This is a genomic window from Lentzea sp. NPDC005914 (genome assembly GCF_040629405.1).
In the GTDB taxonomy this organism is placed as follows: domain Bacteria; phylum Actinomycetota; class Actinomycetes; order Mycobacteriales; family Pseudonocardiaceae; genus Lentzea.
This window is the reverse complement of the sequence record NZ_JBEXVQ010000001.1, coordinates 56,170-112,452: the sequence shown is the minus strand read 5'-3', so window position 1 is coordinate 112,452 and position 56,283 is coordinate 56,170. Positions and strand designations below refer to the sequence as shown.

The 56,283-nt window shown below is 69.0% G+C and carries 50 protein-coding genes and 1 pseudogene (2 of these 51 cut by a window edge); 17 read left to right on the top strand and 34 right to left on the bottom strand.

All coding sequences use genetic code 11. The features are described from left to right. A protein-coding gene (locus tag ABZ345_RS00535; protein WP_359841421.1) for a glycoside hydrolase family 3 N-terminal domain-containing protein crosses the window boundary here: on the top strand, window positions 1-1,733 show its 3' portion. Its footprint begins 499 nt before the window's first position; the window shows 1,733 of its 2,232 coding nt (coding positions 500-2,232); the start codon falls outside the window, past its left edge; it ends in the stop codon at window positions 1,731-1,733. Here the strand turns inward: ABZ345_RS00535 and ABZ345_RS00530 are convergent. The 7 genes from ABZ345_RS00530 to ABZ345_RS00500 are packed head-to-tail and all read right to left on the bottom strand — an operon-like array spanning window position 1,711 to window position 15,680. Further along, a complete protein-coding gene (locus tag ABZ345_RS00530) occupies window positions 1,711-2,484 on the bottom strand; it encodes a hypothetical protein (protein WP_359841419.1) in 774 nt (257 codons plus the stop codon). The genes ABZ345_RS00535 and ABZ345_RS00530 overlap by 23 nt on opposite strands. Continuing rightward, a complete protein-coding gene (locus ABZ345_RS00525; protein WP_359841417.1) occupies window positions 2,481-4,226 on the bottom strand; it encodes a class I SAM-dependent methyltransferase in 1,746 nt (581 codons plus the stop codon). Before ABZ345_RS00525 ends, ABZ345_RS00530 begins: the two co-directional genes overlap by 4 nt. Continuing rightward, complete coding sequence (locus ABZ345_RS00520; RefSeq protein WP_359841415.1) at window positions 4,223-5,350, bottom strand: nucleotide disphospho-sugar-binding domain-containing protein; 1,128 nt, start codon at window positions 5,348-5,350, stop codon at window positions 4,223-4,225. Before ABZ345_RS00520 ends, ABZ345_RS00525 begins: the two co-directional genes overlap by 4 nt. After that, window positions 5,347-6,114, bottom strand: a complete 768-nt coding sequence (locus tag ABZ345_RS00515; protein ID WP_359841413.1) for an alpha/beta hydrolase — start codon at window positions 6,112-6,114, stop codon at window positions 5,347-5,349. Before ABZ345_RS00515 ends, ABZ345_RS00520 begins: the two co-directional genes overlap by 4 nt. Then, entirely contained in the window at window positions 6,107-6,367 is a 261-nt protein-coding gene (locus ABZ345_RS00510; RefSeq protein WP_359841411.1) for a phosphopantetheine-binding protein, read from the bottom strand. Before ABZ345_RS00510 ends, ABZ345_RS00515 begins: the two co-directional genes overlap by 8 nt. Next, on the bottom strand, window positions 6,367-10,032 hold the full coding sequence (locus ABZ345_RS00505; protein ID WP_359841409.1) for a beta-ketoacyl synthase N-terminal-like domain-containing protein: 3,666 nt from the start codon (window positions 10,030-10,032) through the stop codon (window positions 6,367-6,369). The genes ABZ345_RS00510 and ABZ345_RS00505 overlap by 1 nt, the downstream gene beginning before the upstream one ends. Continuing rightward, entirely contained in the window at window positions 10,020-15,680 is a 5,661-nt protein-coding gene (locus ABZ345_RS00500) for an SDR family NAD(P)-dependent oxidoreductase (protein ID WP_359841407.1), read from the bottom strand. Before ABZ345_RS00500 ends, ABZ345_RS00505 begins: the two co-directional genes overlap by 13 nt. A gap of 6 nt (window positions 15,681-15,686) precedes the next feature. Between ABZ345_RS00500 and ABZ345_RS00495 the strand changes: the two genes are divergently transcribed. Beyond that, window positions 15,687-16,601 carry a hypothetical protein gene (locus ABZ345_RS00495; RefSeq protein WP_359841405.1) on the top strand — a complete coding sequence of 305 codons (915 nt, stop codon included), beginning with the start codon at window positions 15,687-15,689 and terminating at the stop codon, window positions 16,599-16,601. A 204-nt stretch (window positions 16,602-16,805) separates the two neighbouring features. Here ABZ345_RS00495 and ABZ345_RS00490 read toward each other — a convergent pair whose 3' ends face one another. Further along, window positions 16,806-17,558: a nuclear transport factor 2 family protein gene (locus ABZ345_RS00490; RefSeq protein ID WP_359841403.1), complete on the bottom strand. Its 753-nt coding sequence runs from the start codon at window positions 17,556-17,558 to the stop codon at window positions 16,806-16,808. Between ABZ345_RS00490 and ABZ345_RS00485 the strand changes: the two genes are divergently transcribed. Continuing rightward, entirely contained in the window at window positions 17,557-18,450 is an 894-nt protein-coding gene (locus ABZ345_RS00485) for a helix-turn-helix transcriptional regulator (protein ID WP_359841401.1), read from the top strand. The genes ABZ345_RS00490 and ABZ345_RS00485 overlap by 2 nt on opposite strands. Here the strand turns inward: ABZ345_RS00485 and ABZ345_RS00480 are convergent. The 4 genes from ABZ345_RS00480 to ABZ345_RS00465 form a co-directional block, all read right to left on the bottom strand. Beyond that, window positions 18,427-19,299, bottom strand: a complete 873-nt coding sequence (locus ABZ345_RS00480; protein ID WP_359841399.1) for an aminoglycoside phosphotransferase family protein — start codon at window positions 19,297-19,299, stop codon at window positions 18,427-18,429. The two genes, ABZ345_RS00485 and ABZ345_RS00480, sit on opposite strands and share 24 nt — an antisense overlap. Window positions 19,300-19,363: 64 nt before the next feature. After that, window positions 19,364-20,371: a methyltransferase gene (locus ABZ345_RS00475; RefSeq protein WP_359841397.1), complete on the bottom strand. Its 1,008-nt coding sequence runs from the start codon at window positions 20,369-20,371 to the stop codon at window positions 19,364-19,366. A 1-nt stretch (window position 20,372) separates the two neighbouring features. After that, window positions 20,373-21,233, bottom strand: a complete 861-nt coding sequence (locus ABZ345_RS00470; RefSeq protein WP_359841395.1) for a DUF4394 domain-containing protein — start codon at window positions 21,231-21,233, stop codon at window positions 20,373-20,375. An 85-nt stretch (window positions 21,234-21,318) separates the two neighbouring features. Beyond that, entirely contained in the window at window positions 21,319-22,182 is an 864-nt protein-coding gene (locus tag ABZ345_RS00465; protein ID WP_359841393.1) for a DUF4394 domain-containing protein, read from the bottom strand. 151 nt (window positions 22,183-22,333) lie between these two features. Here ABZ345_RS00465 and ABZ345_RS00460 point away from each other — a divergent pair, with 151 nt between their 5' ends. Then, window positions 22,334-22,783, top strand: coding sequence for a hypothetical protein (locus ABZ345_RS00460; protein ID WP_359841391.1), 450 nt, complete (start codon window positions 22,334-22,336; stop codon window positions 22,781-22,783). On the opposite strand, the gene ABZ345_RS00455 is transcribed toward ABZ345_RS00460, so the two are convergent. The 7 genes from ABZ345_RS00455 to ABZ345_RS00425 form a co-directional block, all read right to left on the bottom strand. Continuing rightward, entirely contained in the window at window positions 22,770-25,745 is a 2,976-nt protein-coding gene (locus ABZ345_RS00455; RefSeq protein ID WP_359842222.1) for a BTAD domain-containing putative transcriptional regulator, read from the bottom strand. The genes ABZ345_RS00460 and ABZ345_RS00455 overlap by 14 nt on opposite strands. Window positions 25,746-25,819: 74 nt before the next feature. Beyond that, entirely contained in the window at window positions 25,820-26,269 is a 450-nt protein-coding gene (locus ABZ345_RS00450; protein ID WP_359841390.1) for a winged helix-turn-helix domain-containing protein, read from the bottom strand. A 12-nt stretch (window positions 26,270-26,281) separates the two neighbouring features. Next, window positions 26,282-27,202, bottom strand: coding sequence for an ABC transporter substrate-binding protein (locus ABZ345_RS00445; protein ID WP_359841388.1), 921 nt, complete (start codon window positions 27,200-27,202; stop codon window positions 26,282-26,284). Between the two features lie 12 nt (window positions 27,203-27,214). Beyond that, window positions 27,215-27,937, bottom strand: a complete 723-nt coding sequence (locus ABZ345_RS00440; protein ID WP_359841386.1) for an amino acid ABC transporter ATP-binding protein — start codon at window positions 27,935-27,937, stop codon at window positions 27,215-27,217. Further along, window positions 27,934-28,806, bottom strand: coding sequence for an amino acid ABC transporter permease (locus tag ABZ345_RS00435; RefSeq protein WP_359841384.1), 873 nt, complete (start codon window positions 28,804-28,806; stop codon window positions 27,934-27,936). The genes ABZ345_RS00440 and ABZ345_RS00435 overlap by 4 nt, the downstream gene beginning before the upstream one ends. Before the next feature lie 223 nt (window positions 28,807-29,029). Continuing rightward, window positions 29,030-30,301: an LLM class flavin-dependent oxidoreductase gene (locus ABZ345_RS00430; RefSeq protein WP_359841382.1), complete on the bottom strand. Its 1,272-nt coding sequence runs from the start codon at window positions 30,299-30,301 to the stop codon at window positions 29,030-29,032. Between the two features lie 7 nt (window positions 30,302-30,308). After that, complete coding sequence (locus ABZ345_RS00425; protein WP_359841380.1) at window positions 30,309-31,157, bottom strand: LLM class flavin-dependent oxidoreductase; 849 nt, start codon at window positions 31,155-31,157, stop codon at window positions 30,309-30,311. A gap of 144 nt (window positions 31,158-31,301) precedes the next feature. On the opposite strand from ABZ345_RS00425, the gene ABZ345_RS00420 reads away from it, so the two are divergent. The 3 genes from ABZ345_RS00420 to ABZ345_RS00410 are packed head-to-tail and all read left to right on the top strand — an operon-like array spanning window position 31,302 to window position 33,589. Further along, window positions 31,302-31,688 carry a MerR family transcriptional regulator gene (locus ABZ345_RS00420; RefSeq protein WP_359841378.1) on the top strand — a complete coding sequence of 129 codons (387 nt, stop codon included), beginning with the start codon at window positions 31,302-31,304 and terminating at the stop codon, window positions 31,686-31,688. Beyond that, window positions 31,679-31,987 carry a thioredoxin gene (gene trxA, locus ABZ345_RS00415; protein WP_359841376.1) on the top strand — a complete coding sequence of 103 codons (309 nt, stop codon included), beginning with the start codon at window positions 31,679-31,681 and terminating at the stop codon, window positions 31,985-31,987. Before ABZ345_RS00420 ends, trxA begins: the two co-directional genes overlap by 10 nt. 18 nt (window positions 31,988-32,005) lie before the next feature. Continuing rightward, on the top strand, window positions 32,006-33,589 hold the full coding sequence (locus tag ABZ345_RS00410; RefSeq protein ID WP_359841374.1) for a Na+/H+ antiporter: 1,584 nt from the start codon (window positions 32,006-32,008) through the stop codon (window positions 33,587-33,589). A 58-nt stretch (window positions 33,590-33,647) separates the two neighbouring features. On the opposite strand, the gene ABZ345_RS00405 is transcribed toward ABZ345_RS00410, so the two are convergent. Then, window positions 33,648-35,021: an amidase gene (locus tag ABZ345_RS00405; RefSeq protein ID WP_359841372.1), complete on the bottom strand. Its 1,374-nt coding sequence runs from the start codon at window positions 35,019-35,021 to the stop codon at window positions 33,648-33,650. Window positions 35,022-35,247: 226 nt separating this feature from the next. Beyond that, window positions 35,248-36,072, bottom strand: a complete 825-nt coding sequence (locus ABZ345_RS00400; RefSeq protein ID WP_359841370.1) for a cyclase family protein — start codon at window positions 36,070-36,072, stop codon at window positions 35,248-35,250. Between the two features lie 487 nt (window positions 36,073-36,559). On the opposite strand from ABZ345_RS00400, the gene ABZ345_RS00395 reads away from it, so the two are divergent. Then, window positions 36,560-37,048 carry a hypothetical protein gene (locus ABZ345_RS00395; RefSeq protein ID WP_359841368.1) on the top strand — a complete coding sequence of 163 codons (489 nt, stop codon included), beginning with the start codon at window positions 36,560-36,562 and terminating at the stop codon, window positions 37,046-37,048. A gap of 142 nt (window positions 37,049-37,190) precedes the next feature. Here ABZ345_RS00395 and ABZ345_RS00390 read toward each other — a convergent pair whose 3' ends face one another. Beyond that, on the bottom strand, window positions 37,191-37,757 hold the full coding sequence (locus ABZ345_RS00390; protein WP_359841366.1) for a TetR family transcriptional regulator: 567 nt from the start codon (window positions 37,755-37,757) through the stop codon (window positions 37,191-37,193). 111 nt (window positions 37,758-37,868) lie between these two features. Between ABZ345_RS00390 and ABZ345_RS00385 the strand changes: the two genes are divergently transcribed. From ABZ345_RS00385 to ABZ345_RS00370, 4 genes are read left to right on the top strand one after another with little or no spacing between them, the layout of a single operon-like run. Continuing rightward, complete coding sequence (locus ABZ345_RS00385) at window positions 37,869-38,855, top strand: NADP-dependent oxidoreductase (protein WP_359841364.1); 987 nt, start codon at window positions 37,869-37,871, stop codon at window positions 38,853-38,855. A 32-nt stretch (window positions 38,856-38,887) separates the two neighbouring features. Next, complete coding sequence (locus ABZ345_RS00380) at window positions 38,888-39,202, top strand: muconolactone Delta-isomerase family protein (RefSeq protein WP_359841362.1); 315 nt, start codon at window positions 38,888-38,890, stop codon at window positions 39,200-39,202. Between the two features lie 37 nt (window positions 39,203-39,239). After that, entirely contained in the window at window positions 39,240-39,677 is a 438-nt protein-coding gene (locus ABZ345_RS00375) for a DUF6640 family protein (RefSeq protein ID WP_359841360.1), read from the top strand. Between the two features lie 34 nt (window positions 39,678-39,711). Beyond that, window positions 39,712-40,191, top strand: a complete 480-nt coding sequence (locus ABZ345_RS00370) for a DUF4265 domain-containing protein (RefSeq protein WP_359841358.1) — start codon at window positions 39,712-39,714, stop codon at window positions 40,189-40,191. Between the two features lie 24 nt (window positions 40,192-40,215). Here ABZ345_RS00370 and ABZ345_RS00365 read toward each other — a convergent pair whose 3' ends face one another. Continuing rightward, the gene (locus ABZ345_RS00365; protein WP_359841356.1) at window positions 40,216-40,743 is read right to left on the bottom strand and encodes a DUF4232 domain-containing protein; all 528 of its coding nucleotides are present in this window, start codon (window positions 40,741-40,743) and stop codon (window positions 40,216-40,218) included. Between ABZ345_RS00365 and ABZ345_RS00360 the strand changes: the two are divergent. Beyond that, window positions 40,742-41,410 (top strand): annotated as a pseudogene (locus tag ABZ345_RS00360) (SMI1/KNR4 family protein); the annotation flags it as partial. The gene ABZ345_RS00365 and the pseudogene ABZ345_RS00360 sit on opposite strands and share 2 nt — an antisense overlap. 108 nt (window positions 41,411-41,518) lie before the next feature. On the opposite strand, the gene ABZ345_RS00355 reads toward ABZ345_RS00360, so the two are convergent. The 3 genes from ABZ345_RS00355 to ABZ345_RS00345 all read right to left on the bottom strand — a co-directional run bounded on the left by ABZ345_RS00355 (window position 41,519) and on the right by ABZ345_RS00345 (window position 43,887). Further along, window positions 41,519-42,292 (bottom strand): maleylpyruvate isomerase family mycothiol-dependent enzyme, encoded by a 774-nt coding sequence (locus tag ABZ345_RS00355; protein WP_359841354.1) that lies wholly within the window; start codon window positions 42,290-42,292, stop codon window positions 41,519-41,521. A gap of 161 nt (window positions 42,293-42,453) precedes the next feature. Continuing rightward, window positions 42,454-43,077, bottom strand: a complete 624-nt coding sequence (locus ABZ345_RS00350; RefSeq protein WP_359841352.1) for an NAD(P)-binding domain-containing protein — start codon at window positions 43,075-43,077, stop codon at window positions 42,454-42,456. A 75-nt stretch (window positions 43,078-43,152) separates the two neighbouring features. Then, window positions 43,153-43,887 (bottom strand): SDR family oxidoreductase, encoded by a 735-nt coding sequence (locus ABZ345_RS00345; RefSeq protein ID WP_359842220.1) that lies wholly within the window; start codon window positions 43,885-43,887, stop codon window positions 43,153-43,155. A 174-nt stretch (window positions 43,888-44,061) separates the two neighbouring features. On the opposite strand from ABZ345_RS00345, the gene ABZ345_RS00340 reads away from it, so the two are divergent. Continuing rightward, complete coding sequence (locus ABZ345_RS00340; RefSeq protein WP_359841350.1) at window positions 44,062-44,940, top strand: LysR substrate-binding domain-containing protein; 879 nt, start codon at window positions 44,062-44,064, stop codon at window positions 44,938-44,940. 12 nt (window positions 44,941-44,952) lie between these two features. Here the strand turns inward: ABZ345_RS00340 and ABZ345_RS00335 are convergent, their stop codons facing one another. Together ABZ345_RS00335 and ABZ345_RS00330 are read right to left on the bottom strand one after the other, a co-directional pair. Continuing rightward, entirely contained in the window at window positions 44,953-46,266 is a 1,314-nt protein-coding gene (locus ABZ345_RS00335; RefSeq protein ID WP_359841348.1) for a replication-associated recombination protein A, read from the bottom strand. A gap of 134 nt (window positions 46,267-46,400) precedes the next feature. Then, window positions 46,401-46,898, bottom strand: coding sequence for a MarR family winged helix-turn-helix transcriptional regulator (locus tag ABZ345_RS00330; protein ID WP_359841346.1), 498 nt, complete (start codon window positions 46,896-46,898; stop codon window positions 46,401-46,403). 313 nt (window positions 46,899-47,211) lie between these two features. On the opposite strand from ABZ345_RS00330, the gene ABZ345_RS00325 reads away from it, so the two are divergent. Then, window positions 47,212-48,156 (top strand): NADP-dependent oxidoreductase, encoded by a 945-nt coding sequence (locus tag ABZ345_RS00325; RefSeq protein WP_359841344.1) that lies wholly within the window; start codon window positions 47,212-47,214, stop codon window positions 48,154-48,156. Between the two features lie 26 nt (window positions 48,157-48,182). After that, window positions 48,183-49,133: an alpha/beta hydrolase gene (locus tag ABZ345_RS00320; protein WP_359841342.1), complete on the top strand. Its 951-nt coding sequence runs from the start codon at window positions 48,183-48,185 to the stop codon at window positions 49,131-49,133. A gap of 284 nt (window positions 49,134-49,417) precedes the next feature. Here ABZ345_RS00320 and ABZ345_RS00315 read toward each other — a convergent pair whose 3' ends face one another. The 4 genes from ABZ345_RS00315 to ABZ345_RS00300 form a co-directional block, all read right to left on the bottom strand. Next, window positions 49,418-50,065, bottom strand: coding sequence for a response regulator transcription factor (locus tag ABZ345_RS00315; protein WP_359841340.1), 648 nt, complete (start codon window positions 50,063-50,065; stop codon window positions 49,418-49,420). Then, entirely contained in the window at window positions 50,062-51,309 is a 1,248-nt protein-coding gene (locus ABZ345_RS00310; RefSeq protein WP_359841339.1) for a sensor histidine kinase, read from the bottom strand. The genes ABZ345_RS00315 and ABZ345_RS00310 overlap by 4 nt, the downstream gene beginning before the upstream one ends. Before the next feature lie 89 nt (window positions 51,310-51,398). Then, window positions 51,399-52,538: an extracellular solute-binding protein gene (locus tag ABZ345_RS00305; protein ID WP_359841338.1), complete on the bottom strand. Its 1,140-nt coding sequence runs from the start codon at window positions 52,536-52,538 to the stop codon at window positions 51,399-51,401. Window positions 52,539-52,700: 162 nt separating this feature from the next. Further along, window positions 52,701-53,474 carry an SDR family oxidoreductase gene (locus tag ABZ345_RS00300; protein ID WP_359841336.1) on the bottom strand — a complete coding sequence of 258 codons (774 nt, stop codon included), beginning with the start codon at window positions 53,472-53,474 and terminating at the stop codon, window positions 52,701-52,703. A 105-nt stretch (window positions 53,475-53,579) separates the two neighbouring features. On the opposite strand from ABZ345_RS00300, the gene ABZ345_RS00295 reads away from it, so the two are divergent. Beyond that, window positions 53,580-54,224 carry a TetR/AcrR family transcriptional regulator gene (locus ABZ345_RS00295; RefSeq protein WP_359841334.1) on the top strand — a complete coding sequence of 215 codons (645 nt, stop codon included), beginning with the start codon at window positions 53,580-53,582 and terminating at the stop codon, window positions 54,222-54,224. A gap of 59 nt (window positions 54,225-54,283) precedes the next feature. Here the strand turns inward: ABZ345_RS00295 and ABZ345_RS00290 are convergent, their stop codons facing one another. Beyond that, window positions 54,284-54,988: a PASTA domain-containing protein gene (locus ABZ345_RS00290; RefSeq protein ID WP_359841332.1), complete on the bottom strand. Its 705-nt coding sequence runs from the start codon at window positions 54,986-54,988 to the stop codon at window positions 54,284-54,286. A gap of 137 nt (window positions 54,989-55,125) precedes the next feature. After that, on the bottom strand, window positions 55,126-56,283 hold the 3' portion of the coding sequence (locus ABZ345_RS00285; protein WP_359841330.1) for a right-handed parallel beta-helix repeat-containing protein. Its footprint extends 354 nt past the window's final position; only the last 1,158 of its 1,512 coding nucleotides appear in the window; its start codon lies off the right edge, out of view — the gene reads right to left on this strand; it ends in the stop codon at window positions 55,126-55,128.

Sequence of the window (56,283 nt, the reverse complement as noted above, 5' to 3'; positions counted from 1 at the left end):
TGGTGCGCGGCTACCAGGGCGACGGGCTCACCGACGACACCGCCATTCTCGCCACCGCCAAGCACTTCGCCGGCTACTCGGAGACCCAGGGCGGCCGGGACGCGAGCGAGGCCGACCTGTCGCGGCGCAAGCTCAGGAGCTGGTTCCTGCCGCCGTTCGAACGGGTGGCGAAAGCGGGCTGCGCGACGTTCATGCTCGGCTACCAGACGACCGACGGTGTGCCGATCACGGTCAACTCGTGGCTGCTCGACGAGGTCCTGCGCGGCGAGTGGGGCTACCAGGGCACGTTGATCACAGACTGGGACAACGTCGGCCGCATGGTCTGGGAGCAGAAGCTGCAGCCCGACTACGCCCACGCCGCCGCGGCAGCGGTCAGGGCCGGCAACGACATGATCATGACGACCCCGCAGTTCTTCGAGGGCGCACTGCAGGCCGTCGAGGAGGGGTTGCTCGACGAGAAGGACCTCGACCAGGCGGTCACCCGGATCCTGACGCTCAAGTTCGACCTCGGCCTGTTCGAGAACCCGCGCCGGCCCGACACCGCGCGCCAGCGCAGCATGATCAACCACGACGACCACGTGGCGTTGAACCTGCAGGTCGCGCGCCGGTCACTCGTGCTGCTGCGCAACGACGGCGTGCTGCCGCTGGCCCAGGGCAAGATCGCGGTCGTCGGCCCCCTCGCGGACGACCCGCAGACCCAGCTCGGCGACTGGGCGGGCTCGTCCGGCCAGGCCGACTGGCTGCCCGAAGGCCAGCCGCGCGACATGATCACGACGGTCCTGGACGGGCTGCGCGAGCTCTCGCCCGACGTCACGTACGCCCGCGGCGCCGACATCCTGACGCTCGAACCGGACCCCGAGGGTGACACGTTCCCCGACGGCCAGCCGCGTCCGCGCATCGTGCAGCCGTGCAAGCCCGACGCCGAGCTGATCGCCGAGGCCGTGGCGGCCGCGCAGGACGCCGACTACGTGGTGGCCGTCGTCGGTGACCGCATCGAACTGGTCGGCGAGGGCCGCTCCACGGCCACGCTCGACCTGATCGGCGGCCAGATCGCCCTGCTGGACGCGCTCGCCGAGACCGGCAAGCCGATGATCGTCGTGCTGCTCGCGTCCAAGCCGCTGGTGTTGCCGGAGTCCGCCCGCAACGCCGCCGCGCTGGTGTGGGCCGCGAATCCCGGCATGCAGGGCGGCCGCGCGATCGCCGAGCTGGTGCACGGCCTGATCGAGCCCAGCGGACGCCTGCCGATCTCGTTCGCCGCGCACGCCGGCCAGCAGCCGACGTACTACAACCAGATCCGCGGCCAGCACGGCTCGCGCTACGCCGACCTCACCCAGGAGCCGGCGTTCGCGTTCGGCGAGGGCCTGTCGTACACGACCGTCGAGTACGGCGACCTGCACGTGGAGACGGCTGTGCTGCGTCCCGACGAGACCGTGCGGGCGTCGATCACGCTGACCAACACCGGCACCCGGCCCGCCCGCGAGACCGTGCAGGTCTACGTGAGCGACGCCGTCACGTCGGTGAGCTGGGCGGACAAGGAGCTCAAGACGTTCAGGCAGGTCGACCTGGAGCCCGGCGAGACCGCGAAGGTCGCGCTGGAACTGCCCGTGTCCGCCTGCACGATCGTCGACCAGCACGGCTCACGAGTGGTCGAGCCCGGCGAGTTCGTGCTCCTGGTGGGTCCGAGCTCGAAGGATCTTCGCCGGGCCGAGTTCACCGTAAAGCCGCAGTTCTGAAAGGGCCGGGGACGATCGTGAGGTAGCGGGGAGGCACGTCGACCGCCTTCGTGATCGCCTTCTTCACCGCCGGGACGAGGTCCGCGTCGACCAGTGCGACAGCGGGCCTGCCCGGTAGGTCGATCAACATGCTGGCACCCCGTGCCCCGGCGGCCAGCGCGGCGTAGACCACCGCGTTCTGCTCGGGATCCGGGTTCTGGACGTGGTGGTACGCCGTCAACGCCGCGCCGAGGTCGTCGGTGTGCGGGACGTACGGCCGCTCCACCTGCGGTTCCGGTCGGCGAATTCGTGTGTCGACGACGAGCAACCGCTGGCCTGGCAGGTCGAGAGGTTCCACTGGCGGCTCGTCGAGCTGCTCGCCCGCGAGGTCTCGCAACGCCAGCTTCACCGCAGTTTTCAGAGCCTCCGCGGCCGACAGGCCACTGCCCTGCGGCAGGTCGACGCTGCACATCAGCGCGGCGCCACCCGTTGCCTCCAGCCCCGCCGCCCACGCCGGAACGTCGTCGGACGGCAGCAACGCGCGTTCGGTCGGCCGGTTCACCGACACCAGTTCGAGCTTGCCGTCGTCACGCCGATCTCCTGCCACGATGGCGCCCCACTTGGCGTGCACCTTCACCGCGCCGCCCAGGAGATTGAGCACGCCCGGCGCGTACCAGACACCCGACGCGGGCCTGCCGAACGTCTGCCGGAACGCGTGCGGCACCAGCCTGAGCTCCGGCGCGATCTCAGGCCGATCCGCGATGTCCATCATGCTTTCTGCGCCGATTTCTGGGCCAGCAGCCGGTAGGCGTTGCCGTTGCCGGTACGGGCCGCGAGGAACCGGTTCACCGTCTGGTCCAGCGCCATCGCGACGAAGAACGCCGGAATGCCCAGCGACCACACCAGGAAGCTGCGGGTCCGGCGCAACCGCACCCGTTCCGGACGCCACGGTGCGGGCGTGCGGGGTGCGATGTTGCCCAGGAACAGCAACAGCGCCAAAGTGAAGTCGTTGCACAGATGGGCTTTCGCACGTTCGGTGGCCACTGTGGTCAGTCCGCGGTCGGCGAGCGCGTGTTCCAGGTTGCCGATCGGCATCATGTGCTGGTGCTGCGGCTGGAACCACGGCATCCAGTACTGGCCGAAAAGCCTGCCGAGCCGCCATTCCGGGTCCGGCAGCTCGATCAGCAGGTAACCGCCGTCGGGCAGCACGTCCGCGACGATGTCGAGCTCCTCCCACGGATCGCGCACGTGCTCCAGGTAGTGGTGCATGCTGATCACGTCGTAACGGCCCTTGAGCTCGCCCGCGAACTCCTTGAAGCTGCCCCGGTACGCGTTGTCGATCCGGCCGAGCCTGGCCGCGTCCTCGATCGCCGCGCCCTGGTCGAGCCCGTCGAACGACGTCTGCGGCAGAACCTCTTTGGCGGCCAGGCAGAAGTGCGCGTGCCCGGACCCGACGTCCAGCCACCGCTCCGGCTTCGTGAAAGGCTCCACCAACCGCGCCCGGCCGTAGTACGGGTCGTTCTTACCCGAGAACACCGCCTCGGCCGACGTCTCACCAAGTCCGTCGTAGAAGTCGCGGTAGTAGAAACCAAGGCCTTCCTCGGACAGCCGCGGGTTCTGCCAGGCGTGTCCACATCGGACGCAGCGGTCCATCGTGAACTTCCCGGGCTTGCGCTGCACCAGGTCCGTCGCGGTCACCCAGAGGCGCAGATCGGTGCTGCCACAGGCAGGGCAGTTGTCGCGCCGCGCCTCGTGGAAGTTCCTGTCGCGGTTCGCCTCGTACCAGGGCGCGGCCTGCTTGAGGTGCTCGGCCTGGCGCTTGTCGGCCGTGGACTTCTTGCCACCGGACGTCTTCAGCCACAGGTAGGGCGTGCGCAGGAACCGCGGCACCCACAGGTCACGCGGCTTGAGCGGGGTTCCGGCGAACACCAGCAGCGGCTGTGCCCAGTACGCGGCGAGCGCGACGAGTCCCCACTGCCAGTTCACGATCAGCGCCGCGACCACGGCCGCGTAGCCGATGACCGAACCCGCGATCCACAGCGACGGCCGCTTCCCGAACTGCTTGAGCGTCGCCGCCCGGTAGCCGAGGTCGTACGGACCGGCCTTCAGCCCTGGCGCGACCGCGATGTCGACCTGCGCGCGCACGTTGTCCTTCACCCGGCGCACGTACGCGACGAACTCGGTCGGGTCGTCGGGGTTGATCTCCTCGACGAACTGCTCGCGCACCAGGACTGCCTGCGACGCGCTGATTCCGCGCGCCCACTTGTCGTCGCGGTACTTGGCCGGGTCGAACGCCCCGAGCAGGTCCAGCGCCGCAACGGTCGGAAGATCGCGCGGCACCAGGTCGACGAGATCGGCGTCGGTTTCCCACGAGCCCTCGGGATGGACACCGGTGGCGGTGAGAAGCGAGTGCTCACCCGCGCCCGTGGCGAGCACTCGCAGCTTGGATGCGCGGGACCGCAGGCGCAGCACGTCCAAGAGGACGACCAGCACCACCAGCACGCTGAGGATCACCCTGCCACCACCTTTTCCAGTCGGTCGGCTGCGGCTGCCGCGCCGCCTGCCGCCAAGAACGACTCCCGCACCTGCTGCGCGGCGGCCGCGTACTCCGGCTCGTCCAGCACGGATTCCAGTGCACTGCGAATATCTGCGAATCGAGCCCGCGAGTAGGTCAGCCGCACGCCCGCGCCCGCGGCCACGACCTGGGCGGCGACGGTCGGCTGGTCGTCCCGGATCGGTGCCACGACCAGCGGTAACCCGTGCGCCAACGCTTCGCACACCGTGTTGTGGCCGCCGTGCGTGACGACCGCGTCCAGGTGCGGCATCAGCGCGAGCTGTGGCACCGACGGGAGCATCAGGACGTTCGGCGGGGCGGGGCGCGGTTCGGCGACCATGATCACCTGGAGGTCGAGGTCCGCGACCGCGTCCAGTGCCTGGTTGAGGAAACGCTCGCCGGCGGGACCGTTGAGCGTGCCGAGGGAAACGAGGACTTTCCGCTTCTCGGCCATTCGTTCCCACGGGAAGTCCACGCGTTCCACGCGATGAGCTAGCGCGGGCCCCACGAACGCAACGTGCTCGCCGAACTCCCCTGCCACCAAAGCCTTCGAGCTGTAGACCAGCACCAGCCTGTCGGAGAACCTGATGTCGCCGCCCGCGAAGTCGTGCAGCAGGTCCCGCACCCAGGCGTCGACCTTCGGCATCGTCCTCAAAGGATTGACCAGCTCGGCCGACGTGCTGGCCGAGGTCGCCCACGGCAGGTACGCGTGCTGGGCGACCAACGGCCCGGCGAGTGCCTGCTGGTCAGCGATGATCATGTCCGGTTCGAACGCCGAGACCGCGTCATGGACACCGGGAACCATCGAGTGCCCGAGCGGGATCAGGAACTCCTCCCAGAAGAACTTGAGCACCGCCATCCCGCGTAACGCCAGCCAGCGCTCGCGTTTCGCGCGGATGTCGGCTTCCAGCAGGTCGTCGATCGCGGGGAAGACGAGAGCGTTGTCCGGCAACAACGGCGCCAACGTTCCGGGATGCCCGACCCACGCCACGTCGTGCCCGCGCGCCAGCAGCTCGCCGCCCACCGAGGCGGTCGGGTTGACGTGGCCGGTCAGCGGCGGCACCACGAACAGGAACCGGCTCATGACGGCAACCAGTCCATCAGCACGTCGAGCAGCTCAGCCGTGGCCTCCCGCAACACCGTGTGGCCCAGCCCGGACACGATGTGCAGCCGGCACGACGGGATCCGCTCCCGCAGTTCCGCCGCCGCGCCGATCAGCTCGGACTCGGCGCCGAACACGCCGAGCACCGGGCACCGCACCTGCGTCAGGTCGAGCTTCGAACCCGAGCCGAGGTCGTCGATCAGCGTGGTGCCGTTGAGCAACGCGTTGGCGTTCACGGCGAGCCGCGCGATCTTGCGCTGGCCCAGTGCCATCAGCTGGTCCTGCGTGCGGTCGAACTCCAGGCCCAGGGCGGCGACCGTCAGCGTGTTCGTGATGTCCTCGAACCACGCGTCGCCGACCACTCCCCCGCACGCCGACTCAACCAGTACGACGCCGCCGACCCGTTCGGGAGCCTGGACGGCCGCGTGCATCGCGACCACTCCGCCGTAGCTGTTGCCCACCAGGTAAACCGGCTCGGTCACGCCGATCTCGTCCAGCACGGCGACCAGGTCGAGCGCACTTTCCTCCGGCGTGTAACCGGAAGGCGGCCGCTCGGACAGCCCGTGGCCGCGCAGATCGAACAGCACGGTGCCGAACCCGGCCTTGGCCAGCGGCGCGGCGAGCGTGTAGTAGAAGCTGGACAGGTTGTCCATCACCAGGCCGTGCACGAAGACCACGGTCGGCGCATCTGTTGGCCCGAGCCGCTGCACGTGAAATCGCAGCCCTCGGGCTTGAACGTCAGACACGCGCCGTGATGTGGTCGACGAGCCGGCCCACGGACATCGCCATGATCTCGTCGATGTCCATGTCCGCCAGGAAAGCCACCAGGTCGACGCCGTAGTGCGCGTTGAGCTTGTCCGCCAACGCGACGAACTCGATCGACTCGAGTCCCAGGTCGTCGCTGAACGTGGTGTCGCGGGTGATCTCCACGCCCAGCAGGAAGTCAGGCCCGACCACCTCGGCGATCATCTTGGCGACCTGATCCAGCACGTCGTCCATCACTTCTCCGTTCGCACATGGGCGGCGGCGACGCCTTGTTCTGAAACGACTTCGATCTGGGGTACGGCAAAGGCTCCGCGCACCCGCATGCCGGGGTCCACGGTCAGTTCCGCGGGGTAGACCGGCCCGGCTCCGCGGTCCCACAGCCACGCGCGCACGGCGTCCTTCACCGCGATCACGCGCAGCAGCCAGTTGCGCTGGGCCGGTACGTCCAGCCCGCCGTAGTGCAGTCTTTCGGCGGAGTTCAGGTAGCGGCGCATGATCAGGTCACGGGTCGCGCTGTCCGACCAGTTCTCGCTGACCTTCAGCCACTCGTTTTCCTGTGTGGACAGCATCTCGGTGCCGGGTCGCAGTTTGACCTGCCAGATCCGGTCGTCCGTGGTGAACCGGCGGGTGGTCCAGCCGGTGATCCGGCACCACAGCTCACCGTTCACGGTCAGTTCGGCGTCGGCGACCATCTCCTGGGCGGTCACCGAGCGGATCCACGCGGTGCAGTGGACGTCTCCGGTCGGCACCGGGCCGTGGAACGAGACCTGTTCGATCCCGGTCGGCAGCACGGTCTGGTCGACGGTGAGGCTGACCTGCATCCAATGGCCGATCAGCTGCCCGGCGCTGTCCAGCAACGCTCCTGGCGCGGGCAACGGCGTCAGCACACCGGCGATCCCGTTGTCCGCCAGGCAGTCGATCTTCGTGACGCCCGCGAACGCCGGTCCGTGGAACATCCAGTTGTCCCGGTACAGCTCCTCGGCACTGACCGGTGCCTCGCGGACGCCTTCGAGCTCCTTGCCGACCCGCTGAGCCTTGACCGGGGCCATCAGCACGACGCCCTCGGCGTAGTCGCCGACCCTGACCACGACGCGGCCGGGCCCCTCGGCGCGAGCGGTGATCTTCACGGTGGTGGCCGGCAACGCCGTCAGCCAGCGCTTGGCCTTGACCTCGGTGAACCCGTGCACGGTGCCGCCGGTGAGCCGCCGGGCGGCGTCCGCGAACACCTCCAGCAGGCCGGTCGCGGGCACGATCGGGAACCCGTCCGCGAGATCCGGCCAGCCCGGTGCCTGCGGGAACACCGAGTGGTCGACCAGCTCCGGCAGGGTCCTGAGCGAGAACTCGCGGGTGAAACCGGCCTCGTTGGGCCTCAGCGCGCCGACGACCTCGCGCGCCACGGCGTTGGTGTGGGCCAGGAGCCTGTTGACCGCGGCCGACATCGGGCTGTCGTCGGCCACCATCACGGGTTCGGTCCCGATCGCGTCGAGCCTGATCCTGGGGGTGCCGAGCCGCAGCTTGACCTTGTGGGCGGTGCCGCGCTTGAGTCCGAACGCCCACAGCGCTTCCGGGGCGATGTCGGCGTTCACGGCGAGGTGCGGCCGGTCGGACAGCGTGTCCGAGACGAACCCCGGCAGGCTGCCCTGTCCGATTTGGACGAACGCGCGGAATCCTGCTCCGTGCAGGCGTTCCAGCAGCGGCCGGAACTTCACCGGCTCGACCAGGTGACGCAGCACCAGGTCGCGGACCTCGTCGGCGCGCATGGGTTCGAGGGAGTTCGCAGACCAGACCGGGATGTCCGAGGCGCGGACCGGGAGCTGGTCGAGCATCTTCCTGGCACGGCCCAGATACGGGGCCAGGGCCGGAGTGTGGAAGCCGGTGCGGAACGGCATGAGCTGGGTCATGACACCGGCCGCCTTGAGGCCGGCGAGCACCTGTTCGAGGCGGTCGATCGGGCCGCAGATCACCGACTGGTGCGGGCAGTTGTCGTGGCTGACCGTCACGCCGTCGACGAGGTGCTTCTCGGCGGTTGCGGCGTCGCAACCCAGTGCGGCGTAAGCGATGTCGACCACCGCGACCGCGCCGGGACCCAACGCTGAGACGAACTCGTCGATCGTCGGGTAGATGCCGCCGACGACCATCGCGGTCCACTCGCCCATGCTGTGCCCGGCGAGCGCGCCGGGCGTGATGCCGAGCGCCATCAGTTCGCGGGCTTCGCGCCGTCCGTCCTGCAGCAGCCGCACGGCGTGGTCGACGACCTCACCGCTGAACTCCCGCTCGAAGCCCGGGAACAAGAACGCGACCTGATCCGTGCTGGTCAGCAGCGGCTCGTGGGCGAACCAGATGTCGTGCCTGCCCGGCCACGCCTTGCCCTGCGCGACCACGCGTTCGGCCAGCTTCAGCTTGCGGTCGTCCGGGTTGCCGATGGCGAGCCGGAACGCCCGGTCAGCGCTGGAGGTCCGCCGTTCTTTCAGCGCCTTGGCAAGCTCTTCGACCGTGTCGGCGGCGAAGGTCATGACCGGTTTGCGCGGCTTGGCGACCGTGTGGCCGTCGAGCACGGCGTGTGCGTTGATGCCGCCGAACCCGAACGCGTTCACTACCGCGCGGTGCGGCCCGCTCCACTCGCGCGCTTCCTTGACCGGGCTGAAGCGCGTTCCTTCGAGCGCTGAGTGCGGCTGCTCGACGTGGAGCGTGGGCGGCAAGGTGTTGTGGTGCAACGCGAGTGCGGCCTTGATCAGCCCGGCCATTCCGGCGGCCGGCATCGCGTGGCCGATCATCGACTTGACCGTGCCGATGCCGATCTCCTCGCCCTCGACACCGAACGCGTTGATCATCGTGGAGAGTTCCGCGGCATCGCCGGCAGGGGTGGCGGTGCCGTGGGCCTCGATCAGCCCGAGCCCGTCGTGTTTCGGGTCGAGTCCGGCGCTGTCCCAAGCCCGGTGCACCGCGAGGAGCTGGCCCTCGGGGTTGGGCGTCATCATGCTGGTCGCCCGGCCGTCGCTGGCCGTGCCGATGCCTCGGATCACCGCGTAGACGCGCTCGTCGCCGACGTCTTCGAGGCGCTTCAGCACGACCATGCCGACGCCCTCGGACAGCAGTGTGCCGTCCGCGTTGGCGTCGAACGGCCGGATGCGTTCACTCGGACTCAACGCCCTGAGCTGCGTGAACACGCTCCACAACGTCGGGTGGTGGCAGACGTGCACCGCCCCGGCGAGCATGGCGTCCGCGCGGCCCTCCTGAAGCTCGCGGACGGCGTGCTCGACCGCGACCAGCCCGGACGCGCAGGCCGCGTCGACCGTGTACGCAGTGCCCTTGAGGTCGAACCGGTTGGCGATCCTGGACGCCGCGAGGTTCGGCACCAGCCCGATCGACGACTCCGGCTGTTCCGGGCCCAGCCGGTCGCGGATGGCCTGGCGAACCGTGGTGAGCTCGGCTCCGGCCAGGTTCGGGAACAGGTCGCGGACGACGGAGATCACCTCGTCCGCGAGCCGGACCCGCTGGTCGAGCCGCGCGCATCCGGGCGTGAGGTAACCGCCCCGTCCCACGATCACGCCGATGCGGTCACGGGACGGCAGACTTGTTTCGCCACCCGCGTCCGCGATGGCTTCCGCCGCGGTGGCGAGGGCGAGCAGCTGGTCGGGCTCCGCGCCGTCCACTGTGGACGGCATGATGCCGAACCTGGTCGGGTCGAACTCGGCCAGGTCGTCGACGAAACCGCCCTTGCGGCAGTAGAACCTGTCGCCGGTGGTGCTGCCCTGGTCGTAGTAGGTGGCCGGGTCCCAGCGCCCGGACGGGATCTGCCCGATCGCGTCGACACCGCTGACGATGTTGCGCCAGAACGTCGCGGCATCGGGGGCACCGGGGAAGACGGCGCCGATCCCGACGATCGCTATGCCTCCCATCGGTAGACCACCTGCACGTCCTTGCCGCCGGCGATCTCGTTGAGCAGCGCGTCGACACCTTGCCGCGGCTCGATCAGCGGGATGCCGCGGCGCGCGTACTCGTCGGTGAGCCCGACGGCCATGCCCGCACCGGCCCAGGGACCCCAGTCGACGGCGACGACGCGGCGTTGTGTGCCCCAGAACCTGGCCATGCGGTCCAGGGCGTCGTTCGCCGCCGAGTAGTCGGCCTGGCCGCGGTTGCCGAACACGCCGCTGACGCTGCCGAACAAGACCAGGAAACCATCGGTGAACACTTTGGCACCGTTGACCTTCGTCGCCCAGACGCGCTCGAACGACTCCTGGGTCTTGGCCTCGATCAGCTTGTCGTCCAGCACTCCCGCGCCGTGGATGACGCCGTCGATCCGGCCGAACCTCGCCTTGATGTCGTCGATCACCTTGCCGACCGCGTCGGCATCCGTGACGTCGCACTCGTGGTAGCGCACGCTCGACGCCTTGGCACGCAACCGATCCATGGTCTGGCGGACTTCGCGCTCGGCCAGCACCTTGCGGGCCTTGGCCGGGACGTTCTCCTTCTCGCCCAGCTCGAACAGCGCCTTCACCAGCTCGGGCTCGGTCGTGGCACTCGAGAGCCGATGGTCTTCCGGGGCGATCGGGGTGCGGCCGATCAGTTCGATGTGGCAGCCGGTGCGTTCGGCGAGCGCCGTCGCGGCGAGCGCGGTGATGCCTCGCGCGCCACCGGTCAGCAGCACAACGCTGTCGGCGTCCAGGCTCAGGGTTGCTGCTGCAAGATCGGTCGGAACTGCTTCGATGACCTGGCGCTTACCCGCGTGGTAGCCGACGACCGCCGGGCCGGGGCCGATCTCCGCGAGCAACGCCGTGGCGATGTCGCGGTGGCTTTCCTTGGTGTTGACGTCGACCGCGCGCACCACGAGGTCCGGGTACTCGAGCGCGGCCGCGCGGATCAGGCCGTGCAGGCCGATGTCCGCGGGCAGCTCGTCCGGGGTGTGGTCGAAGCCGAAGGTGCCGCCGCCGGTGGTCACCACGACCAGCGCGACACCGTTGGTCACGCAGGATTTGACCTCGCTGAACGCCTCCGGGAGCCGGGCGCCGAGCCGCACGACGACGTCGATGCCACTCAGGTCGTCCGGGAAGACCGGTTCGATGCGCGGGCGAGCGGTGTGGCGTTCGAGGAGGTCCGCGAGCTCCAGGCCGATCCCGTTGTCGTCGATGATCAGCACGGTCTTGCCGGTGAGGTCCGCGGGCTGCGCGGGCTCGCACGGGACGACCTGGGGAACGAGCCGGACGAGCCGCCCAGACCCCGGCGCCGGGGCGAGAGCCGGGGTGGAGACGGGGCTGAGAGCGGCCGGGGTTTCCCCGAACCAGGCCACGATCCCGTCGATGGTCTTCAGCTGCGCCAGCTCGTCCACCGAACCCGCCGCACCCAGTTCCAGGGCGAGCTCGCCCACGATCTCGGTGCGTTTGATCGAGTCGATCGACAGGTCCGCTTCCAGGTCCAGGCCCGGTTGCAGCATCTCCACCGGATAGCCGGTGCGGGCGCTGATCGTCTGCAGGACGACCGCGCGGACGTCCTTCGACGGCGCGCTGACCGGTGCCGCGGCACCGAACCAGCCGACGATGCCCTCGATCGTCTTCAGCTGCGCCAGCTCGTCGATCTCGCCGGACGCGCCCAGTGCGAGGGCGAGCTCGCCGACGATCTCCGTGCGTTTGATCGAGTCGATCGAGAGATCCGCTTCCAGGTCGAGGCCCGGCTGCAGCATCTCGATCGGGTAGCCCGTGCGGTCGCTGATCGTCCGGAGCACCACCGTGGCGACGTCTTCCGACCGCGGTTCCGGTGCCTTCCGCTCGTGTTCGATCACCGGCATCGGCGCCGGAGCAGGGACCGGTGCGGCGGGGGCGTTGCCCAGATAGCTCAGCAGGACGTCGCGCTGGGCGCTGACCGCGTCGCGCATGCCGTCCAGGAACTTCTCGACGATCTCGTCGCGCCCCAGCCCGGAGCCCACCCTGAGAGTCGGCAACTCGGTCGCGGGCCTGAGCCCACCGGGCAGTGCGTCGCCGTTCGCGTCCCGCACGAGACCTCCATCCACGTACCAGCCCGGCCGTGGCGGCACGACCGCGGCGGGTTCGGCCCTGTCCTCGAACAGCGGTGCGGCGTCCACCTCGACGCCGGCGACCGCGAGCTCGGCCAGCGTGTGCAAGAACGTCACGTGGTCGTCGCAGCGCAACGCCTGGTGCGGCCGGTCGCCGAGGGTCTTGCCCACCAGCGACGTCAGCACGCCACCAGGGCCTGCCTCGACGAAGATCCGCGCACCCGCCGCGTACATCGACTCGATCTGGTCCACGAACCGCACCCGGCCCGCGAGCTGCGCGGACAGGCCGTCGCGCACGTCCGCGTGGGGCTGAGCGGTCACGTTCGACCACACCGGGAAAGCAGTCTCACGAATGCAAATGGCCGACAGACTGGCCGCGAAACGGTCACGGGCGCCCGCCATCAGCGGGCTGTGGAACGCGGCCGCGACCGGGATGCTCTTCACGCTCAGCCCGGCGGCGCGAAGCACCTCGACGGCGTTCTCGACGGCCTTGGTGGGACCGGAGATCACGACCTGGTCGGGCGCGTTGTGGTTGGCCACCACCACATCCGGCGGCAGCAACGCCTCCACGGACGCCAGCGGCGCGGACACCGCGGCCATCGTGCCGGGATCCTCGCCGACCGCCTCCAGCATCGCCTCGGCACGCGCGGCGCTCAGGGCGAGCAGGTCGTCGGGCTCGAACACACCCGCGGCGGCGAGGGCAACCAGTTCGCCATAACTGTGGCCACCGGCCAGATCCGGCCGCACCCCGACGGATTCGAGCAGCGCGGTGACCATCAGACCGGCGATGCCCAAGGCCGGCTGGGCCATCCGGGTGTCGGTGATCTCGGCACGCTGCCGGGCGACGTCCTCGGCGGTCAGCGCGACCGGCGGGTACATCACCCGCTCGTACCGGGCGTCCACGAACTCCTGCAGCCGCGGGAAGGCCGTGACCAGGTCGAGCAGCATGCCCGGTCGCTGGCTGCCCTGTCCGGGGTACAGGAATGCGATCTTCGGCCGCTCTCCCCCGCGCAGCTTCACCGAGCCGGCACGCCAGGCTTCGACGTCCGCGAGCGCCTTGCGCAGGCTGTCGTGATCGCTGACCACGAACGCCGCCTGGACCGTCCCGCTCCCGCAGGCCGCGGCCAGTGAACGCAACGGTGTGCGTTCATCGACCAGTGCGCCCAACCGGGCCGCTTCCCGTTGCGCGGCTTCGGGGTTCTCGCCGCGGATCAGGAACAGCTCGGCCGGCCACAGGGTCAGGCCATGCCACGGCTCGTCGGCGCCCGAGTATCCGGCGATGACGGTGTGGAAGTTCGTGCCTCCGAAGCCGAACGCGCTCACGCCGGCGACCCGGTCCTGAGTCGCCCAGGTGCGGTGGCCGAACGCGAACGGGCTGGTCTCCGCGTTCCAGAACGCGTTGGGCTGCTTGACGTGCAACGTGCCGGGCCGCAGTCCGGTGTGCACGGCCAGCGCCGCCTTGATCACGCCCGCGAGCCCTGCCGCGCACTTGGTGTGCCCGATCTGCGACTTCACCGAGCCGATCGTGCAGGTGCCGGGCTCGACGGCGGAGAACATCTCGGTCAGCGACGCCAGTTCGGTGCGGTCGCCCACCACGGTTCCGGTGCCGTGCGCCTCGACCATCCCCACCGAGGTCACCGGCAACCCAGCCGATGCGTAAGCCCGTTGAAGTGCCCTCTGCTGGCCTTCCGGCCGCGGGGCGGTGAGTCCCCTCGACCGGCCGTCGCTGGACGCGCCGATGCCCTTGATCACCGCGTAGACCCGGTCGCCGTCCCGTTCCGCGTCGGACAGGCGTTTCAGCACCAGGCACGCCACGCCCTCGCCGAGCGCGATGCCGTCGGCCGCCGAGTCGAACGTCGCGCACCGTCCCTTGGCGGACAAGGCTTTCACCGAGGCGAACATCTGGTAGTCGTGCGCGCTGTTGTGCAGGTCGACCGCGCCGCACAGGACCATGTCGCTGGTGCCACCGACGAGTTCCTTGCACGCCACGTCGAGCGCGGCGAGGCTGGACGCGCAGGCCGCGTCGACCGTGTAGTTCGCGCCGCCGAGGTCGAGCCGGTTCGCGACGCGACCGGAGATCACGTTGCCGAGCACGCCGGGGAACGAGTCCTCGGTCAGCGCGGGCAGGTGGTCTTCGAGGCCGCGGATTCCCAAGGCGGGCAACGCGGTGCGGACCGTGTAGGCGTTCGCGAGGTCGGCACCGGCCTCGGCGCCGAAGATCACCGACGCGCGCTCGCGATCGAACACCCGCGTCGCGTACCCGGCGTCCTTCAAGGCGCGGGCCGAGACCTCCAGCGCCAGCAGCTGCGCCGGTTCGATCGAGGTCAGCGAGGCGGGCGGGATCCCGTACGCCAGCGGGTCGAACGCCGTGCGCGGGATGAACCCGCCCCACTTGAACGGGCTGTCGTAGCGCTCGGGCGACCAGCGGTCCGGCGGGATCTCGGTGAGGGAGTCGGTGCCCTTGAGGATGTTCGCCCAGAACTCGGCGACGTCCTTCGCGCCCGGCATGATCGCCGCCATGCCGATGATCGCGACGTCCAGGGGCTCGGACTCGACCGGTTCCTCGCTGGTTTCGGGGAGCAGACCGGAGACGATGTCCTCGTGCAGCCGGGCGATCGTGGTGCGCTCGTGCCGCAGCGTGGCGACCTGGCCGATCATGAACATGCCTTCGCGGCGCTGTTCGTCCTCGTCGACCTCGACCAGCCCGTCATCACCGCGGACCAGTCCGCGGCTGGCGAGCCGGAGTCGTCCGAGGTTGAGCTGTTCGAGCTTCTCCCAGCTCTCCTGCTTCGGCAGCCCGGCGAGCTCGGCGCGCGCCTGCTCGAAAGTGTCCACATAGGACGTCTGTGCGCAGCGCACCGCGTGGCCGGGCGAGGTCTCCAGCAGCGCGGTGTCCTCGCACTCCAGCGCGACCTGCTGGAACACGGGCTGGATCGCGCCGTGCGTGACGGCTTCCTCGGTGAACAGGTACGCCGTGCCGACCAGAACGCCGATCGCCGCGCCCCGTGCCGCGAGCGGCGCGGTCATCGCGTCGATCATCGCCGCCGAGCGGGCGTCGTGAATGCCGCCCGCGAACAGCGCGACGATGTCCTTCTCACGGCCGCGCAGAACGTCGATCTGCTGCTGCCACAACGTGAAGCTCGAGCGCGGACCCGTGTGGCCGCCGCACTCCGAGCCCTCGAAGACGAACTTGCGCGCACCCTCGTCGAGGAACCGGCGCAGCAACGCGGGCGACGGCACGTGCAGGAACGCCTCGATCCCGGCGTCCTCCAGCTCGCGTGCCTGGGCGGGCGTGCCCCCGGCGACGATCGCGTACCGCGGCCGGACGGCCAGCACGGCCTCGAGCTGCCTGGCCCGCAGTTCCGGCGGTGCGAAGCCGAGCAGACCGACGCCCCAGGGCTTCTCGCCGAGCTTGCGAGCGGTGGCTTCGAGGAGCTCACGGACCGCCGAACCGTCCATCAACGCGAGCGCGAGGAACGGCAGCGCGCCACCCTCGGCCACCGCCGCGGCGAACGCGGGCTGGTCGCTTACTCGCGTCATCGGTCCTTGCGCGATCGGGTAAACCAGTCCTGGCACGCGATCGCAGAACGGTCCACCGGCCCGGATGGAGCGGAGTTCGCCCGCCCGTGCGAGATTGTCTCGAATGGTCCGCTGAATCGCGCCGACGACGCCTCCGACGGTCCCAAACGAGATACGATTGAATTCGGCGAACGCGCCTTCCTGGCCAATTTCGAGCGTGTTCTGACGAACATGTACACGCAACCCGGCGTTCACGACGGTGTCGGCACCGTCCATCGCACGGACCACGTTCACAATTTCAGCGGAAATATGTTTTCGAGCCTCCGCGACGAGTGTGAGCTGGCCTTCCAGCACCACTCCGCGCGCACCGCCGGCGACCGCCGCTGCCGCCGTGTCGGGGCCGATGGACCCGGCCACCCAGACCGGCAGATCGGTCAGCGCGAGCACCTGCTGGAGCAGCACGAACGCGGGTGTGCCACCCACTCGGCCGCCTGCCTCGGCACCCTTGGCGATCAACCCGGCGGCCCCGAACTCGATCGCCGCAACGGCTTCCGCCACCGAGGTGATCATGGCGAGTACTCGGCGTTCACCCAGTTCAGCCAGGTTCGGAACAGCGTGGCTGAGATCAACCACGACCGTGTCGACAGCGTCCGGCAGCGGGCACGTCAGCGGCCCGTGCAGCCGTACCGCGAAGGCGCGCTCGTGGCGCGCGGTGACACGCCCCAGGTCACGGGCGGCATGCGGCCCAAGATCGAGCACACCGAGTGCGCCCGCTCGTTCGGCCGCGACCACGAGGGCCGGGTTGGGGGTGCTGAACGGACTCAGACACAGCACCCGATCTCGATCCGACAGCATGTTCACTGCGCTCGCTTCCTCACCGTGCAGGGGGTGGGGAGAAAGGAATTCAGTTCGCTACCTACTCACCAGTACGTTGCGGGGTAACCGTACGCACAAACCACTGGTGCCGTCGAGAGGCGTGGTGAAACTTTCTCACATACGTAACCTGACGAATGGCCCCAGATGGCGGGCCGCATTACGCCAGTTCGCGGATGGCGTGGCGTGCTATGGCATCGAAACCGGTGGTTGACGAACCAGCAACCGCCTTCTCCGCGAGCCCGGAGTCGGCGGTTGCTGGTTCCCTGATGGTCAGAACAACCCGTTACCGTGCGGCAACGTTGCCGGGATCGGCGTCAGCACGTCCCAGTGCTCGACGATCTTGCCGTCCTCGACCCGGAACAAGTCCCAGTACGCCACCGGCTCGCCGAACTCCCCCTCCGACTGCAGCAGCACGAGATCGCCCTCGGCCACCACCTGGTGAACGGTCTTGTAAACCAGATTGCGGCCCTGCCCCGCCCACTTCGCGGCGGCGGCCCCGAACCCGGTGAGCCCGTCCGCGGCCTCGGGGTTGTGCTGCAGGTAGGTCTGCGTCGAGATGTAGTCGGTCAGCACCGTGTAGTCGGCGTCCTGCAACACCCGCTGCGCGAACTCGCGGACGAAGGCGCGGGACTGCTCCGTGTCCGCGTCCGAGGGCTGGGCCTGACCGTCCGTCTGGGACCGTCCGCTGGCCGTCTCCCGGACCAGGGGCGTGAGCGCGTCCCAGTGTTCGGCGAGCTTGCCGTCGGCCACGCGGAAGAGGTCGAACGCCACCAGCGGCTCCGGCGCGAAGCCGTGGTAAACGCCGTGCAGCGCAACGAGATCACCGTCGGCGATGACCCGGGCCAGCTCGTAGCGGAAGCCCGCCGGCAGGTTCGCGACCAGCTCCCGCAACGCTTCGGGGCCGTCACCGATGAGTGCGCTGTGCTGGCGGTAGTCCGGCGCGACCCAGCGGTCCACGGCGGACGGATCCTTGTCGCCGAACAGCTCGCCGGCGGCCTTGAGCACGAGTTCCTTGTTGTCCATGGCTCCCAAGATGTCCCGCCGGCGCGCCGAGATCGAGGTAGGATCAGGCCTCACCATGGTCAAAAGTGGACAGGTCGCGCAGTTCGGCTTCACCAACCCCGACCGCGGCAAGCTCGGTCTGGAGGTGGTCGACCTCGCTGTGCTCCGGCGCAGGCTCACCGCCGACACGCTGACGAAGGTGCACCGCACCGACTTCCACCAGCTGTTCCTGGTCACCGGCGGCCACGCCACCACCATGGTCGATTTCGTGGACCATCCGTGCTCGGCCGGCACACTGCTGCACGTCAGCCCCGGCCGCGTGCTCCGCCTGCCCGAGGGCGACGCGGAGGCGTTCATGGTGCTATTCACCCCTGCCTTCCCACCGCCGCTCGACGGCACGCGCCCTCTGCTCAGCCCGTTCGGACCGGTCGAGCGGACCGTCCCGAAGGCCGAGCAGGCGGTCGTCCGTGCCGTGCGGGAGCTCCAGCAGGAGTACCGCCGCAACGTGCTGACGAACGAGCCGGTCGACCTGCTCCGGCAGTTGCTGGGCGCGCTGCTGCTGAGGATCGCCCGCTTGCCGGCGAACGCCGATCCCGCCCAGGGTGACGCCCGGTTCGAACGCTTCCAGCAGGAGCTGGAGCTGTCGTTCGCCGTCACCCGCAACGCCGCCGAGTACGCGGCACGCGTCGGTTATTCGTTGCGCAGCCTCAACAGGATCTGCCTGGCCGCGACGGGCCGGTCGGCGAAGGCCCTGATCGACGCGCGGGTCGTGCTGGAGGCCAAGAGGCTTCTCGTGCACACCGACCTGTCGTCCGCGGCGATCGGGCACCGGCTGGGGTTCAGCGAGGCCACCAACTTCACCAAGTTCTTCGCCCGCGAGACCGGCGTGTCACCCGGCGCGTTCCGCCAGTAGCTGGTCGAGCGTGTGCCGGCAGATGTCCGCGAAGACCGGGTTGGTGTCGCGGTAGTACGGCAGGCCCAGCACCGCGAGATGCAGCGCCCAGCCACGCGCTCGCGCCCACGCGGAGTCGTCGAACTCCCGGAGCTTGCGGCGGAACGTGCGCCTGCCCCGCTCGTCGAAGAACAGCCAGGCGGGCATCAGGTCGCCCGCCGGGTCACCGACACCGGCACAGCCCCAGTCGATCACTCCGGTCAGCTCGCCGTCGGTGAACAGCAGGTTGCCGCCGTGCAGGTCGGCGTGCAGCCAGCGGGCGGGCCGATCCCACTGCGGCGCGTCGAGCGCCTCCTGCCACAGCGCGACGAGCTTTGGGTCGCCACCGAGCTGGGCGATGCACTCGCGAACCCTGTCGTCGCCCTTCTCCATGTTCGAGTTGCCTCGATGCGGAACCCACTGCTCCCCGTTCACCTCGATGCCCTGCAACGCGTGGATCAACGCAGCAAGGCGGATCGGGGTGTCTTCGCGCACCGCGTCCACGGTGGCTGTCTCGCCGGACAGCCAGCGCACGATCGTCCAGCGGTTCGGGAAGCCGGAGCCGGGTTCGCCGAGCCCGACCGGTTCCGGCACCGCGATCGGGAGGTGGCGGGCGACCAGCGGCAACACGGCCGCGTCGCGTTCGGCCTGGTCTGTGGACCAGCCGCGGTGCGGCAACCGGACCGCGAGCTCGTCGCCGAGGCGGTAGATCGCGTGGCTGGTGCCGCCGTGCTCGACGTGGGTGATCGGAAGGCCGTGCCAGCGCGGGAACTGCGTGCGGATCAGTTCGTCCACAAGGGACACATCGGTCGCGAACACCGCGTCCTGCATTCGATCACTCCCCTTGGAGACTCGGAGCCATGCAACACCGAGCCTCCAGGTGGAGCAACCGCTTTTAGCGTCTGGCCTCGATGACGTGGAACGCGCTGGGCGTCTCCCGCGTGCCGACGTACCGCAGACCGGCCCGTTCGAACAACGCGGCGAACTCGTCCTCGTCCCGTTCCTTGCCTCCGACCAGCATGAACATCTGCAGGTCCATCAGCGGTACGAATGCATAGTCGTCCGATCGCAGGGCCTCCACCACGAACACCCGCGCGCCCTCGTTTCCTGCTTCGGCACAACGCGACAGGATCTGCACGCACGTGTCGTCGTCCCAGTTGTGCATGACCATTCGCATCAGGTACGCGTCCGCGGCGGGCACCGACTCCCGCGCGTCGCCCGCGACGATCTCGCACCGCTCCGCCAGCACGCCGGTGCGCAGTTCCGGGTCCGCGTCGGTCAAAGCGACGTCGAGGTCGAAGAGCGTGCCGCGCGCACCGGGGTGGTGTTCCAGCACCGCGCGCAACTGGGCTCCCTGGCCGCCGCCGACGTCCACCAGGTGGTCCCCCGCGCCGAGGTCCAGGGCTTGGGCCACCAACGGGCTGATGGGTGCCATCGACAAGGTCATCGCCCGGTTGAAGTTCTCCGCCACCGCGGGCGCCTCACCGAGAAAGCTGTAGAAGTCCTTGCCGTGCACCGAGGAGAACGGGCTGATGCCGGTGCGCACGGCGTCGGTGAACTTCTCCCACAGCGGCCACATCCACTCCGGCTTCAGGAACCCGCTGACGACCTCCGCGGACGCGTCCCCGGTGTTCGTCCGCAACAGGCGCGAGAGGTCGTTGTGCGCGTAGGTGTCCGGGCCGGTCTGGTGGAAGAAGCCGAGTCCTTGCAGGGCGCGGAACAGCCGGGCGGTGAGGTCCGGGTCGAGGCCGGCCGTGCGCGCGAGCTCCGTGACGTCCGCGGGTTCGTCCCCGATCAGGTCGGGCAGTCCGAGTACCAGAGTGGTGCGCAGCAGGTAGCTGGACAACATGTGCTTGAACAGGGGGTCCATCGTCTCGAAGACGATGGTCTGGTGGTCCGTCATGTCAGCTGCCCGACAACGAGATCGTCAGGTCCCCCATCGGCACCGGGAACTTCCCGACAAGGGTCGCCGTGCCGTTCAACAGGTTCACGGTGTACAGCGACGCGCTGCCGTTCGCCGCGACGAGAGTGGCGAAGCCCGACGCCGAGACCGCCTTGCCCCCGCTCAGGGTGCTGTAGATGTCGAACCCGGCGTCGGCGGCGTCCACGGTGAGCTTGCCGGTGGCGGACAGCAGGCCGTTGTTCGCCGGAGACTGGATCAGCACCTCGTCGGTGCCCGTGCCGATGACGAACAACGTGGTCGCGGTGCTCGAGTCGAGGTCGTTGTTCGTGTACGCGGCCGCCGTCACTCCCCTGGTCGGCCCGAGCGCCGGCGGCGTGGACAGGACGGCGTCCTCGGTCGTGGTGTTGTCCCCGAGGTTGTGCCGCAGGTTCTGGCCGGTGTCGCTGATGATCCGCAGGCGGTCGACCGCCGGGTTGAAGTCGACGCCGAAGCTCGTGCCGTACAAGGGGACGGTGAGCTGCGAGACCTTGGTGATGACCGGGTCGTCGGCGGGCGTCGGCGGCAGCTTGACGGTGTAGACGCCGCCCTTGTTGCCTACCAGGTACATCAGTCCGTCCTGGACCCGGTAGTCCAGGCCGATCGCCGCCGTGTCACCGGAAAAACCCTGGATCGTCCGCACCCAGTCCAGCTGCGTCGGCCGATCGGTCGTGAACGTCGCCATCAACGTCCCGTCGGGCGAGATGCCGAACGCGCGCAGCCCCGCCGGCAGAGCGGCACTGCTCCCACTGCCACTGGCCACGGCGGCCAGCACCGACACCACCACGGCCGCCGCGGCGACACCCCTCTTGGCCCGTGCCTTCATCAGTCCCACTCCCCTGTAGGAAACGTTGTGGCACAAGCTATTGGGCCCGACTGGACGTCGACTGGACGGCCGTGGTGGGAGCGCTTCAGCTCCCGCTCAGCGAGATCGCGAGGTCGGTGATCGGCAGCGGGAACTTGCCGACGCTGCTCGCCGTGCCGCCCAGCAGGTTCACGTTGTAGAGCGACGCGGAGCCGTCCGGTCCGACCAGAGTGGCGAAGCCCGCGACGGAGACCGCCTTGCCACCGCTCAGGGTGCTGAAGATGTCGAACCCGGCGTTGGGGGCGGCGTCCACGGTGAGACTGCCGGTCGGCGCCAGGGTTCCGTTGTTGGCCGGTGACTGGATGAGCACCTGGTCGGTCGTCGTGCCGATGACGAACAACGTGGTCGCCGTGCTCGGGTCGAGGTCGTTGTTGGTGTACGCGGCCGCTGTCACACCCTTGGTCACGCCGGACGTCGGCGGCGTGGACAACGTCGTGTCCGCGACGGTGGTGTGGGTGTTGAGGTCGTGGCGGAGGTTCTGGCCGTTGTCGCTGATCACGCGGAGGCGGTCGGCGGCGGGGTTGAAGTCGACGCCGAAGTTCGTTCCGTACAGCGCGACGGTCAGCTGCGAAACCTTGGTGATGACCGGGTCGTAGGCAGGCGAGGGCGGGAGCTTGACGGTGTAGACGCCGCCCTTGTTGCCCACCAGGTACATCAGTCCGTCCTGGACCCTGAAGTCCACGCCGATCGCGGCCGTGTCACCCGAGAAGCCCTGGATCGTGCGCACCCAGTCCAGTTGCTGCGGCCGATCGGTCGTGAACGTCGCCATCACCGTGCCATCGGCCGAGATCCCGTACGCCCGCAACCCCGCTGCCGAGGCGGAACTGCTCCCGCCCGTGCTGACCACGGCGGCCAGCACCGACACCGCCACGGCCGCCGCGGCGACACCCCTCTTGATCTGCGCCTTCATCGTTCCACTCCCCTGTAGGAAACGTTGTGGCACAAGCTATTGGGCAGGACTGGATGTCGAATGGACGTCGATTGGACTTACTGCGCAAGCATCTTGCGGGCGGCCTCGAACAGGTATCCCATTGGGGCAGAGGAAGTGCGAGGGGGCAACGATGAGGTTCAGCCACAGGACGACGGCGGTCGCGGGATGCGCGGCACTGCTCACGGCCGCGCTCACCACGGGTACAGCAGGCGCCGAGGAGACCAGGTGCTCGACTCCTGAGCTGACATCCACGTCGGTGCAGCTCGGGAATCCCGGCCGGTGGGCCTACACCTACAAGGTCACGTGGTGCGTGGAGAACGGCGAGATCACCGCCATCACGCCGCACGTCACGCACGAGGACGACGGCAGCACGTGCGCCTGGGTGACCAACGCGGAAGAGGCGCAAACGCCCGTGCGCGACGGCAGCGGCGCCTGGAACGCCTACAACATGGCCGAGTTCTCGTGCAAGAACGGCGACGGCACCGACGGGATCGCGAATCCGTGGGCCATCATCACCGTGTGGCCGAGCGGTGCCAGCAGCGTCCTGCGCAAGGGCATCGGTGACGTCATCGTGGAGTAGCGAGGAGGAGCGAGGCCTGTTCCTGCAGCGCGCGGTATCCCGCGCGCTCCGCGAGAGCCAGGGCCTGTCTCGCGAGGCTCTCGTCCGCGGTGGCCGTCGCCAGGCCGATGAGGATGTCGATCTCCGGATACCGGTCACCGGTGCTGCGGACCAGGCCGAGCGCCTGGCGGTAGCGGCGCACCGCCTCCGTCCGGTGCCCGAGCCTGACGTCGACGGCGGCCAGCGCGGCGAGCGCTTCCACCTCCGGGCGGGGATCACCGGTCTCCTGCGCCAGCGAGAGGCCGGTGCGCGCGTGGCCGAGCGCATCCTCGGTGCGGTCGAGGTCGAGCAACGTCGTGGCGAGCCAGCTGTGCGCGAGGGCCTCGCCGCTGAGGTTGCCCACCTCGTGGTGCAGGGAGATCGCACGGGTGAGCAGGTCGACCGCTTCGGTGTGCAGTCCGCGGGCGCGTTGGGTCTGACCGAGGTTGCCGAGGTTGAGCGCCTCGCCGTAGTGCGACCCGATCTCCCGATATCGGTGCAGCGCCAGGGTGTAGTGCTCGGCGGCCTCCGCCAGACGGCCCATCTCCCAGTGCACGAGACCGAGGTTGGCGAGCGCGACGGCCTCCCCCGCGGGCTGGCCGACACCACGGCTCAACGCCAGGCAGCGACGGAACCGGACCGCGGCGGCGACAAGACGGCCGGACTGCCAGTAGACGCAGCCGAGGTTGCCGAGCACGGCGGCCTGCGCCTCGACCCACCCTGCCTGGCGCGCAAGCAGTTGTGCGTGCGCGTAGTGGTGGACGGCCTCCCTGTACCTGCTCTGGCGGAAGTACAGGTCGGCGAGGCTCAGCCTGGCGGCGGCCCGCTCACGAGGCCCGCCCTCCTGCTCGGCCGTGGACAGCGCGGCTTCCGCGACGGCCAGCCACTCCACCTGACGCGTGGACATCCAGAAGTAGCCGCGCAGACTGTCGGCGAGCAGCCACGTCGCGGGCCGCGGGCCGCTCCTGACCGCCGCGACCAGGCCGGCGAGCTCGGCGTCCAGCCAGTTCGACGCCTCCGTGACACCGGGAGACGTCCGGGACACGCCGGCCGGAACGGGCAGGCGCAGCATGTGCGGGTAGAGCACGCGCGCGGCACCGTCCACACCGCCCAGGTACCAGTCGTACAACCGGCGCAGGGCGGAGTCCAGGTCTCGTTCCTCGATCTCCGCTCGCTCCGCGGCATAACGGCGCAGCAGGTCGTGAAAGCCGTGCCGGCCGGGCGCGAGCGGTTCGACGAGGTGCGCGGCGGCGAGCCGGTCCAGCAGTCGCGCGGCCTGCTCGCGGTCCGTGCCGGCGAGCGCGGCGGCGGCCTCGGTACCGACGTCGGCGCCCGGCACGAGGCTCAGCAGCCGGAACAGCCGGCGGGCCGCGGCCGGAAGTGCGGCGTACGAGAGGTCGAACGCCGTCCTCACCGCGGTCTGCTCGTCGCCCTGCACCGCGAGTGCCGTCAACAGGTTGCTGTCCCTCAGGTCCGCGACGTGGTCCTCGATCCCGCGGACCGGGTGGTCGGCGAGGTTGGCGGCCGCGATCCGCAACGCGAGCGGCAGGTGCGCGCACAGCTTCGCGAGCTCGGCGGCGGCCACAGGTTCGGCGCGGACCCGTTCCGGCCCCAGCACGTGCGCCAGCAGGTCCAGGGAGTCCTCGGGGCTGAGCACGTCGAGCGTGACCTGACGGGCGCCGTGCAGGGCGACCAGCCCGGTCATCCGGTCGCGGCCGGTCACGACGACGCAGGCAGGACCCGCGGGCAGCAGCGGCCGCACCTGGTCCGGGCCGGCGGCGTTGTCCAGCAGCACCAGCATTCTGCGGTCCGTCGTCATGGTGCGGAACATCGCCGCCGCCGTCTCCAGGTCGACGGGAACGCGCTCGGCGGGCACCTCCAGTGCTGTCAGGAACTGGGCCAGCACCTCGATCGGCGGCGTGGCCCCGCCCTTCGAATGCCCGCGCAGGTTCGCGTAGAGCTGTCCGTCGGGGAACCTGTCCCGGACGCGGTGCGCCCAGTGCACGGCCAGTGCGGTCTTGCCCACACCCGCGGTGCCCGAGATGGCGGTGATCGTCACCGCGCCGTCCGCGCTCGACGGCACGAGGCGGTCCAATGTGGACACCGCAGAGACACGGCCGGTGAACCCGGGAGGCTGCGCCGGAAGCTGCCTGGGCACGCGCGGGGCGGCCCGGGATCGGACCGTCGTGCCTGCTTCGTCGTCGTGGAGCAACGCCGCATGAGCCGTCCGGAGCTCGGGACCGGGGTCGATGCCGAGCTCCTCCACGAGCCGATCGCGCGCCTCGTGGTAGGTCTGGAAGGCCATCGCCCGGCGCCCGACGGCGTGGTAGGCGCGGATGAGCCTCGCCTGGGAGGCCTCGTCGAGCGGCTGGTCCGCGGCGGCCTCCGCGATCGCGGGAAGCACGTCCGCCGCGGCGCCGATCTCGATCATCGCGTCGCCATACCGGGCGAGCACCTCCCGGTGTTTCGCCACCAGCGACACGGCTTTCGGGTGCGTGGCGAGTCCCGGCAGGTCGGCGAGCGGCCGTCCGTGCCACAACCGCAGCGCCTCACCGAGCCTCGCCGCGACACCGTCCAGGCCCTCGTCGTGGTCGTTCGCCTCGGCGACGAGACGGTGAAACGCCATCAGGTCGATGTCGACGGCGTCCGGGTTCACCGCGTAGCCGCCGTTGGCGTAAGGCAGGACGTCGCTGCTGGACCGCGAGGTCCTGCCGGGCTCCAGCAGGCGGCGCAGGTGCTTCACGTGGGTCTGCAGCACGTTCGCCGCACTGCGCGGTGGCCTGTCGCCCCACAGCGCGTCCATCAGGTCGGCGGCGGCCACCGACTCCCCTTCGGCGAGCACCAGCAACCCCAGCACGGCCCGCCGGCCGGGTGGGCCGAGCTCCAGCTCCGCCCGGTCGTGCCATGCCCGCGTCGAACCCAGCACCTGGATCCGCACGGACATCGTTGACACTGGTTGAAATCTAATCAACCGGCAAAGGCCTCACAAGGACTGTTCCGCCGAATCACCCTCGGTGATCATCCGGCCCGCCGGTCGGCCAGCTGCACTACGTTCGGCGAACGTTCGACCCGCACCCGGCCGCTCGACGCGACCAGGTAACCGACTCCGCGCACCGTCTGGATCACGTCCGCCGCGTCACCGAGCTTCTGCCGCACCCGCCGCACGTGCACGTCGACGGTGCGGGCGCCACCGTAGTTGTCGTTGACGCCCCACACCGCGGCCAGCAGCTCACGGCGGCGGTGCACGCGGTCGGGGTGCCCGCAGAGGTGGTGCAGCAGCTCGAACTCGAGCCTGGTGAGCTCGACGGGCTCGTCGCGCAGCAGGACCTGACGGGTGTCCGGCAGGATCCTGACCTCGGCGTCCTCGACCACGGCCGCCGTCTGCACCAAGCCCGCGTCCTTCAACGCGCCGAGCAGCCTGACGGCGACTTCCTCGTCGTCGGTGTCGATGGTGATGCTGAATCGCATGACGGTTTTCCCTCAGGACTTCGGCAGGCCGACGGGGTTGAGTTCCGAGGTCGGCACGGCCTCGTCGGACAGACCCCAGCGCTTGAGCACCTCGGCGTACTTGCCGTTGGCGATCAGCTGGTTCAGCGCCTCCTGGACCGGTGCGATGAGACCGTTGTCCTTCTTGGTGGTCACCGCGATCTTGCCCTGGACGGACGCGCCACCGGAGAAGTTCCCGATCACCTCGGTCTGGCCGGAGGTCGCCGCGTGGTAGGCGGAGGTGGGGTTCGGACCGAGGTAGGCGTCGATGCGGCCGGACTGCAGGGCGAGGTAGTAGTCCGAGGAGTTCTGGAAGTACTTGATGTCCGTGGCCTTCAGGCCGGCGGCGACGTTCTGGGTGCTCCAGTCGACGAGGATCTTCTCCTGGTTGGTGCCGGACGTGACGGCGATGACCTTGCCCGCGACGTCCTTGGGCTCCTTCACCTTCCAGGTGCCGCCCTTCTTCGCCTCGAACGCCAGCGTGTCCAGCCGGTAGGTCGCGAAGTCGTACTTCTCCTTGCGCGCCTCGGTCACCGTGATGTTCGACAGTCCGACGTCGAAGCTGCCGCTGTCCAGGCCGACGAACAGGTTCTCCCAGGACGCCACCTCCAGGCGCGGCTTGAGCCCGAGCACGCCGGCCACCAGGACGGCTACGTCGGTCTCGACGCCGATCACGGTCTTGTCGTCGGTCGCGTAGAAGCGCAGAGGTGGTGCTGTGCCCGCGGATCCGCCGATGACCAGCTCGCCCTTCGCCCGGAACTTCTCCGGCACCTTCGCGGCGATCTTGTCGTCCTTGGCGGCAGTGACGCGGTTCTGGTCCGGGCCGAGATTGACGTTGAGACCAGCGGGCTCGCTCTCGGCCGTTCCGCAGGCGGCCAGGACGAGGGCCAGAGCGGCGAGAAGTGGTTTGCGCACAACGAACTCCTTCTAGAGAACCTTGGAGAGGAACGCGCGGGTGCGTTCGTGGGCCGGGTTGTCGAGCACCTCGGCGGGCGTTCCCCGCTCGACGATCACGCCCTGGTCGATGAACACGATCCGGTCGGCCACCTCGCGGGCGAAGCCGATCTCGTGCGTGACCACGATCATCGTGGTGCCGGAGCGGGCGAGGTCGCGGAGCACGTCCAGCACCTCGCCGACGAGCTCCGGGTCGAGCGCGGAGGTCGGCTCGTCGAACAGCACGACTTTCGGTTGGGTGGCAAGGGCTCGCGCGATCGCGACGCGTTGCTGCTGGCCGCCGGACAGCTGGCGCGGGTAGGCGTCTTCCCTGTCCGCCAGGCCGACGCGGGCGAGGAACCGCCGCGCGTCCTGGATCGGTGCGACCTCGGCGATGTTCTCCAGCGCGGTGAGGTGCGGGAACAGGTTGAAGTTCTGGAACACGAACCCGATGTGCCTGCGCTGCTTGAGGATCTCGCGTTCCTTGAGCTCGTGCAACTTGCCCTTGTGATGCCGGTAGCCGACCAGGTCGCCGTCGATGCTGATGAACCCGCGGTCGACCTTCTCCAGGTGGTTGATGGTGCGCAGCAACGTCGACTTGCCCGAGCCGGACGGCCCGAGCACCACCACGACCTCGCCGGCCGCGACGTCGAGCGACACCCCGCGCAGCACCTCGTTCTCACCGAAGCTCTTGTGCACGCCCAGAATCTCGATCACCGGCGGTCTCCCCGGGCGAAGTAGCGCTCGACGTAGTGCTGGCCGATCGAGAGCAGCGTGGTCAGGATGATGTACCAGACGGTGGCGACCATCAGCAGCGCGACGACCCGCGCGTTGCGGCCGTAGATCACCTGGACCTGGTAGAACAGCTCGCCGATCGCCATCACCGACACCACCGACGTGCCCTTGAAGAGGCTGATCACCTCGTTCGCGGCGTTGGGCAGAATGGCGCGCATCGCCTGGGGCAGCACGATTCTGCGGAACTGCCTTACGCGCGGAATGCCCAGCGCGGCGGCGGCTTCCAGCTGGCCGCGGTCGACCGAGATCACGCCGGAACGAACGATCTCCGCGGCGTAGGCGGCCTGGTGCAGCGCGAGTCCCAGCACGGCGGCGCCCATCGGGCTGATCAGCTCGACGGTCTCGAAGCTGACGAACTCCGGCCCGAACGGGATGCCGAGGCTGAGCCGTTGGTAGAGATAGGAGATGTTGAACCAGAACAGCAGCTGCACGATCAACGGGATCGACCGGAACGCCCAGATGTAGGTCCAGCCGACAGCCTGCAGGAACCGGCTCTTCGAGAGCCTGAGGACCGCGACCACGATGCCCAGCGCGAACCCCAGCACCGTGCCGAGCACGGTCAGCACGATCGTGGTGCCGACCGCGGTGATGATCGACCGGGCGGTGAAGTAGCGGGCGAACGTCGGCCAGTCCCAGGCGGGATTGGTGACCAGGCCGTGGACGAACTGCGCCACGAGCACCAGCACGGCGACGACGCCGACCCACCGCCACGGGTGGCGCGCGGCGACCACCGGTAACGAGGCGAGCTGCGTGTCCTTTGTGGACGGTTGAGCGAGGGTGCCAGAAGACATGGCGGGTCCTTGTCGGGGCAGGCGGGAGAGGGTGGAGGATCAACCGGTACAGGCGGTGCTCGACACGCGCCCGTGGTCGATGTGCCTGCGGGAGGACAGGAACGAGGCGAAGCAGGCCATTCCTGTCCTCCCTTCCCTGCGCTCGGCTGAGAGCACTTGCGGAACGCGGCTCACGTTAAGGACCGCACGATTGCCCGAGCAAGGACGTCCACGTGGTGAACAACTATCGGAGACCGAGATGATCCCGCAGCGTAAGACCGCTGTAGTCCTCCCGGAACACGCCGCGCTCCTGCAGCAGCGGCACCACGGTGTCGGCGAACTCGTCCAGGCCGCCGGGCGTCACGTGCGGCACGAGGATGAACCCGTCCGCCGCGTCCTGCTGCACCAGGTCGTTGATCTGCATGGCGACGGTGTCCGCCGAGCCGATGAACGACTGCCGCGCGCTCACGTCGATCACCAGGTCGCGGATCGAGAGGTTCTTGGCCGCGGCCCTCTCCCGCCACTCCTTGACCGTCGCCGCCGGGTCCTTGAACATCCGCACGCTCGCGCGGCCCTTCGCGATGGTGTTCTCGCCGGTCAGCGGCTCTTCCTCGGGCAGAGGGCCGTCCGGGTCGTAGCCGCTGAGGTCGCGGTTCCACACCTGTTCCAGGAACCGGATGGCGGTCGCGCCGCTCACCTGCTGCCTCCTGACGACCGCCGCTTTCTCCTGGGCGTCCGCGTCGGTGTCGCCGAGGATGAAGGTGGCGGCGGGCAGGATCACGAGCTGGTCCGGGGTCCGCCCGTACTTCCCCAGGCGTCCCTTGACGTCCTGGTAGAACTGCCGGCCCGCGTCGAGCGTGCTGTAGCGGGAGAAGATCGCGTCGGCGGTGGCGGCGGCGAACTCCCTGCCCTCGGGGGAATCGCCCGCCTGCAGTATCACCGGACGGCCCTGCGGTGAATGCGGGACTCCGAAGGTGCCGCTGATGTCGAAGTGCTCGTCCTGGTGCTCGAACCGGCCCACGCCGGTGTCGAAGAGCTTCCACGCGGTGCGCAGGAACGACTCCGCGCGGGAGTACCGGTCCTCCTGCTTGAGAAACCCGCCCCTGCGGAAGTTCTCGCCGGTGAAGGCGTCCCACGAGGTGACGACGTTCCACGCGGCGCGGCCCTCGGACAGGTGGTCGAGCGAGGCGAACTGCCTGGCCACCTCGTAGGGTTCGTTGAACGTCGAGTTGATCGTGCCCGCGAGCCCCAGGCGTTCGGTCACGGCGGCCAGCGCGGCGAGCACGGTGAACGTGTCCGGCCGGCCGACGACGTCGAGGTCGTAGATCTGGCCGCCCTGTTCGCGCAGCCTGAGTCCCTCGGCGAGGAAGAAGAAGTCGAACTTGGCGCGTTCCGCCGTCTGTGCCAAGTGGACGAACGACTCGAACTCGATGTGGCTGCCTGCCTGGGGATCGCTCCAGACCGTGGTGTTGTTCACGCCGGGGAAGTGCGCGGCGAGGTGGATCTGCTTGGTCATCGCACTCCTAGGCGTACTGGTTGGCGGGCTTCGCGAGGCCGAGGTGGCCACGCAGGGTTCGGTGCTCGTAAGCGGCGCGGAACAGGCCGCGCTCGCGCAGCTCCGGGACGAGGCCGCGGGTGATCTCGTGCAGGTCGGCGTGGATGCGGAACCCGGCGAAGCCCTGCTCCTGCCACTCGCGCAACTGATCGATCTCGGGTACGCCGGTGACGTCGCGGAACACGAGCTTGTCCGACACCTTCGGATCCTGGGCGAACACGATGTCCGCGAACCCGGCCTGGGTGGCGGCGATCGGCGGGTGTCCCTGCGGCGGGCGAGGCGTGATCGAGGGCCCGCGCACGCTGAACCAGCGGCCTTCGAAGTCGATGTAGTGCAGTTTCTCCCGGTCGACGAACCGGCCGGTGGCGACGTCGCGGATCTCGGCGTCGTCCTCCCAGCTGTCCCACAGCCGCCGCAGCACCTCGGCGTAGTCCTTCGCCTCCTCCCAGAGGTCGTCCAGGACCTCGCGACGCCCGAAGTGCCTGGCGTGCAACGGATACGGCGCCGTGTCGAGCTGCACGCCCGCACGTCCCCGGCTCACGTGGTCGAGCGTCGCGATCGCCTTGGACAGGTGGAACGGCTCGGTGTGCGTGACGACCGCTGTCGGGACGAGGCCGATGTTCGTGGTGAGCGGCGCGACGCGGGCGGCCGTCAGCACCGCGTCGAGGCCGGGTTCGCCGCCCAGCGAGTCGTCGAACGTGACGAAGTCGAGCGTCGCCTCCTCGGCCTCGCGCACTCGGTCGACCCAGTGCTTCGCGGTGAACGCCTCGTCTCCGGTCGCTTGGAGTGCGACTGCCAGGTGCAGTGGTGACCCCACCGGTCCCCCTCTCCTCGGGTCTTCGCATTCTGTGCGGGCTTCGAGGGCGCCCGCTGGCGCGGCCACAGGGTGGGAAAGGTCGCCGGGACGGGAATATTCGGCGGTGTTGCCTTGACGTGAGCGTCAAGGTTTAGCGTTTCGGTCATGAGGATCGGCGAACTGGCCAAGCGAGCCGGCACCACCACGCGTGCGCTGCGCTTCTACGAGTCCCAGGGGCTCCTGGAGGCGCAACGCACGTCGAACGGCTACCGCGAGTACTCCGAGCACGACCTGCGACTGGTTCGCGAGATCCAGTCGCTGCAGGCGGTCGGGCTCTCGCTGGAGGACGCGCGACCGTTCGTGGCGTGCCTGCGCGCGGGTCACGAGTCCGGCGACTCGTGCCCTGACTCGCGGGCGGTCTACCGGCGCAAGCTCGCCGAGGTGGACGCGTGCCTGGAGCGGCTCCAGGGCGTCCGGGAGTTCCTGCTGGCCAGACTCGCCTTCCAAGATCCGTGCCTCGTGCCCGAACCCAAGGAGTTCCTGTGCAGCTGACCGACGCCACGTTCGCGGACCAGACGCGGACCGGCACCGTGCTCGTCGAGTTCTGGGCGCAGTGGTGCGGGCCGTGCCACATGCTCTCGCCCATCCTCGACCAGATCGACAGCGAGCGCGACGACCTGACCGTTCTGAAGATCAACGCGGACGAGAACACCGCCACCGCACGCGACTACCAGGTGATGTCGTTGCCGACGATGTTGCTGTTCCGCGACGGCGTGCCGATCCGGCAGATCGTGGGAGCGCGTCCTAAGTCGCGCCTGCTTGCCGAATTGGATGACGCGCTCAGCGCGTGAGCCGCCTAAATTGAGGCCATGCTCGGTCTCGAACTCGTAGTGGTGCTGGGTGTGTGCATCCTGGCGAGCAGCGTCGCGTCAGGACGGTTGCGCCTCGCCGCCCCGGTGTTGCTGGTCTTCTGCGGTGCCTTGCTCGGCTTCGTGCCGGCCCTGGAGTCGGTCAGCCTCCCGCCGGAGGCGATGCTGCTGATCTTCCTGCCGGCGCTGCTGTACTGGGAGAGCCTCAACACCTCGCTGCGCGAGATTCGCAGCAACCTCCGCCCGATCGTGCTGCTCAGCACGCTGCTGGTGCTGGCCACGGCAGCGGCGGTGGCGGCCGTCGCCCACGCGCTGGGCCTCGAATGGGGCCCGGCGTGGGTGCTCGGCGCGGCCCTGGCGCCCACCGACGCGACCGCTGTCTCGGCCATCGCCCGCGGCATGCCGCGCCGCACGACGACGATCCTGCGCGCGGAGTCGCTGATCAACGACGGCACGGCGCTCGTGATCTACGCGATCGCCGTCGCCATCACGACCGGCGAACAGCATTTCAGCACCGGCATGGTCGGGCTGCAATTGCTGCTGTCGTACGCGGGCGGCGCGGCGGCGGGTCTCGCGATCGCGTGGCTCGCGGTGCAGGTGCGCAAGCGGCTCGACAACCCGATCCACGAGACCGTCGTCAGCATCCTCACGCCGTTCGCCGCGTTCCTGCTGGCCGAACTCGTGCACGGGTCCGGCGTGATCGCCGTGGTCACCTGTGGGTTGACTTTGGCTCGGGTCGGGCCTCGGATCGTGCCCGCCGACACCCGGCAGGTCAGCTACGCGTTCTGGGGCATCGCGACGTTCGTCCTCAACGGCGCCCTGTTCGTCCTGATCGGACTCCAGGCGCACAGCGCGATCCGGTCGCTAGACGGTTCCCAGATCTGGAAGTCGTTCGGGGCGATCGGGCTGGTGGCGCTGACCGTGGCCGGGACCAGGTTGTTGTGGGGCTACACAACGCCTTACATCATTCGAGCGATCGACCGCCGTCCCCAGCAACGACTCAGGCGCGTGGGTGCGCGGCAACGGCTCGTGTCGTCCGCGGCCGGGTTCCGCGGCGCCGTGTCGCTGGCGGCAGCTTTGGCGGTACCGACAACGGTGGTCGGTGGCGCGCCTTTCCCGTTCCGCGAGGAGATCATCCTGATCACGACCGGCGTGGTCGTGCTGACGCTGGTCGTGCAGTCGCTGATGCTGCCGTCGATCATCCGGTTCTCGCGGCTGCCCGAGGACACGGCGCTGGACGAGGAACTGCGCCTGGCCTCGGCGACGGCGTCCGAGGAGGCCTACGAAGCACTCCCCTCGCTCGCCGACAAGGTGGGCGTCTCGGACGTCGTCTACAAGCGGGTGCTCGCCGAGTACGAACACCACCTCGAGGTCAGGCGCGCCAAGGAGGCCGGTGACGAGGAGGTGGCGCAGTCCGAACTCGAGTACACGGCCCTGCGACTGGAGCTGATCGCGCACAAGCGGGCGACGGTGGTGCGGCTGCGCGACGAGGCGGCCATCGACGACATCGTGCTGCGGACCGTGCAGCGGCGGCTCGACATCGAGGAAGTCCGGCTGGCGCGGCGGGAGATCGAGGAGGACTGACCCAGGCGTCAAGACACGGTTGGGAGACCGGGCAGGCTGGCCGGCCGGGACGGGCACGTCAGGGTTGGAGTGGCGGGCGACGGTCGCGCACCGGGCTGACCGACTCGAGTCGTTCGGCCAGTGCGAGGAGGTCGTTGTCGGCCCACCAGGTGCCCACGAGCTGGACACCGATGGGCAGGCCGCCCGCGGTCGTCCCGAACGGCAGCGAGACGGCGGGCAGGCCGGTGAGGTTGAACGGCACTGTCGCCCGCATGACGTTGCGGGCCGGCACTTTCTCCCCGCCGACGACGTAACTCGATTGCGCGTGCGGCGGCGCCGGGATCGTCACCACCGGGCAGACGAGCACGTCGTAGGCCTGGAACCAGTGCGTGAACACCGACCTCAGTTGTTCCGCCTCGCTTTCGGCAGCGACGTAGTCGGCGATCGTGACGTCGGGTGCCTGGAGCGTCCGCGCGATCACCGGGTGCAGCTCCGCCTCCCGCCCGGCCGTGATGCCGCGCAGGTACGGCAGCATCTCAGCGGTGTACAGCGTCGCCGAGATCCGCGTGCAGTCGTGCTCGGCGAGCCACGGGACGCCGACCTGCTCGACCTGGAGACCGAGGTCGGACAGAGCCACGGCCGCCGACGCCACCGCATCGGCCACTTCCGGGTCGATCGGGCCGAACGCGTCGGTGGTCCAGCCGATCCGGGCGGGCCCACCGGGCCGGGCGGCGGACAGGGCGGCCGCGTAGGGGTCCCGCCCGTCGGGGCCTTCCACCAGCGACAGCGCCAGCCGCAGATCGCGCACGCTGCGCGCCATCGGGCCGACATGCCACCAACGCCGCAGCGCGTGCGGGAAATGACCGGTGCACGGCACCCGCCCGTGGGTGGGTTTGATCGAGGCGATGCCGGTGTAGTGAGCCGGTCCGCGCACGGAGATCGCGACATCACTGCCCAGGCCGAGCGGCGACAGACCCGCCGCGATGGCCGCGGACTCGCCTCCACTGGAGCCGCCGGGGGTGCGCTCGGGGTCGTAGGGGTTGAGCGACCGGCCGGCGACCAGGTTGTCGGTCTCGGTCCAGTACGACATCTCCGGCAGGTTGGTCTTCGCCAACGGGATTGCGCCCGCGGCCCGCAGCCGCGCCACGGCGGTGGCGTCGGCGTCCGGGACGTGATCGGCGAACAACGACGATCCCCGCGTGGTCCGCACACCTTCGGTGTCGAACGAGTCCTTGATCGTGAACGGCACGCCACCCAGCGGCCCGGAGCGCGGGCGAGCGGCAGCGGCGAGGGCCTGCTCGCCCAGCACGGTGACGAACGCGTTGACCCGCTCGCCCAGCGCCTCGATGCGATCCAGATGCGCCTGCACGACCTCGACCGCGGTGACCTCGCCGACGGCTATGAGACGCGCCAGTTCGGTCGCGTCGAGCCAGACCAAATCCGCAGTGTCCATCGTCGACGATCGTAATGATGGGAGCCAGCACCCATCGCGGGCGGCGCCCCGAGCCGCGCACCGCGGCGGCGAGACCGTGACCGCTGCACGCACCCCAGGTGGCGCACGACCAACACACTCATCTGCCGGCGCATGTCATCACGTCAGCCGCTGAAGCGCTCATGCCGATGTGCGAGTAACGGCTGAAGCTTCCGCTACGGCCGCCCCGCCTCCCTCCGGACTTGCGTTAGTCCACGGCGACGCCCGGTGGGATCAAGCCGAAGATGGTCGCGGTCGAGCCAGCGCCCTTGCGGTTGATCGGGCCGCCGGCGAGGACCCACGCACCAGTGGTCGGCAGCTTGCGCAAGTTCGCCAGGATCTCCAGGCTGATCCGGCGGCGCTGGTACACCAGCTTGGACACGGTGTACGTCTCCTCGGTGCCGACGTCCGGGCTGAACGTGTCGGTGCCGGTGCCACCGCGGCGTCCGAGCCGCCCGGTGTCGATCAGCCACTTCACCGCCGGGATCGAGAATCCGGGCTGGTGCAGCACGCCATCGGCGTCGAGGTTCGGGTACGCCGGCGTGCCCCACTTCGCGTCCCAGCCGGTCCAGAGCACGACCATCGAGCCGTTGGGGATGCGGCCGTGTTTGCGCTCCCACGCCTTGATGTCGTCGATCGTGACGGCGTAATCGGCGTTCGCGGCCGCCTTGTCACGGATGTCGATCTTCACCGCGGGCAGGAACAGATCCGCCGGGTCCATGTCGTCGGCGAGCGCCTCACCGGTGTTGAAGTGTCCCGGCGCGCCCCAGTGCGTGCCGGTGTGCTCGCCCTCGCGGACGAACTGGAGGTAGTAGCCGTCGTCGGGGATCGTCGCGATGGTCTCCAGGGTGAACGCGGGATCGCCGGGGAACACGTTGGTCGTCGCCGGGTCGTTGACGTGCGACAGGTTGACCAGGTTCAGCTGATCCAGCCGGACGGGCGGGGTCGCGGCCTGTACGGACCGGGCGGGCAACGACAGCGCGCCGAACAGCCCCGCCACCCCGGCGGCGAGCACCCTTCGTCTCTGTGGCATGCGATCACCTTCCGTAGAAGCCGCGCCGTCGTGCGGCGGCATCCACGGTGATATCACTCGGAAGGGCGGCGGCGTAAGGACTCGTGAGCGTTCTGGGCGGTGCAACGCTCACGAGATGGAGGGATTTGGAAGTCCCTCCACGCCAGCACAGATCCTCGACCACCTGCGCAAGGGTCTTGTGGGCTGATTGTCCGGCGCGCTGGCCGGGGGCGGCGTCGAGGTGCCGGAGAAGTTCAACACCCGGAAGCGACCAGCAAGGCAGAAAGGAACGAGTGGCAGTGATCGCGCGCACCACGACCCCAACCCTGCTCGCGGTGCGCGCCATCCCGACGACGAGTCGACGTCCACCGGCGGCATCCTCGCCCAGTACGCCTCGCTCGGCACCCACGACACGAAGAGCAGAAGGCCCCGGATCGCTCATTGCACGGTCCCCGTAGATGCCCTCTCATGCCGCTGACAGTCCTCGGTCCGCTACGCTGTCGATCTCGTGAACTGGTTGGCCGCGTTGCTCACCTTGGCCGGAACTGTGGTCGGCGCCTCGATCACGTTGACTGCCGAGCGGATGCGGTGGCGGCGCGACCAACGCGAGCGCCACCTCGAAGCCCGCCGCGACTCTTACGCCGGATACCTGGCCGCGCTCCACACCACCAGCGAAAGCATCCGCGCAGTATCTCTCGACGAGCACGACGCCGATGTCAGAAGATCATCTGCCGCTCGCGCGGCATTCAGCACTGCCAACCTCAACGCGGCCCGCGAGCAGATTGTCCTGCTGGCTCCAGCGAGTGTCGTGAGAGCCGCTGACAAGACCTTCACGACGTTGCGCTCGCTACACGACATTGTCGCGCAAGGCGGCGACCTGGATTCACCGAACTACCGAGAAACCCTTTCTGTGTACCAACATGCTCTCAAGGACCTTCGCAAAGTCATGCGGGAGGACCTCGGAACCCCATCACTCGTGGACGACGTCACCTTCTGATCGTCCGCACATGCCGCTGATCACGTTGCTCGAGCTCGCTCATACCGATGAACACGGTGACCAGCAGGAGGAAACACCTCGACGGTCAGGGCGGCCTGCGGATGGCGTCCGGCATGGCAGGCCACCGTCGGCGAGCACGGGATCAGTCGGCCGCGGTCAGGGTTCGAAGCTGAGCGAACGACTGGTCGATGGCCTCGCGCAGCTCCAGGTCGCCGGCGGCGTCGACCCATCGCCGGAAGGCGACCCGGTACACCGCGGAGCCGATTTCGGCGGCCAGGTCGGCCTCGGCGTCGCCGATACCCCGCCGTCGAAGTCCGTCGGCGAGTGCGGCCGTCATCTGGGCGAGCTTGATCAGTTCGCGTTCCCGGAGATCGGCGTTGGCCATGATCACCGTGTGTCGCATCAGGGCGAGTTCGCGGTCGTGTCCGATGGTGTCGGCCACCGCGTCGAGCGCGGCCGCGACGAGCTCCAGCGCTGACGCCGTGGCGGGCGCTTCCTCCAGCGCGGCCAGCGACTTCTCCTCCAGTTCGGCCGCGGCGTCGAAGAGGACCTCGCGTTTGTCGGCGAAGTGGCGGAAGAAGGTGCGGGCGGTCACGCCGGCCCGTTCGGCGATGTCGTTCACCATGGTCTGGTCGAAGCCGCGTTCGAGGTACAGGTTCAGTGCCGCCTCGCGCAGCCGGCTCCCGGCTCCCGGCTCCCATCGTCCCATCCTGCGAGTTTAGTGCGATCGTCCGCGAACTCGCACAGTGATGTCAGCTGATGACATCAGTCGTGGTACGGTGATGTCATCAACTGACATCACTGCGGAGGGGTGCTCACCATGACGACGGCGAAGCGCATCCAGTACCACCGGTACGGCGGTCCCGAGGTGCTGCGACTGGAGGACTTCCGGCCGGCGCGACCCGGTCCCGGCGAGGTGCTGATCCGCGTGAAGGCAGCGGCCGCGAACCCGATGGACCGGAAGATCCGCAACGGCGAGATGAAGATGCTGACCGGCTGGAAGTTCCCACGCGGCCTGGGACACGACTTCGCGGGCGTCGTGGTGGCAGTCGGCGACGGCGTCACTCGGCTCGGCGTCGGCGACGAAGTGCTCGGCGGGACCGGCTTGAAGGCGGCGGGAGCGTTCGCCGAAATGGTTGTCGCCGAAGAAAAAGCAGTCGTGACGAAGCCTCCGAACCTCTCCTGGGAGGAGGCCGCCGCGATTCCCGTGGTCGGGCTCACCGCGTTCCAGGCCTTGGTCAACACCGGCGAACTGCAGGCCGGGCAAGCGGTGTTCATCCACGGCTGCCTCGGCGGAGTCGGCCGCTCCGCCGCACAGATCGCCTTGGCACGCGGCGCTTCCGTGGGAGGCAGCTGCCGCGACACCGCCGCGCACGATGCACGCGGCCTCGGAATAAATCCGATCGTCGACTTCGACTTCGACGCGACGAAGCTCGCGAAGCGGTTCGACATCGTGCTCGACACCGCCGGCACGCTGCCGATCGGCGCGGCACAGGCGTTGCTCAAGCCGGGTGGCCGCATCATCGACATCAACCCCACGCCGGCGAAGTTCGCGAGAAGCGCCCTGCCGGGACCGTATCGGGTGCTGGTCGGAAAGCCGCCGTGGCAGACCTCGATGCGGTCGCGCAGGCTGCCGCGCAGGGGGTGTTGCGGTTGCCGGTTGCGCGCAGCGTGCCGCTCGGCGAGGCGATCGCGGCGCTCACGGAGCTTGAACGCACACCCAAGGGCGGAAAGCTCGTCATCACGACCGAGTGACCATCACCCGAGTCCCATGAGGACGTCCCGCGCCGACCCGGCCGGAAAGTGACGACACCACCGATCACCCCGAAGGGACCGACCATGTCACCAACCACCGCCTCGACGCCCACGTTCATGGTGTTCGCGACCCTCCGCGACGACACCGACTTCACGGAGTTCGCCGCGCTGCGAGAGGACGAGCACAAGCAACTGGAGGTGCTGCGCCGAGAGGGGCGGATCGGCGCCCACTACGTTTCCACCGCCCGGCGGGCGACGTTCATCGAGGTCGTCGCCGCCGATGAGGCACAGGTCGCGGAGACGCTGGCGACCCTGCCGTTCGCCCGATTCTTCGATGCCGAGGTCTACCCGACCACTCCCCCGGATCCCGCGGAGGTCGCCCATCGCGCGCGATCGTGAGCCGGGAATCCGCCGCTTTCACTGATGGGAGAACGACATGGCAACGCTCAACCGCAGGAAATTCCCGCTCGGCAAGGTGCTCATCTCGTTGTCCGCGGCGGGAACCCTGGTCGGCTCGTACGTCGCCGACTGGAACGAGACGCACATCCACAATCCGACGTGGCCACCCCACGCCAAGTTCCACAACGCCCAGACCATGAGCATGGGCGCCGCGTTGTCCCTGACGGCCCTGTACCAGTTGTGGAAACCGGGCCGGTCGCGTGAGTCGCTGAACAGCGCGGCGGTCATCGCCAGCCTGTACGGGCTCACCCAGCTCACCGCCGTGTTCTATCCGGGTACCGCCAGCGTCGACCCGCCCCGCGAAGACAACTGGCCGCAACTCAAGTACACGCTGCCCAGCCTCGGGCTGATCCTGCTCGGCTACTGGACCGAACGCCACCGAATCACCCGAGAACGACGGCGCGGCGCCAACTGAGACGGTCTCCTGAGACAGCCCATACCCTTGGAGGGTGTCGACACAGGACAGCCATGTTCGCCTTTTCGCAGGCATTGCCCCTTCTGGCGAACCGGTCTACGAGGTAGTCCCGGCCGTGCGAACCTCCCAGACCGAGTACGAGATCCTCGGCAGTCCAGGCCTCGCAACCGGTTGTGCCGCAGGTGATCGCGTCCGCGTCCTCGACGACGGGACGTTCGAGATCGTGACAAGAGGCGGCAACGTGTGCGTCGTGATCTATCCCCGCACGCCGCCGGACGACAGCGCGGTCACGTCGCTGCGGGACGCCTTCGAGAAGCTCTCAGGGCAGGTCGAGGCACCGCAGGACAAGCGGTTCATCGTGGTGACAGTGCCTGTCGGCGCTGGGTTCCCGGTGATCGAGTCCGTTGTCGTCGAATGGACGTCCAGCAACAACGCGGAGTGGTACTACGGCAACGTCTACGACGAGGACGACCGTCCACTCGGCTGGTGGGAGACCGGGGGACGAATTCGCTAGAACGTCCCCCGATCTCTCCCACGACTACCGGTACCAGGCGCGAACGCCCATGCGTCCCGTGCTGCCAAGATCGATGTGGATGCTCCGCTGCGGCAACACGGCGATCAACGGTTGCTGAACGGCACCCGGAGCGGTCGCCAGTTCGACGTGCTTGGCGACCTGCGGCGGCTCCAGCGACGTGTTCGTGTTGCGCCACACGAACGCGCTGGCGGCAGTCTCCCCCGGCTGCACGGTGATCGGCTGCGGCGGGTCGTTGAAACCGGGGAGGATCGTGATGCCGCCGGTCCCTTCGAGGATCGCGACGTCCAGCGGCTGCTGCTCCCCGTCGAACAGGCTCACCTGCGGATACCCGTTGAGCTGCAACGCTTCCGCACCGCAGTTGGCGACCTCGACGGACATCACGCGCAACCCCGACGCCGCCTCGGTGTAGTTCGAGGTGAACCGCACTCCCGCAGCGCAGCCGGGATCCTCCGACGCTTGCACGGCCGGGCCGCTCGCGACCAGGCCGGCCAGAACGGCTGTTGTGGCAAGAACTTTGCCCCCATGTCTCATGCACCCGAGGATGCCACCGGCAGGGGTCGTTGGGGCGAAACCTTCACAAGACCTCCACGAGAATGATCGAGTCCGTTGTGGAGTGATCCATCAGGTCAGTCGGTGTCGGTGCTGGGTCGGGACGCGCAACTGGTCACCGATGTGGCGCGGGTCCTGGGTGGGCCCGATCTGCGCATACGACAGACTGGCCACCATGAACCAGACCGCCCGGGAGTTCGTGCGGTTGCGAGCCATCATCGAGCGGCGGTTGCCCGAGACCGCGCCTTTCCGGCCCGGCGCGACCGAGCACGATCTCGAACGGCTCGCCGCCGCGACCGGGCTTGTTCTACCGTCCGAGCTGTGTGCACTGCTGCGCACGTCGGCCGGCCAGGACGACCCCGACCAGCTCTACGGTCCGCTCAACTTCCACCACTTCCTGACCATCGACGAAATCATCGAGATGCACCACATGCTGACCGACGCGGTCGGCGACATGGCCGAGCCCGTCGAGCAACCCGCCCACTACAGGTGGACCGTGTGGTCGCGGTCCTGGCCACCGTTCCTCGCGTTCCAGGGCGACTGCTACCTCCTGGACCTGGATCCCGGCGATCGGGGCACCGCCGGACAAGTCGTGTTCCGTCCCAACGTGCCCGACCTGGACGCCCCGAAAGCGCCGTCGCTCGCCGCGTTCCTCGCTCGTGCCGCCGACCTCATCGAAACCGGCCAGGCCTACGCAGAAGGCCTACGCAGAAGAGAGCACGCTCGTTCTCCTCGACCTGAGCTGAACCGACCCGTGTCAGAAGCCGGGGAACACGCGACGCAGGTCGTCGAGCGTGACGCTGCCCTCGACGGTGACGCCGTTGTCGTGCGGTGCCTTGAGGCGGCCGCTGACCAGGCGGATGAACGCTTCCTGCGGTCCGTTGAACGTCGCGGAAGGTGACTCGAGGTGATCCACCACGGTGACCGCGTCGTCGATCACCAGGCCCGCGCCGGGGATCGCGACGGACACCGGGGCCGCGAGTTCGGCCGGCTTCGCGAGGAAGCCCAGCAGGAAGCCCATGGGCCCTGTCAGGAGGTCGACGAGCACCGCGGCCGAGTCGGCGTTCACTGCGGCGTTCGGGTCGAAGGCGGCGCGCACGTCCCACGTGTGGTTGGCCACCTCGTTGAGCCGCATGCCCAGGGCGGTCAGCAGCGGGACCGGCTCCGGCAGGAAGCCTAGGTCGACAGTTAGCGACGAGCGCTGCTCGGGCGTGAGCGCCTCGACCATGTCGAGCCAGCGGCCGTTGTGCTCAAGGAAACCCTCGGCCTGAGCCTGCGGCGCGGACCCGTCCCAGCGCGCCCAGATCGTCTGGTTGTCCTCGGCCTCCACGGTTTCTCCGGCGGCTCGGGCGATCGGCGCGCGGCCGATCTCCGCGCCGCTGCCGAGGTGGGACAGGACCTGGGCGACGGTCCACTCCGCCGCGCCGCTGGTGGAGGCCAGCTGTTGGTCGGTGAAGGTGCGGACTAGACCGGCGAGCATGTCGTGCTCGGCGCGCAGGGCGGTGATCGTGCGGTCCACGAGTTGGGTCATGCCATCCCCAACTCCCGAACCCGCGCATGTGTTCCGCTGATCAACGCCAAGTTGGCTCGGCGTCGCGAAAGCTGGGCCCTGGTGGGAGAAGTGGGAAGTTCGCTGTTCACATTCATCGGGTATGCACCCAAGTCTGTGCGTCAACCGACCCGCCTGTCCGCTCAGCCGGTGAATTCGTTGACGCCGAGCGCGAAGTCCCAGTGGCCGACGCCGTTGCCGGCGAGGCCCATCGTGACCAGGCCCATTCCTTCCAGCCAGTGCGCCATTTTCAGGCCGCCGACGTCCAGCGGGCGCAGCCCGAGGCTCTCGATGAACGCCGCCACGCCTGCCTTGGCCTGCGCGCTGTCGCCGGCGATGAAGACGTTGGGCCGGCCCTTCTCCAGGACGTTGCGGAAGATGGTGTTGAACGCCTTCACGACGCTGGCGCCGGCCGGGGCCACCTTGGCGGCTTCCTGGGCGATCGAGGTCTCCTCGCGGTGAGCCAGTCCGTCGAACGTGGCGTTGAAGGGGTTGCTGATGTCGACGATGACCTTGCCCGCGAGGGCGTCCCCGTACTCGGCGACGACCGGGACGACCCCGTCGGACAACAAGGCCGTGATGACGATGTCCCCGGCCGGGACGGCGCCCCACTTGCCCGGCGTCGCGCCGCCGCCCAGAGTCTTGGCCAGGTCGTCGGCCTTGGACTGATCGCGTCCCATGACCTCGACGGTGTTGCCGCCCGTCACCGCGAGCGTGCCGATGGCACGGGCCATGTTCCCCGTACCGATGAGGGTGATGCTGCTCATGAGAGTGCTCTCTTCCTGTTGTCAGGGTTCGTGGATGCTTGAACCTGCCGCCATCCCCGAAAATGGGGGCGTGGTTCAGATGGCGGTGGTGCCGCCGTCGGCGACCAGTTCCAGGCCGTTGACGTAGCTGGAGTCGTCTGAGGCGAGGAACAGTGCGATGGTGGCGATTTCTTCTGGGCGGCCCATCATTCCGCGGGGAATGAGAGATTCGAATGCGGTCTTGGTCGCCTCGTCGAACAATTCTTCCTGTTTGGCGGTGGCGACCTGGCCGGGGGTCAGGACGTTGACCCGGATCTTGCGGTCGCGCAGTTCGTTGAGCCAGACGCGGGCCCAGGCCTGCTGGACAGCTTTGCTTCCCGCGTAGAGGCTCCAGCCGGGAAAGGCACCCAGGGAGGCGTTGGATCCGGTCATGAAGATCGAGCCGTTGTCGTTGATCAGCGGCAATGCCTTCTGCACGGTGAACAGGGTGCCGCGCGCGTTGAGCGAGAAGGCGCGGTCGAACTGTTCCTCGGTGATCTCGCCGAGGACGGCGGGTTCGCCCATCCCGGCGCTGGCCCACAGCACGTCGATCGAGCCCTTTTCCCGCTTGACGGTGTCGTACAAGCGGTCCAGGTCGTCCAGTTCGGCCGCGTCACCCTGGACGGCGGTGACGTTGCGGCCGATCAGCTTGACGGCGTCGTCCAGCGCTTCCTGCCGCCGGGCCTGGATGAAGACGTGCGCTCCTTCCTCGACGAACAGCTTGGCGCCGGCCAGTGCCATGCCGGCGGATCCGCCGGTGATCACCGCTACCTTGCCATCGAGCTTTCCCACGATCACTCCGTTGAATTGATGGAGATCCGAACAGGGCGATTGAATGCCGAACACACCGAATTCCTGTGTCGAATTCGCTCGGTCTCCATTAACGGTGCCATTGGTCTGAGCAGGTGTCCAAGACTTCTTTTAGCCGTGGTGATACCTTGGAGGCATCACCAGGCGGGAGGCGCCATGGATCTGGACCTGCGCAAACTGCGCTACTTCGTCGCCGTGGCCGACCGGTTGCACTTCGGCCGCGCCGCCGACGAGCTGCACATCGCGCAGCCGGCGCTCAGTCGGCAGATCCGCGCGCTGGAGCAGGATCTCGGCGCCCTGCTGTTCACCAGAGATCGCCACAGCGTGGCGCTGACCGACGCGGGCCGGCAACTGCTGGCCGACGCCGGCCCGCTGCTCGCGTCCGCGCACGCCGTCCGCCGCAGGGTGACCGTAGCCGCCCGCGGCAGCCGTCGGCTGGCGGTCGGCTTCCGGACCGGCATCCCGGTCATCCCGGCGACGCGGGCGTTCGAGGCCCGGCATCCTGACGTGGTCGTGGACGTGCTGCGGATGGAATGGGACGACCAGGCCCCGATGCTGCTCGACGGCCGCGTCGACGTCGGCTACGTGCGGCTGCCCATCGACGAAACCGGCCTGCGCCTCACTCCGCTGTACACCGAGCCGCTCGTGGTCGTGCTGCCCGCCGGTCACCGGCTGGCCGGCAAGGAGGAGGTCACCGAAGCCGACCTGGCCGGCGAGCCGCTGGTCTGGCATGCCGGCCCGAGCACGCAACCCACCCGGCGTCCGCATCCCGACTCCGGGCTCCGGGTGCGCGGGGTGGAGGAGACGCTCGAGCACGTCGCGGCGGGCCGGGGCATCTCGTTCGTGGGGCGTTCAGCGACCGTGTTCCACTCGCGGCCGGACATCAGCTATGTGTCCATTCCGGACCTTGCGCCCGACCAGGTGTGCCTCGCGGTGGCGGCATCGCGCACCTCGCCACTGGTCGACGACTTCGTCGCCGCGGCTCAGGCGACGGCCGAGATCACGGCAGAATGCGGGACCCTCGACTCGGCTTGAGCCTCGGCCCCGTCATCCGCGTTGTCGGCGGGCACGCGAGGCAGCCCAATCGCGCAGGCGTTCGGCGATCTCGATCTCGTGGCCGTTGTGGGTGGGCTGGTAGTACGTCTCGCGGTCCATGCCGGCCGGGAAGTAGTCGGCGCCGGAGAAGCCGTCGGTGGTGTCGGGGTCGTACTGGTAGTCCTTGCCGTAGCCGAGGTCCTTCATCAGCCGGGTCGGGGCGTTGAGGATGTGGGCGGGCGGCATGAGCGAGCCGGTGCGCCGGGCGGCCTGATGTGCCGCGTCGAAGCCGCGGTAGACGGCGATGGACTTCGGGGCGGTGGCGAGGTAGACGACTGCCTGGGCGATCGCCAACTCGCCCTCAGGCGAGCCGAGGCGTTCGTAGACGTCCCAGGCGGCGAGGGTCTGCCCAACCGCGTGCGGGTCGGCCATGCCGATGTCCTCGCTGGCGAAGCGGACCAGTCGGCGGGCCACGTACAGCGGGTCCTCGCCGCCGTCGAGCATGCGGGCGAGCCAGTACAGGGCCGCGTCCGGGTCGGAGCCGCGCATCGACTTGTGCAGCGCGGAGATCAGGTTGTAGTGGCTGTCCTGTGCCTTGTCGTAGAGCGGGGCGCGCTGCTGGATGTGGTGGGCGAGCGCGGTGGTGTCCAGGGGTGTCGCGACGTCGGTGAGGGCTTGGAGCTGTTCGGCCATGTTGAGGAGGTAGCGGCCGTCGCCGTCGGCCATGGCGATCAGGGCGCGGCGGGCGTCGTGGTCCAGGGGCAGCCGGTGGCGGGTGAGCTGCTCGGCGCGGTTGAGCAGTGTGGACAGCGCGGCTTCGTCGAGGCGGGTGAGCACGAGGACCTGGGTGCGGGACAGGAGGGCGCCGTTGAGTTCGAAGCTCGGGTTCTCCGTGGTGGCGCCGATCAGGACGATCGTGCCGTCCTCGACGTAGGGAAGGAAGCTGTCCTGCTGGGCGCGGTTGAAGCGGTGGATCTCGTCGACGAACAGCAGGGTGCCCTGGCCGACGTGGCGGCGGTTTCGTGCGGCGGTGAAGACCTTCCGCAGATCGGCCACGCCGGAGAAGGTGGCCGAGACCGATTCGAAGGTCAGGTTGCTGCCCTCCGCGAGGAGCCGGGCGATGGTCGTCTTCCCGACGCCGGGCGGCCCCCACAGGATGACGGAGCCGAGGTGCTGCTGGGTGACCATGCGGCCCAGCGGGGCGTCTGGGGCCAGCAGGTGGTCCTGCCCGACGACGTCTTCGAGCCGGGTGGGGCGCAGGCGGTCGGCGAGTGGCCGGGCGGGCTCCTCGTCGAAGAGCGGCAGGGTCGGTTCGGTCGGTTTCATCGGACTCTCGGGTGGGAGGCGGGACGTGTGCGGGCATGGCGAGCGTTGCACGCGACACCGACAATCGCGGGCTCAGCCAATCGGGGGAAGCTCGCGTCACTCAACGAGACGGGTGACCTCCTGGCCAGGTGACGTCAACTCTTGCGGCGGCGAGGCGCTGCCGAACGCGGCGGCGCTGATCGCATGTGGTCGCGCACCGGCGCCAGCAGTTCTGCGAGGGCGTGAACATCATCGCGCGACAGCGGTTCGAAGAGCAGCCCGCTGACGACCTCGACGTGCCCGGGCAACACCGCCGCGAGCAACGTGCGTCCGGCATCGGTGATGGTGACCGTGACGCTCCGCTCGTCGTCAGCGGACGGTGAGCGTTCGACCAGACCCGCCTTCTCCAGCAGTCCCACTTGATAGGTCAGACCGCTGCGGCTGTAAACGACGCCGTCGGCCAGGTCGGTCATGCGGTGGCTGCCCGTCGGCGAGTCCCCGAGTCGCGCCAGCAGTTGGAACTGCACGTAGCTCAGGTCACCAGCTTCCTTCAGCTGCTGCTCGACCGCGTGGCGCAGCAGGCTGGTCACCTCGACGAGGGCGAAGTAGGCGCCGAGCTGGACGGGGTCGAGCGACGGCGGTGAGTCGGGCATGGCCGCAGCCTACTGCTTCGAATTCGAAGGAGCGCTCGGGGAACGCTCCGCCAAGGAGTGCACGAGTCGAGAAGCGCTGGAGACAGGTGAGCACTGCAGGACATGGCGGCCTGACAGCGGCGCACACCAGGGTTCGACATCCCGCTGTCGTTGCTCGCGGAAGCCGCCGAGATCTCCGGCAACGTCCTGCTCGGCCCTCCCCGCTGATCCCAGGCCATGACGTGCCGCACGTCACTTTGCTTCGAATTCGAAGCAGGTCTACTCTCAGGTCCAGGTGCTTCGAGTTCGAAGCAAACAACGAGGGAGAGTTGCCATGAAGGCAGTGCGTTTCCACGAGTTCGGCGGCCCCGAGGTCCTGCGGTACGAGGACGTGGAGCAGCCCGTCGCCGGAGCCGGTGAGGTCCTGATCCGCGTCACGGCCACGACGTTCAACCCCGTCGAGGGCAACATCCGCCTGGGCGTCATGCAGGGCCCGATCCCTGTCGAACTGCCGCACACCCCCGGCCTCGACGTCGCCGGCACGGTCGACGCACTGGGCGAGGGCGTCGAAGGCTTCGCGGTCGGCGACGAGGTCGTGGGTTTCCTGCCGATGACCAAGCCCGGCGCGGCGGCCGAGTACGTCATCGCACCGGCCGTCGCCCTGGCCCTGGCTCCCAAGAGCATCCCGCTGGCCGACGCCGCCGCGTTGCCACTGGTAGGCCTCACCGCCTACCAGGCGCTCTTCGACCACGGTCAGCTCAAGGCCGGGCAGCGCGTGCTGGTCAACGGCGCGGGCGGACCGGTCGGTGGCTACGCCGTCCAGCTGGCCAAGGAGGCCGGTGCCCACGTGATCGCCACGGCGAGCCCGCGCAGCGCCGAGGCCGTGCGGACCGCCGGTGCCGACGAGGTCGTCGACCACACCACCACCAGCGTGCTCTCGGCGCTGACCGAGGAGGTTGACCTCGTGCTCAACCTCGCGCCGGTCGACCCGGCGGTCCTGGCCGAGCTGGTCACTGTGGTCCGTCCTGGCGGAGTCGTCGTCAACACGACGATCTGGATGCCCGCGCCGACCGACGAAGACCGCGACGTGCGCGGCATCAACCTCTACGTCCGCAGCGACGCCGAGCAGCTGGCGAAGCTCGTAGCGCTGGTCGACTCCGGCGACCTGCGGGTCGACGTCGCCCAGCGCGTGCCGCTGACCGAACTGCCTGGGATCCACGCCCGGGCCGCGACGGGCTCGGTCCGCGGCAAGGTCGTCTTCCTCGTCTCCGGCGTCTGACAACCCACAACAGAGAGAAGCAGACCATGTCACTCGTGCTGGATCCCGAGATCGCCATCGCACTTGCTCCGATGGCCGGAGCGATGGCGGACGCCACTCCTCCGGCCGTGGGCGACGTCGAGGCGCGCAGGGCCATGTGGGAGCCGATCATCGCCGCCGCCGGAACGGCCCAGCCGATCCCGGCCGACGTGACCACCACCGACCACCACGCCACCGCGGACGACGGTGCACGGATCACGATGCGTTGGTACACCAAGGAAGGCGCGACGCCAGGCCCGGCCGTGCTGTTCTTCCACGGCGGCGGGTACATCTTCGGCCACATCGACCTGTTCGACGGGCCGGTCTCCCGGTACGTGTCCGCGAGCGGCGTGCCGATGCTGTCCGTCGAGTACCGCCGGGCGCCCGAACACCCGTTCCCCACCTCGCTCGAAGACGCTTACACGGCGCTGCGCTGGCTGCACGACAACGCCGCCGAACTGGGCGTCGACCCCGCCCGAATCGGCGTGATGGGCGACAGTGCCGGAGGCGGGATGGCGGCGGCACTGTCGATCCTCGCCCGTGACCGCGGCGGCCCGGCCATCGCCCGTCAGATTCTGATCATGCCGATGCTCGACGACCGCACCACCGAGGTCGACCCGCACATCGCGCCCTACGCGTTGTGGTCTTACGACGACAGCCTCACCGCGTGGCCCGCGCTGCTCGGCGACGCCGCCGGCGGACCCGACGTCCCGGCTACCGCGGCACCCGCCCGGCTCGAGGACGCGTCCGGCCTGCCACCGGCCTACGTCGAGGTCGGCCAGCTCGACGTCTTCCGCGACGAGGACCTGGCTTACGCGACGAAGCTCAGCCGCGCCGGCGTACCGGTCGAGTTCCACCTGCACCCTGGCGCGCCGCACGAGTTCGACTCGATCGCCTTCGACTCGGACGTGGCACGGCGCGCCGTCGCCGACCGCGTCCGAGTCCTCAGGTCGATCTAGTAGTGCTCTGTCAGGTGTTGCTGACCTGGGGTCTTGCTGTGGGCGCTGGGGTCTGGACGGGTTGTCGGCAGGTGTGGCGGATGCCGGTCCAGACCGCGAGAAAGGCCTGGAGTTCGCGCAGGACCGCGTAGGGGCTCAGGCCTGCGCAGGGGCTTTGGGGTGTGGCGGAGCTGGATGCAGATGGCCTGGGCTGCGGCAGCGAGGGTGACGTGGCGGTGCCAGCCCAGCCAGGAGCGGCTTTCGAAGTGGTCCAGGCCGAGGCCGTCTTCGAGTTCGCGGTAGTGCTACGTGAGCTCCAGCAGCCCCCGGCGCACCGCCTCGGAAACGGCCGCCGCCCGGTTGTCGACACCCAGTTTCCGGTAGACGCGCACCAGGTGCGTCTTGACCGTGGCCTCGCTGAGGAACAGCGACTGCGCGATCGAACGGTTGCTGTGACCGTCCGCCATCAACCGGATGACTTCCTTCTCGCGCTCGCTCAACTCCAGCGGAGGGGTGACCACTCGGCCGACCAGGTGCCCGACGACCTCGGACGCGAGGCCGATGCCCCCGGTGGCGGCCTCGCGCACGGCGCGGAAGAGCTCTTCTGGCAGTCCTGCCTTGAGCACGTAGCCGCGCGCACCGGCCTGCAACGCGCGGACGACGTCGGCGTGTCCGGAGTAGCTGGTCAGCATCACGACCGCCGTGCCGGGCAGCTCGGCGGTCAGCATGCGGACTGCCTCGACCCCGTCGATGCCGTGTTCCGCGTTTCCGAACCGCAGATCCATCAGCACGACGTCGGGCCTCAGGCCGACAGCAATCCGCACGGCCTCGTCGCCGCTGCCCACCTCTGCGACCACGGTGAAGTCGGGTTCACCTTCGAGCAATGCCCGCAGCCCGGCCCGCACGACCGTGTGGTCGTCGGCGATCAGCAGGCGCAACGGGGTGACGGTCATGAGACCGCTGCCGTCAGGCGAGGAACGGCGGCCACGACCCGGGTGCCCCGACCAGGTGCGCTGTCGACGTCGAGGTGTCCCCCGCACTCGAGCAGCCGAGCCTGAGCCGAGTGCAGGCCGAAGCCTCGGCCCGTTCCGGATACCTCACCGGTGAGCTCGAAGCCGGCGCCGTCGTCGCGCACCTCCAGCTCGACGCGCTCTTGCTGCTGGCGAAGGATCACCGTCACGGTGGTGGCGTGTGCGTGTTCGCGCACGTTGGCCAGCGCGCTCTGCGCCACGCGGAACAACGTGGTGGCGACCTGTTCGTCCAGGCCGGGGCGGTGCGGCCCAACGGCGCGAAACTCCACGCGCTCGGCGGTCTCGTTCTGCCGCGCACGGTCGCACAGCAGGCGCAGTGCGCCCGCGAGTCCGGCGTCAGCGATCTCGGGCGGCGTGAGGTCGGTGATGATGCGCCGGGTCTCGGCGAGACCCGCGCTCAGACCGTCGGCGACCATGCGGACCTGGGTGCGCGCGACATCCGGTTGCCCCTCCCAGTTCCGTTCGGCCGCCTGCAGCAGCATCACGCCGCCGGACAGTTCCTGGGCGAGTGTGTCGTGCAGATCCCGGGCGATGCGGGTGCGTTCCTCCAGCACACCGGCCCGGTGCTGTTCCCGCACCAGCACGTCGCGCGTGCCGCGCAACTCCTCCACGAGGCGCTGCCGCTCCTCGGCGTCCCGTTGCTGGGCCCAGTACAGGGCCACGGTGCCCCAGACCGCCACCACGGGGATCAGCACGACCTCGAGGTCGAACCCGCCGGTGGCCCAGACCAGCCGGGCGACCAGCACGGTGGTGATCGCTCCCACCGCGACCAACGCCCCGCGGCGGCCGAGCACGCGCAGGACCGCACACGCCAGCGGCACGGCGCACCAGACGTACGCAACGGTCAGGAACGGCGGGGTGAGCGCGAGAAGGGCTGCCCAGAGCAGGATCAGCGCCACCACCCAGCCGTGCCTCGCGAGCGGGCTCAGCGTGGAGCGCAGTGTCATACCTGCCGCGTACACGGCGGCGAGCGCCGAGCTGATGGTCACGATCTGCCAGCACAGTGCGACGTTCAGGTCCACGAGCCGGACCGTCGCGGCGCACACGATGATGAAGAACACGAGGTGCGGAAGCAGTTCGAGAACTGTCCGGCTTCGATGTGCCGACAGCGGCGGCCGGGCGGACCCGCGGTCGGACAAAGCAACCCCCGGGGATTGTTGCTCCACTTAGGACCAGCGAAGCCCCAGTGTATCCACCCGTGGTGTGACCGAGGTGAAGAGCGAGGGCCACCGTCAGCGGCCCTCGCCCTTCACCATCAGGCGCCGGGACGCAGTCCGGGCCATCCGGGCGTGGGGTCGCCCTTGACCTCACCGAAGTACAGCGCGAAGGTCTGCTTCCAACGCTCCACCTCGGCGCGGTCGGCCATGAATCGCGGGAAGCCGTCGACGTGCGCGTTCGGGTACTTCCAGATGGGCTTCAGGCCGGCCGGCGGGGTGACGTCCGTCCGCACCGACCAGCCGTTGAACGACGCCTGTTGCTGGGTGAGGGACAACTGCCAGTTCAGGTACAGCTTGGCGGCGGTGGGGTTCTTGGCCTGCTTCAGAATCGCGGCCCGCTGACCCCAGGCCATGAACGGATGCCCGTCCGCGGCCACGAACCTCAGCGGCGACGACGGCGGCGCCACCAGTGAGCCGGCACCGCCGATGCCGATGGCCTTCTGCCCGGCCGCGACCGCCTCGCCCGGCGAGTTGCTGCCGCGGCCGAACCGCACGTCCTGAGCCGCCAGCTTGGCCACCCAGTCCCAGCCGTAGGTCTGGGCGTAGAGCGAATAGAGGTAGAGCACGGCGTCGTCGTCGTGCGGGTACGACGAGGCGATCTTGCCCTTCCACTTCGGGTCGACGAGGTCGAGGGGCGTGCGCGGCGCGTCCGAACCGACGGCCGCGGGCCCGTACATGAAGCTGAAGGCGATCGCCCCGACGGCGACCCAGGCGCCCTCACGATCCTTGAAACCGTCGTGCACCTTCGAGAACCCGGCGGGCTTGTAGTGCAGCAGGCGCCCCAGTGCCTTCCACCGCACGAAGTCCTGCAAGGTCTGCAGCTGCACGACGTCCGGCACGACGGTGCCGGTGGCGAACTGGTTGTCGAGGCGGACGTCGTGGTACTTGCTGTAGTCCACGATCAGCGTCAGGTCGATGCCCGGGAAACGGGCCTTGAACGCCGCCTTCGTGCCGTCCTGCTGGGTCGGGGTGTCGCCACCGGCGTAGATGGCGAGCTTGCCGCCTTCCCCGAGTGCGGCCTGGTAGAGCTCGTCGAGCGTCCTGTTCTCCTCGGGCCCGGCGGTCTGCGGTGTCCCGGCGGTTTCCGCTGACCCCGCGGCACGCCCGAGAGCACCGAGGCCGAGCGCTGCGCCGGCACCTGCGGCGAGGACACGTCGTCTGCTGAGCGAGCTCGACACGGTGAAACCCTTCTGTCCCAAAGTCAGCCTGTTCGACGATGCCCATCATGTTGCGGTCGGAAGATCTCCGCGTCATCCGTGCGGAGCGTCATCGCAAGCGGAGGATCGAATCCGGGTTCAACCGAACGATTGAACGCGGCACGCCCAGGTCGGCTGGAGTGCTCATGCGGCCTGGAGGGCGGGGCCGAGGAGGAGTCCGCCGTCGATCACGTACTCCGAACCCGTGATGAACGACGCGTCCGATGACGTGAGGAACAGGAGAAGACGGCTGACTTCGGTCGGCTCCCCGAGCCGGGGGATGGCGAACGGCTCGGGTGAGTAGAAGTCGGCGATCGCCGTGGTGGCGCCGGCTGCTGGTTCGTGGATGAAGGGGGTCGCGATCACGCCGGGGTGGATGGTGTTCACGCGGATGTGGTCGCGGCCGAGCTCGAGCGCCGCGGTTCGGGTGAGGCCTCGCAGGGCCCACTTGCTGGCGACGTACGGCGCGTAGTGAGCCGTGCCGCCCAGGGCCATGGTCGAGGCGATGTTGACGATGGCTCCCCCTCCTGCGCGGCGCAGAGCGGGGGCCGCGACCTTGATGCCGAGGAAGGTCCCTGTGAGGTTGATGTCGAGGATGCGCGACCACGTGGCCTGGTCCGTGTTTTCGATCGTTGCGGGAGGGTTCTGCACGCCCGCGTTGTTGACGAGCACGTTCAGGGCGCCGAAAGCGCTCTCGGCGGCCAGTACAGCGGCAGACCACGAGCCCTCGTCGGTGACGTCAAGGTGCACGAAGCGTGCGCGGGTCCCGAGCTCGTCGGCTAGAGCGGCGCCGCGTTCTGCGTCGATGGCGCCGATCACCACGTTCGCTCCCTCCGCGTGGAAGGCGCGCACGTGGCTCGAGCCCTGGCCGCCGGTCCCACCGGTCACGAGCACGGTCTGGTTGTCGAAGCGGGGCATCAGATTCCTTAGACGGCCAGTGGTGAGTCGGGCGACTCACCATCCGGCTCGACACTAGGTCGGTGGCAATGGCGAGTCAAGCCACTCACCTCGTATGCTCGGGCCATGAGCAAGGTCGTGATGACGTATCACCAGCGCGTCGCCCAGGAGAAGCGCGCGCTGATCGTGAAGGCCGCGACCGCGCTGTTTCTCGAGCTGGGCTACGACCGGACGTCGCTGGCGCGGATCGCGGAGAGCTCGGGCGTTTCGCGGGCCACCTTGTTCAAGCAGTTTCCGACCAAAGCCGCCCTGTTCGACGCCATCGTGACCGAGTCCTGGTCGACCGCCGACGAGGAAGATCCTCCGCCGGCGGGCAACATCGTCGACGGACTCGGCATCATCGGTCGCCGTTACGCCGCGCTGCTGGGCCGTGCCCAGATGACCGACCTGTTCAGGATCGTCATCGCCGAGCTGCCGCGGTTCCCCGAGCTGGCCCATGCGCAGTTCTCGCAAGGGAAGATGCCCTACTTCGAGTCCGTGCGCAGCTACCTCGTGGCTGAACGCGAGGCGGGAACGGTGCGGGTCGAGGACGTGGACCTCGCAGCCACCCAGTTCCTCGGCATGATCTCCAACTACGTCTTCTGGCCGACACTTCTGGTGCCGGGCTGGGAGGTGAGCGCCGAACGCGTCGCTCAGGTGGTCGACGAGGCCGTCCGCACCACCGCCGCCCGGTACGCCGTGACTGGACCGGGGGCGTCCACCGACGACTGAGTCCGCCATCGCGAAGCGGACGAAGCGAGTTCGCCTCGTCCGCTCTGACGCACAGCCCGTCAGGGGCAGATTCGCGGTTTCAGTCCGATCGTGATGCTGACCGTGGAACCGACGTTCACGATGGTGCCCGCTCGCGGGTTCTCGCGCATGACCTGGTTGATGAAGTTGCACGTGGGGTCGACAGCCGACCCCACGACGGCCGACAGCCCCGCGGCCTGCAGGGTGGCCCGAGCGTCGCTCGCCGAGAAGCCGATCACGTCAGGCACCGCCACCTGGGTGGCGAGGGTGAACGGGGTGGTCAGCTGCCGGGAGTCCTGGTCGAGCGACTTGTTGTTGACCTGCATGACGAACGACGTGCCGTCCGAGAAGAACAGGGTCAGCCCGTAGTTGAAGTGCCAGGTGTCGTTCCCGTTGGGATCTATCGAGATCCGCACGGTGCCGGAGCTCAGCATGGCGGCGGTGACACCGGTGTCGGTCCGCATCATGAACGGCCCGTGGACGCTGTTGTCCTTGTACTCGGTGCCGAAGTCGCTGAAGTCGCTGGCGACCCGGCCGGACGGCGTCTCCACCTGTGCCCGCACGAGCGTGTCGAAGTCCTTGTTGTCGTTGCCGGTCGTGAAGGTGACGGCAGCAGCCGAGAGATGCGCGTCCGGCGCGGTCCCGTTGGCCACAGCTGGTGCGGCCCAACCGATCTGGCTCCCAATGCCGAGCAGCATCGGCAGGGCCATGCCGATCACCGCCAGCCCGCGTAACGTCGATTTCATCGCGAAAGTCCTTTCGTCGAGTACGTCGCAAGGCGACGCTAGGACCGAGCGATTGCAATCCATCGACAATCCGTCGACAGCGCGGAGGTCCTGCTGCCTCGCGACCGCAGGACCTCCGCCCGTTCAGCACCGTCTTCTCATTGACCTGGCTGAAGAGTGGCGACCGGGCAGGTCGGCGCGACGTTCCAGCGGTTGCCGGTCGACACGATCGACGGCGGGAAGCCGCCCGGTGCCCGTTGTGAGCACTGCAGCGAGCGGATGGCGCCGCGCGAGGAGTTGAGCGCGACCGTGACACCGCGGAACGGTTCGGGGCGCGAGTCGAGCCGGACCGCCGCGAAGTAGGGACTCGCGCCGGTCACCGTGTTGCCCGTGATCATCGCGTCCTCGATCGGACCGTTGATGCCCTGCAACGTGATTCCGGAGCCGTCGGGGGCGGCTTCGGTGAACGTGATGTCGTTGTCGCGAATGCCGATCTCGTGCACCGACTCGCCGTAGATCGCGTCCGCGTTGCCGTCCAGGACGATCGTGTTGCCGCTCACCGTCACCTGGGCCGGGATCCCGCCGCTGTGCGGGGTGATCCGGATGCCGGGACCGGACACGCCGTGGCGCCGGATGATGTTGCCGGTGATCTTGTCGCGGGTGGCGACGTTCTGCGAGTCGACGACGCCGGCCCCGGTCGACGCCGTCACGTCGAACGTGTTGCCTGTGACGACGACGTCCTCGGTCCGGTAGAGGGCTAGTCCCTTGCCACTGAACGTGTTCCCGGTGACCGTGACGTGCCGGTAGCTCGACACCGCGGCACTGGACGTCACCTTCGAGTCGGCGAAGGAGTTGCCCTCCAGCCGCAGGCCGTCGTCCCACTCGCCGCCGGTGGCCTCCGCGTCGAAGGCGGTGTCGCCGATCTGCTCGCCGAAGTGGTTTCCCAGTACCGCCAGGGAGAACACGTTGCGCTGCACGCCGATCCCGGAGCGAGCGCAGTTGACGAACGACCCGCCTGTGATCGTCACGCGCCTGACCGCCGTGGCCGGGGTGTTGCCGAGCAACCGGATGCAGTCGCCCTTGCGCGCACCTGGTGTCGACGGGTGCGCGAAGACGACGTCCCGCACCGTGACGTCCGTTACCGGCATCGAGCAGGTTCCGTTCGCCGTCGTGCACACGCCGGAACCGATCGCGATCGCGTGGGTCTGCTCGTCGGTGTTGGTCGTCGCCGAGGTGTCGATCCTGAGCCGCTCCACGGTGATGTCGCTCGCCCCGGGGTCGATCGAGATCACCGCGACCGCACCTGCCTGCTGGTC

Excerpts from the sequence above, each read along its gene's own strand:
- ABZ345_RS00530 (WP_359841419.1), bottom strand. The coding sequence starts at position 2,484 with ATGATGGACATCGCGGATCGGCCTGAGATCGCGCCGGAGCTCAGGCTG.
- ABZ345_RS00520 (WP_359841415.1), bottom strand. The coding sequence starts at position 5,350 with ATGAGCCGGTTCCTGTTCGTGGTGCCGCCGCTGACCGGCCACGTCAAC.
- ABZ345_RS00510 (WP_359841411.1), bottom strand. The coding sequence starts at position 6,367 with ATGGACGACGTGCTGGATCAGGTCGCCAAGATGATCGCCGAGGTGGTC.
- ABZ345_RS00505 (WP_359841409.1), bottom strand. The coding sequence starts at position 10,032 with ATGGGAGGCATAGCGATCGTCGGGATCGGCGCCGTCTTCCCCGGTGCC.
- ABZ345_RS00500 (WP_359841407.1), bottom strand. The coding sequence starts at position 15,680 with ATGACGCGAGTAAGCGACCAGCCCGCGTTCGCCGCGGCGGTGGCCGAG.
- ABZ345_RS00485 (WP_359841401.1), top strand. The coding sequence starts at position 17,557 with ATGGCTCCCAAGATGTCCCGCCGGCGCGCCGAGATCGAGGTAGGATCA.
- ABZ345_RS00490 (WP_359841403.1), bottom strand. The coding sequence starts at position 17,558 with ATGGACAACAAGGAACTCGTGCTCAAGGCCGCCGGCGAGCTGTTCGGC.
- ABZ345_RS00480 (WP_359841399.1), bottom strand. The coding sequence starts at position 19,299 with ATGCAGGACGCGGTGTTCGCGACCGATGTGTCCCTTGTGGACGAACTG.
- ABZ345_RS00475 (WP_359841397.1), bottom strand. The coding sequence starts at position 20,371 with ATGACGGACCACCAGACCATCGTCTTCGAGACGATGGACCCCCTGTTC.
- ABZ345_RS00470 (WP_359841395.1), bottom strand. The coding sequence starts at position 21,233 with ATGAAGGCACGGGCCAAGAGGGGTGTCGCCGCGGCGGCCGTGGTGGTG.
- ABZ345_RS00465 (WP_359841393.1), bottom strand. The coding sequence starts at position 22,182 with ATGAAGGCGCAGATCAAGAGGGGTGTCGCCGCGGCGGCCGTGGCGGTG.
- ABZ345_RS00460 (WP_359841391.1), top strand. The coding sequence starts at position 22,334 with ATGAGGTTCAGCCACAGGACGACGGCGGTCGCGGGATGCGCGGCACTG.
- ABZ345_RS00455 (WP_359842222.1), bottom strand. The coding sequence starts at position 25,745 with ATGTCCGTGCGGATCCAGGTGCTGGGTTCGACGCGGGCATGGCACGAC.
- ABZ345_RS00450 (WP_359841390.1), bottom strand. The coding sequence starts at position 26,269 with ATGCGATTCAGCATCACCATCGACACCGACGACGAGGAAGTCGCCGTC.
- ABZ345_RS00435 (WP_359841384.1), bottom strand. The coding sequence starts at position 28,806 with ATGTCTTCTGGCACCCTCGCTCAACCGTCCACAAAGGACACGCAGCTC.
- ABZ345_RS00430 (WP_359841382.1), bottom strand. The coding sequence starts at position 30,301 with ATGACCAAGCAGATCCACCTCGCCGCGCACTTCCCCGGCGTGAACAAC.
- ABZ345_RS00420 (WP_359841378.1), top strand. The coding sequence starts at position 31,302 with ATGAGGATCGGCGAACTGGCCAAGCGAGCCGGCACCACCACGCGTGCG.
- ABZ345_RS00410 (WP_359841374.1), top strand. The coding sequence starts at position 32,006 with ATGCTCGGTCTCGAACTCGTAGTGGTGCTGGGTGTGTGCATCCTGGCG.
- ABZ345_RS00405 (WP_359841372.1), bottom strand. The coding sequence starts at position 35,021 with ATGGACACTGCGGATTTGGTCTGGCTCGACGCGACCGAACTGGCGCGT.
- ABZ345_RS00400 (WP_359841370.1), bottom strand. The coding sequence starts at position 36,072 with ATGCCACAGAGACGAAGGGTGCTCGCCGCCGGGGTGGCGGGGCTGTTC.
- ABZ345_RS00390 (WP_359841366.1), bottom strand. The coding sequence starts at position 37,757 with ATGGGACGATGGGAGCCGGGAGCCGGGAGCCGGCTGCGCGAGGCGGCA.
- ABZ345_RS00385 (WP_359841364.1), top strand. The coding sequence starts at position 37,869 with ATGACGACGGCGAAGCGCATCCAGTACCACCGGTACGGCGGTCCCGAG.
- ABZ345_RS00380 (WP_359841362.1), top strand. The coding sequence starts at position 38,888 with ATGTCACCAACCACCGCCTCGACGCCCACGTTCATGGTGTTCGCGACC.
- ABZ345_RS00375 (WP_359841360.1), top strand. The coding sequence starts at position 39,240 with ATGGCAACGCTCAACCGCAGGAAATTCCCGCTCGGCAAGGTGCTCATC.
- ABZ345_RS00365 (WP_359841356.1), bottom strand. The coding sequence starts at position 40,743 with ATGAGACATGGGGGCAAAGTTCTTGCCACAACAGCCGTTCTGGCCGGC.
- ABZ345_RS00355 (WP_359841354.1), bottom strand. The coding sequence starts at position 42,292 with ATGACCCAACTCGTGGACCGCACGATCACCGCCCTGCGCGCCGAGCAC.
- ABZ345_RS00350 (WP_359841352.1), bottom strand. The coding sequence starts at position 43,077 with ATGAGCAGCATCACCCTCATCGGTACGGGGAACATGGCCCGTGCCATC.
- ABZ345_RS00340 (WP_359841350.1), top strand. The coding sequence starts at position 44,062 with ATGGATCTGGACCTGCGCAAACTGCGCTACTTCGTCGCCGTGGCCGAC.
- ABZ345_RS00335 (WP_359841348.1), bottom strand. The coding sequence starts at position 46,266 with ATGAAACCGACCGAACCGACCCTGCCGCTCTTCGACGAGGAGCCCGCC.
- ABZ345_RS00330 (WP_359841346.1), bottom strand. The coding sequence starts at position 46,898 with ATGCCCGACTCACCGCCGTCGCTCGACCCCGTCCAGCTCGGCGCCTAC.
- ABZ345_RS00325 (WP_359841344.1), top strand. The coding sequence starts at position 47,212 with ATGAAGGCAGTGCGTTTCCACGAGTTCGGCGGCCCCGAGGTCCTGCGG.
- ABZ345_RS00320 (WP_359841342.1), top strand. The coding sequence starts at position 48,183 with ATGTCACTCGTGCTGGATCCCGAGATCGCCATCGCACTTGCTCCGATG.
- ABZ345_RS00315 (WP_359841340.1), bottom strand. The coding sequence starts at position 50,065 with ATGACCGTCACCCCGTTGCGCCTGCTGATCGCCGACGACCACACGGTC.
- ABZ345_RS00300 (WP_359841336.1), bottom strand. The coding sequence starts at position 53,474 with ATGCCCCGCTTCGACAACCAGACCGTGCTCGTGACCGGTGGGACCGGC.
- ABZ345_RS00295 (WP_359841334.1), top strand. The coding sequence starts at position 53,580 with ATGAGCAAGGTCGTGATGACGTATCACCAGCGCGTCGCCCAGGAGAAG.
- ABZ345_RS00290 (WP_359841332.1), bottom strand. The coding sequence starts at position 54,988 with ATGAAATCGACGTTACGCGGGCTGGCGGTGATCGGCATGGCCCTGCCG.